The organism is Bacillus sp. AFS053548 (genome assembly GCF_002575105.1).
Taxonomy (GTDB): Bacteria; Bacillota; Bacilli; order Bacillales; family Bacillaceae_G; genus Gottfriedia.
Map to the genome: position 1 here is coordinate 1 of NZ_NUHI01000032.1, position 57,671 is coordinate 57,671.

At 31.7% G+C, this 57,671-nt stretch carries 63 protein-coding genes, 1 pseudogene and 1 other annotated feature (1 of these 65 running past the window's edge); of the genes and pseudogenes, 48 read left to right on the forward strand and 16 right to left on the reverse strand.

Translation table 11 applies throughout. The features are described 5' to 3' along the window. The 5 genes and pseudogenes from CN946_RS17000 to CN946_RS17015 all read left to right on the forward strand — a co-directional run. Nucleotides 1–415 (forward strand): annotated as a pseudogene (locus CN946_RS17000) (lysine 2,3-aminomutase); the annotation flags it as partial. Next, a complete protein-coding gene (locus CN946_RS17005; RefSeq protein ID WP_098862235.1) occupies nucleotides 408–698 on the forward strand; it encodes a YokU family protein in 291 nt (96 codons plus the stop codon). The pseudogene CN946_RS17000 and the gene CN946_RS17005, both read left to right, overlap by 8 nt. Before the next feature lie 111 nt (nucleotides 699–809). Further along, on the forward strand, nucleotides 810–1,028 hold the full coding sequence (locus CN946_RS17010) for a YozE family protein (protein ID WP_025671848.1): 219 nt from the start codon (nucleotides 810–812) through the stop codon (nucleotides 1,026–1,028). A gap of 222 nt (nucleotides 1,029–1,250) precedes the next feature. After that, nucleotides 1,251–1,406, forward strand: a complete 156-nt coding sequence (locus tag CN946_RS23535) for a hypothetical protein (RefSeq protein WP_176547360.1) — start codon at nucleotides 1,251–1,253, stop codon at nucleotides 1,404–1,406. Further along, nucleotides 1,400–2,869, forward strand: a complete 1,470-nt coding sequence (locus CN946_RS17015) for a recombinase family protein (RefSeq protein ID WP_098862236.1) — start codon at nucleotides 1,400–1,402, stop codon at nucleotides 2,867–2,869. The genes CN946_RS23535 and CN946_RS17015 overlap by 7 nt, the downstream gene beginning before the upstream one ends. A 151-nt stretch (nucleotides 2,870–3,020) precedes the next feature. On the opposite strand, the gene CN946_RS17020 is transcribed toward CN946_RS17015, so the two are convergent. Both CN946_RS17020 and CN946_RS17025 read right to left on the reverse strand, forming a co-directional pair. After that, the gene (locus tag CN946_RS17020) at nucleotides 3,021–3,644 is read right to left on the reverse strand and encodes a hypothetical protein (protein ID WP_098862237.1); all 624 of its coding nucleotides are present in this window, start codon (nucleotides 3,642–3,644) and stop codon (nucleotides 3,021–3,023) included. Nucleotides 3,645–3,798: 154 nt separating this feature from the next. Next, nucleotides 3,799–4,581, reverse strand: a complete 783-nt coding sequence (locus tag CN946_RS17025; protein WP_098862238.1) for an alpha/beta fold hydrolase — start codon at nucleotides 4,579–4,581, stop codon at nucleotides 3,799–3,801. A gap of 161 nt (nucleotides 4,582–4,742) precedes the next feature. On the opposite strand from CN946_RS17025, the gene phaQ reads away from it, so the two are divergent. The 4 genes from phaQ to CN946_RS17040 all read left to right on the forward strand — a co-directional run bounded on the left by phaQ (nucleotide 4,743) and on the right by CN946_RS17040 (nucleotide 6,872). Then, entirely contained in the window at nucleotides 4,743–5,147 is a 405-nt protein-coding gene (gene phaQ / locus CN946_RS17030) for a poly-beta-hydroxybutyrate-responsive repressor (protein ID WP_098862239.1), read from the forward strand. A 14-nt stretch (nucleotides 5,148–5,161) separates the two neighbouring features. Beyond that, nucleotides 5,162–5,743, forward strand: a complete 582-nt coding sequence (locus tag CN946_RS17035; RefSeq protein ID WP_176547361.1) for a hypothetical protein — start codon at nucleotides 5,162–5,164, stop codon at nucleotides 5,741–5,743. Between the two features lie 194 nt (nucleotides 5,744–5,937). Beyond that, complete coding sequence (locus tag CN946_RS23875) at nucleotides 5,938–6,069, forward strand: hypothetical protein (RefSeq protein ID WP_286133966.1); 132 nt, start codon at nucleotides 5,938–5,940, stop codon at nucleotides 6,067–6,069. 227 nt (nucleotides 6,070–6,296) lie between these two features. Then, nucleotides 6,297–6,872, forward strand: a complete 576-nt coding sequence (locus tag CN946_RS17040; RefSeq protein ID WP_069032034.1) for a hypothetical protein — start codon at nucleotides 6,297–6,299, stop codon at nucleotides 6,870–6,872. A 13-nt stretch (nucleotides 6,873–6,885) separates the two neighbouring features. On the opposite strand, the gene CN946_RS23540 is transcribed toward CN946_RS17040, so the two are convergent. Next, nucleotides 6,886–7,041, reverse strand: coding sequence for a hypothetical protein (locus tag CN946_RS23540; protein ID WP_176547362.1), 156 nt, complete (start codon nucleotides 7,039–7,041; stop codon nucleotides 6,886–6,888). 153 nt (nucleotides 7,042–7,194) lie between these two features. Here CN946_RS23540 and CN946_RS17045 point away from each other — a divergent pair, with 153 nt between their 5' ends. Both CN946_RS17045 and CN946_RS17050 read left to right on the forward strand, forming a co-directional pair. Further along, nucleotides 7,195–7,371, forward strand: a complete 177-nt coding sequence (locus tag CN946_RS17045) for a YozD family protein (protein ID WP_069032035.1) — start codon at nucleotides 7,195–7,197, stop codon at nucleotides 7,369–7,371. 99 nt (nucleotides 7,372–7,470) lie between these two features. After that, nucleotides 7,471–8,094 carry a phosphatase PAP2 family protein gene (locus tag CN946_RS17050; protein WP_098862241.1) on the forward strand — a complete coding sequence of 208 codons (624 nt, stop codon included), beginning with the start codon at nucleotides 7,471–7,473 and terminating at the stop codon, nucleotides 8,092–8,094. A 266-nt stretch (nucleotides 8,095–8,360) separates the two neighbouring features. Here the strand turns inward: CN946_RS17050 and CN946_RS17055 are convergent, their stop codons facing one another. Continuing rightward, complete coding sequence (locus tag CN946_RS17055; RefSeq protein ID WP_098428926.1) at nucleotides 8,361–8,678, reverse strand: thioredoxin family protein; 318 nt, start codon at nucleotides 8,676–8,678, stop codon at nucleotides 8,361–8,363. Between the two features lie 202 nt (nucleotides 8,679–8,880). Here CN946_RS17055 and CN946_RS17060 point away from each other — a divergent pair, with 202 nt between their 5' ends. The 11 genes from CN946_RS17060 to CN946_RS23545 all read left to right on the forward strand — a co-directional run bounded on the left by CN946_RS17060 (nucleotide 8,881) and on the right by CN946_RS23545 (nucleotide 21,195). Continuing rightward, nucleotides 8,881–10,035, forward strand: coding sequence for an exonuclease SbcCD subunit D (locus CN946_RS17060; RefSeq protein WP_098862242.1), 1,155 nt, complete (start codon nucleotides 8,881–8,883; stop codon nucleotides 10,033–10,035). 2 nt (nucleotides 10,036–10,037) lie between these two features. After that, nucleotides 10,038–13,118 carry an AAA family ATPase gene (locus tag CN946_RS17065; protein WP_098862243.1) on the forward strand — a complete coding sequence of 1,027 codons (3,081 nt, stop codon included), beginning with the start codon at nucleotides 10,038–10,040 and terminating at the stop codon, nucleotides 13,116–13,118. Between the two features lie 445 nt (nucleotides 13,119–13,563). Then, complete coding sequence (locus tag CN946_RS17070; RefSeq protein WP_098862244.1) at nucleotides 13,564–14,373, forward strand: basic amino acid ABC transporter substrate-binding protein; 810 nt, start codon at nucleotides 13,564–13,566, stop codon at nucleotides 14,371–14,373. A gap of 63 nt (nucleotides 14,374–14,436) precedes the next feature. Beyond that, on the forward strand, nucleotides 14,437–15,093 hold the full coding sequence (locus CN946_RS17075) for an amino acid ABC transporter permease (protein ID WP_098862245.1): 657 nt from the start codon (nucleotides 14,437–14,439) through the stop codon (nucleotides 15,091–15,093). Beyond that, the gene (locus tag CN946_RS17080; RefSeq protein ID WP_098428921.1) at nucleotides 15,090–15,812 is read left to right on the forward strand and encodes an amino acid ABC transporter ATP-binding protein; all 723 of its coding nucleotides are present in this window, start codon (nucleotides 15,090–15,092) and stop codon (nucleotides 15,810–15,812) included. Before CN946_RS17075 ends, CN946_RS17080 begins: the two co-directional genes overlap by 4 nt. Nucleotides 15,813–16,385: 573 nt before the next feature. Next, nucleotides 16,386–17,315, forward strand: coding sequence for a D-2-hydroxyacid dehydrogenase (locus tag CN946_RS17085; RefSeq protein WP_098862246.1), 930 nt, complete (start codon nucleotides 16,386–16,388; stop codon nucleotides 17,313–17,315). A 120-nt stretch (nucleotides 17,316–17,435) separates the two neighbouring features. After that, entirely contained in the window at nucleotides 17,436–17,747 is a 312-nt protein-coding gene (locus CN946_RS17090) for an MTH1187 family thiamine-binding protein (RefSeq protein WP_097978604.1), read from the forward strand. A 173-nt stretch (nucleotides 17,748–17,920) separates the two neighbouring features. Next, nucleotides 17,921–18,538, forward strand: a complete 618-nt coding sequence (locus CN946_RS17095) for a TetR/AcrR family transcriptional regulator (protein WP_176547363.1) — start codon at nucleotides 17,921–17,923, stop codon at nucleotides 18,536–18,538. Nucleotides 18,539–18,771: 233 nt separating this feature from the next. Continuing rightward, complete coding sequence (locus CN946_RS17100; RefSeq protein ID WP_098862248.1) at nucleotides 18,772–20,001, forward strand: MFS transporter; 1,230 nt, start codon at nucleotides 18,772–18,774, stop codon at nucleotides 19,999–20,001. Nucleotides 20,002–20,017: 16 nt separating this feature from the next. Then, nucleotides 20,018–20,905: a GNAT family N-acetyltransferase gene (locus tag CN946_RS17105; protein WP_098862249.1), complete on the forward strand. Its 888-nt coding sequence runs from the start codon at nucleotides 20,018–20,020 to the stop codon at nucleotides 20,903–20,905. Between the two features lie 125 nt (nucleotides 20,906–21,030). Then, nucleotides 21,031–21,195 (forward strand): hypothetical protein, encoded by a 165-nt coding sequence (locus tag CN946_RS23545; protein WP_176547364.1) that lies wholly within the window; start codon nucleotides 21,031–21,033, stop codon nucleotides 21,193–21,195. Between the two features lie 172 nt (nucleotides 21,196–21,367). Here CN946_RS23545 and CN946_RS17110 read toward each other — a convergent pair whose 3' ends face one another. Both CN946_RS17110 and CN946_RS17115 read right to left on the reverse strand, forming a co-directional pair. Continuing rightward, on the reverse strand, nucleotides 21,368–22,057 hold the full coding sequence (locus CN946_RS17110) for an LrgB family protein (RefSeq protein WP_286133967.1): 690 nt from the start codon (nucleotides 22,055–22,057) through the stop codon (nucleotides 21,368–21,370). Continuing rightward, nucleotides 22,044–22,451, reverse strand: a complete 408-nt coding sequence (locus CN946_RS17115; protein WP_176547365.1) for a CidA/LrgA family protein — start codon at nucleotides 22,449–22,451, stop codon at nucleotides 22,044–22,046. Before CN946_RS17115 ends, CN946_RS17110 begins: the two co-directional genes overlap by 14 nt. 162 nt (nucleotides 22,452–22,613) lie before the next feature. Here CN946_RS17115 and CN946_RS17120 point away from each other — a divergent pair, with 162 nt between their 5' ends. Then, nucleotides 22,614–23,240: a 3'-5' exonuclease gene (locus CN946_RS17120; protein ID WP_098862250.1), complete on the forward strand. Its 627-nt coding sequence runs from the start codon at nucleotides 22,614–22,616 to the stop codon at nucleotides 23,238–23,240. Between the two features lie 222 nt (nucleotides 23,241–23,462). Here CN946_RS17120 and CN946_RS17125 read toward each other — a convergent pair whose 3' ends face one another. The 4 genes from CN946_RS17125 to CN946_RS17140 all read right to left on the reverse strand — a co-directional run bounded on the left by CN946_RS17125 (nucleotide 23,463) and on the right by CN946_RS17140 (nucleotide 25,493). Further along, on the reverse strand, nucleotides 23,463–23,696 hold the full coding sequence (locus CN946_RS17125; RefSeq protein WP_098862251.1) for a hypothetical protein: 234 nt from the start codon (nucleotides 23,694–23,696) through the stop codon (nucleotides 23,463–23,465). A gap of 289 nt (nucleotides 23,697–23,985) precedes the next feature. Next, nucleotides 23,986–24,336 carry a hypothetical protein gene (locus tag CN946_RS17130; RefSeq protein ID WP_098862252.1) on the reverse strand — a complete coding sequence of 117 codons (351 nt, stop codon included), beginning with the start codon at nucleotides 24,334–24,336 and terminating at the stop codon, nucleotides 23,986–23,988. Between the two features lie 244 nt (nucleotides 24,337–24,580). Beyond that, a complete protein-coding gene (locus CN946_RS17135) occupies nucleotides 24,581–25,060 on the reverse strand; it encodes a GNAT family N-acetyltransferase (protein ID WP_098862253.1) in 480 nt (159 codons plus the stop codon). Nucleotides 25,061–25,124: 64 nt separating this feature from the next. Continuing rightward, on the reverse strand, nucleotides 25,125–25,493 hold the full coding sequence (locus CN946_RS17140; RefSeq protein ID WP_098862254.1) for a restriction endonuclease: 369 nt from the start codon (nucleotides 25,491–25,493) through the stop codon (nucleotides 25,125–25,127). A 172-nt stretch (nucleotides 25,494–25,665) separates the two neighbouring features. Here CN946_RS17140 and CN946_RS17145 point away from each other — a divergent pair, with 172 nt between their 5' ends. From CN946_RS17145 to CN946_RS17170, 6 genes are all read left to right on the forward strand, one after another. Next, nucleotides 25,666–26,379 carry a recombinase family protein gene (locus CN946_RS17145; protein ID WP_098862255.1) on the forward strand — a complete coding sequence of 238 codons (714 nt, stop codon included), beginning with the start codon at nucleotides 25,666–25,668 and terminating at the stop codon, nucleotides 26,377–26,379. A 9-nt stretch (nucleotides 26,380–26,388) separates the two neighbouring features. After that, on the forward strand, nucleotides 26,389–26,694 hold the full coding sequence (locus CN946_RS17150) for a hypothetical protein (RefSeq protein ID WP_098862256.1): 306 nt from the start codon (nucleotides 26,389–26,391) through the stop codon (nucleotides 26,692–26,694). A gap of 169 nt (nucleotides 26,695–26,863) precedes the next feature. Further along, on the forward strand, nucleotides 26,864–27,628 hold the full coding sequence (locus CN946_RS17155) for an exodeoxyribonuclease III (RefSeq protein WP_098862257.1): 765 nt from the start codon (nucleotides 26,864–26,866) through the stop codon (nucleotides 27,626–27,628). Nucleotides 27,629–27,888: 260 nt separating this feature from the next. Beyond that, nucleotides 27,889–28,506 (forward strand): NUDIX hydrolase, encoded by a 618-nt coding sequence (locus tag CN946_RS17160; RefSeq protein WP_098862258.1) that lies wholly within the window; start codon nucleotides 27,889–27,891, stop codon nucleotides 28,504–28,506. A 183-nt stretch (nucleotides 28,507–28,689) separates the two neighbouring features. Then, nucleotides 28,690–29,625 carry a serine hydrolase domain-containing protein gene (locus CN946_RS17165; RefSeq protein ID WP_098862259.1) on the forward strand — a complete coding sequence of 312 codons (936 nt, stop codon included), beginning with the start codon at nucleotides 28,690–28,692 and terminating at the stop codon, nucleotides 29,623–29,625. A gap of 236 nt (nucleotides 29,626–29,861) precedes the next feature. Then, nucleotides 29,862–30,479: a rhomboid family intramembrane serine protease gene (locus CN946_RS17170; RefSeq protein WP_098862260.1), complete on the forward strand. Its 618-nt coding sequence runs from the start codon at nucleotides 29,862–29,864 to the stop codon at nucleotides 30,477–30,479. Between the two features lie 90 nt (nucleotides 30,480–30,569). On the opposite strand, the gene CN946_RS17175 is transcribed toward CN946_RS17170, so the two are convergent. After that, nucleotides 30,570–31,079 carry a hypothetical protein gene (locus CN946_RS17175; RefSeq protein ID WP_098862261.1) on the reverse strand — a complete coding sequence of 170 codons (510 nt, stop codon included), beginning with the start codon at nucleotides 31,077–31,079 and terminating at the stop codon, nucleotides 30,570–30,572. A gap of 149 nt (nucleotides 31,080–31,228) precedes the next feature. Here CN946_RS17175 and CN946_RS23550 point away from each other — a divergent pair, with 149 nt between their 5' ends. Continuing rightward, complete coding sequence (locus tag CN946_RS23550) at nucleotides 31,229–31,381, forward strand: hypothetical protein (protein ID WP_165347078.1); 153 nt, start codon at nucleotides 31,229–31,231, stop codon at nucleotides 31,379–31,381. A 64-nt stretch (nucleotides 31,382–31,445) separates the two neighbouring features. On the opposite strand, the gene lysS is transcribed toward CN946_RS23550, so the two are convergent. After that, entirely contained in the window at nucleotides 31,446–33,014 is a 1,569-nt protein-coding gene (lysS, locus tag CN946_RS17180) for a lysine--tRNA ligase (protein WP_098862262.1), read from the reverse strand. 79 nt (nucleotides 33,015–33,093) lie between these two features. Next, nucleotides 33,094–33,357: a binding site (T-box leader), on the reverse strand. A 107-nt stretch (nucleotides 33,358–33,464) separates the two neighbouring features. Here lysS and CN946_RS17185 point away from each other — a divergent pair. The 5 genes from CN946_RS17185 (at nucleotide 33,465) to CN946_RS17205 (ending at nucleotide 38,542) form a co-directional block, all read left to right on the forward strand. Next, entirely contained in the window at nucleotides 33,465–34,133 is a 669-nt protein-coding gene (locus CN946_RS17185) for a DUF6944 family repetitive protein (RefSeq protein ID WP_098862263.1), read from the forward strand. A 177-nt stretch (nucleotides 34,134–34,310) separates the two neighbouring features. Continuing rightward, the gene (locus CN946_RS17190) at nucleotides 34,311–35,174 is read left to right on the forward strand and encodes a DegV family protein (protein ID WP_098862264.1); all 864 of its coding nucleotides are present in this window, start codon (nucleotides 34,311–34,313) and stop codon (nucleotides 35,172–35,174) included. 156 nt (nucleotides 35,175–35,330) lie between these two features. Then, a complete protein-coding gene (locus tag CN946_RS17195; RefSeq protein WP_098862265.1) occupies nucleotides 35,331–35,579 on the forward strand; it encodes a DUF3243 domain-containing protein in 249 nt (82 codons plus the stop codon). A 363-nt stretch (nucleotides 35,580–35,942) separates the two neighbouring features. After that, nucleotides 35,943–37,418: an MDR family MFS transporter gene (locus CN946_RS17200; RefSeq protein WP_098862266.1), complete on the forward strand. Its 1,476-nt coding sequence runs from the start codon at nucleotides 35,943–35,945 to the stop codon at nucleotides 37,416–37,418. A 215-nt stretch (nucleotides 37,419–37,633) separates the two neighbouring features. Continuing rightward, nucleotides 37,634–38,542 (forward strand): SH3 domain-containing protein, encoded by a 909-nt coding sequence (locus tag CN946_RS17205; protein ID WP_176547366.1) that lies wholly within the window; start codon nucleotides 37,634–37,636, stop codon nucleotides 38,540–38,542. 375 nt (nucleotides 38,543–38,917) lie between these two features. Here the strand turns inward: CN946_RS17205 and CN946_RS17210 are convergent, their stop codons facing one another. The 3 genes from CN946_RS17210 to spxA all read right to left on the reverse strand — a co-directional run bounded on the left by CN946_RS17210 (nucleotide 38,918) and on the right by spxA (nucleotide 40,268). Further along, the gene (locus tag CN946_RS17210; RefSeq protein ID WP_098862268.1) at nucleotides 38,918–39,253 is read right to left on the reverse strand and encodes an IDEAL domain-containing protein; all 336 of its coding nucleotides are present in this window, start codon (nucleotides 39,251–39,253) and stop codon (nucleotides 38,918–38,920) included. Nucleotides 39,254–39,381: 128 nt separating this feature from the next. Further along, the gene (locus tag CN946_RS17215) at nucleotides 39,382–39,795 is read right to left on the reverse strand and encodes an RrF2 family transcriptional regulator (RefSeq protein ID WP_098862269.1); all 414 of its coding nucleotides are present in this window, start codon (nucleotides 39,793–39,795) and stop codon (nucleotides 39,382–39,384) included. A 77-nt stretch (nucleotides 39,796–39,872) separates the two neighbouring features. Next, entirely contained in the window at nucleotides 39,873–40,268 is a 396-nt protein-coding gene (gene spxA, locus CN946_RS17220; RefSeq protein WP_098862270.1) for a transcriptional regulator SpxA, read from the reverse strand. 350 nt (nucleotides 40,269–40,618) lie between these two features. Between spxA and CN946_RS17225 the strand changes: the two genes are divergently transcribed. The 4 genes from CN946_RS17225 to CN946_RS17240 all read left to right on the forward strand — a co-directional run bounded on the left by CN946_RS17225 (nucleotide 40,619) and on the right by CN946_RS17240 (nucleotide 45,931). Further along, nucleotides 40,619–41,173 carry a GNAT family N-acetyltransferase gene (locus CN946_RS17225; protein WP_098862271.1) on the forward strand — a complete coding sequence of 185 codons (555 nt, stop codon included), beginning with the start codon at nucleotides 40,619–40,621 and terminating at the stop codon, nucleotides 41,171–41,173. A 14-nt stretch (nucleotides 41,174–41,187) separates the two neighbouring features. Beyond that, nucleotides 41,188–42,099, forward strand: a complete 912-nt coding sequence (locus CN946_RS17230) for a DMT family transporter (protein ID WP_098862272.1) — start codon at nucleotides 41,188–41,190, stop codon at nucleotides 42,097–42,099. Between the two features lie 214 nt (nucleotides 42,100–42,313). Continuing rightward, on the forward strand, nucleotides 42,314–42,826 hold the full coding sequence (locus tag CN946_RS17235; protein ID WP_098862273.1) for a MarR family winged helix-turn-helix transcriptional regulator: 513 nt from the start codon (nucleotides 42,314–42,316) through the stop codon (nucleotides 42,824–42,826). A 21-nt stretch (nucleotides 42,827–42,847) separates the two neighbouring features. Further along, nucleotides 42,848–45,931 carry an MMPL family transporter gene (locus CN946_RS17240; RefSeq protein ID WP_098862325.1) on the forward strand — a complete coding sequence of 1,028 codons (3,084 nt, stop codon included), beginning with the start codon at nucleotides 42,848–42,850 and terminating at the stop codon, nucleotides 45,929–45,931. Between the two features lie 240 nt (nucleotides 45,932–46,171). Here the strand turns inward: CN946_RS17240 and CN946_RS17245 are convergent, their stop codons facing one another. Then, entirely contained in the window at nucleotides 46,172–47,767 is a 1,596-nt protein-coding gene (locus tag CN946_RS17245) for a peptide chain release factor 3 (RefSeq protein ID WP_098862274.1), read from the reverse strand. A 330-nt stretch (nucleotides 47,768–48,097) separates the two neighbouring features. Here CN946_RS17245 and CN946_RS17250 point away from each other — a divergent pair, with 330 nt between their 5' ends. From CN946_RS17250 to CN946_RS17290, 9 genes are all read left to right on the forward strand, one after another. Then, complete coding sequence (locus tag CN946_RS17250) at nucleotides 48,098–48,472, forward strand: DUF3992 domain-containing protein (protein WP_098862275.1); 375 nt, start codon at nucleotides 48,098–48,100, stop codon at nucleotides 48,470–48,472. A 26-nt stretch (nucleotides 48,473–48,498) separates the two neighbouring features. Further along, a complete protein-coding gene (locus tag CN946_RS17255) occupies nucleotides 48,499–48,834 on the forward strand; it encodes a DUF3992 domain-containing protein (RefSeq protein ID WP_098862276.1) in 336 nt (111 codons plus the stop codon). A 75-nt stretch (nucleotides 48,835–48,909) separates the two neighbouring features. Further along, on the forward strand, nucleotides 48,910–50,796 hold the full coding sequence (locus CN946_RS23555; protein WP_286133968.1) for a BclA C-terminal domain-containing protein: 1,887 nt from the start codon (nucleotides 48,910–48,912) through the stop codon (nucleotides 50,794–50,796). Nucleotides 50,797–50,946: 150 nt separating this feature from the next. Then, nucleotides 50,947–51,396, forward strand: coding sequence for an S-Ena type endospore appendage (locus CN946_RS17265; RefSeq protein WP_098862277.1), 450 nt, complete (start codon nucleotides 50,947–50,949; stop codon nucleotides 51,394–51,396). Nucleotides 51,397–51,564: 168 nt separating this feature from the next. Further along, nucleotides 51,565–51,936: a GntR family transcriptional regulator gene (locus tag CN946_RS17270; protein ID WP_098862278.1), complete on the forward strand. Its 372-nt coding sequence runs from the start codon at nucleotides 51,565–51,567 to the stop codon at nucleotides 51,934–51,936. Nucleotides 51,937–51,948: 12 nt separating this feature from the next. Continuing rightward, on the forward strand, nucleotides 51,949–52,821 hold the full coding sequence (locus CN946_RS17275; protein WP_098862279.1) for an ATP-binding cassette domain-containing protein: 873 nt from the start codon (nucleotides 51,949–51,951) through the stop codon (nucleotides 52,819–52,821). Next, nucleotides 52,818–53,519, forward strand: a complete 702-nt coding sequence (locus tag CN946_RS17280) for an LTA synthase family protein (protein WP_098862280.1) — start codon at nucleotides 52,818–52,820, stop codon at nucleotides 53,517–53,519. The genes CN946_RS17275 and CN946_RS17280 overlap by 4 nt, the downstream gene beginning before the upstream one ends. Before the next feature lie 111 nt (nucleotides 53,520–53,630). Beyond that, complete coding sequence (tsaA, locus tag CN946_RS17285) at nucleotides 53,631–54,089, forward strand: tRNA (N6-threonylcarbamoyladenosine(37)-N6)-methyltransferase TrmO (protein ID WP_098862281.1); 459 nt, start codon at nucleotides 53,631–53,633, stop codon at nucleotides 54,087–54,089. 513 nt (nucleotides 54,090–54,602) lie between these two features. Further along, nucleotides 54,603–57,671 carry the 5' portion of a S8 family serine peptidase gene (locus tag CN946_RS17290; protein WP_098862282.1) on the forward strand. Its footprint extends 1,029 nt past the window's final position, so 3,069 of the gene's 4,098 nt are visible here — the first part of the coding sequence; the start codon lies at nucleotides 54,603–54,605; the stop codon falls past the right edge of the window.

Genomic DNA, 57,671 nt, shown 5'->3' on the forward strand with positions numbered 1-57,671 from the left:
AGTACCTACATTTGTAGTAGATGCACCAGGCGGAGGAGGTAAAATCTCACTGCAACCAAACTATATCGTCTCTCAAAGCAGTAAAAAAACCGTACTAAGGAATTTTGAGGGTGTCATCACATCCTATCCAGAGCCTGAAAACTATAAAGAGGATACGGCAGAAGAGTATTTTTCATTAATTTACCCTGATTATTTAAATAAGGCAGCTAAGGTTGGTATTGCTAGTATCATGAATGATCAGGTGCAAAGTCTTATTCCTTCAGATTTAGAAAGAATGAAAAAGAGAGAACAATATCAAACAGATCCATCTCATAGTTCATTAAAAAATAAACGAGAAAAAAGGGATGAACTAAAAGAGAAAAAGTTTCAATCACAAATTCAAAAAATGGATGGAAGTGTAAAGAAAGATGAATAATACTTTAAAATGTGATTGGTGCGGTGAGGAGAATGTAAAGGAAACAAAAGCAGTTGTACATTGGGAATTACCGGATGGTTCCCGAGCAATCACAATTACAGGAGTACCATCATTTCATTGTGATCAGTGTAAATTTACCTATCAAAAGGAAGAGATGGTCAAATCAATAGAAGATCAGTTATTTCTCATTTCAACAAAATTACTTCCGGTTTCAATCACATTTGATGAATTAATGAAGCAGCCGAGATTATTAAAAAGAAATTATTTTGACTTCTCGTCATAGAACGAGTATTTTTAAAATATAAAATAACTCTGTTATTGAATAAAGTATATTCAAAAAGTAACAATATTTTAGAAAAAGAGACAAAATAAATAATAAAACTGAGGGAGAATCATGAGAAAGTCATTTTACCATTATATGATGAAGCATAGAAACTATAAAATTCCTAATGAAATTGGAATATTGGCAGATCATCTTTTTAATGATCACTCATTTCCAAAACATTCTTCAAGCTATGACGAAATTAGCTCGTATTTAGAGTTTGATGGAACTTTCCATCAATCGATGAGCGTTTTTGATGAAGCATGGAACTTATATTTAGAAGATCAATAAGATGTGACTTAGTTTAACTAAGTTACATCTTTTTTTAATTGCAAAATATCCCACTAATTTATTGATTCTACTATTTCTGAAACTAGCTATTAATTTCTTACCTACAAAATAGGCTAATCCCTTTTTTTATTTACTATGAAAATGACAGACAATTATCTATTGGTTGCATAGTATACAGTAAAAACGAATTAGTCACGACGTATGGAGAAGGAGGTAAGAAGTATGACAAAGAAAAAACAACCAAAATATAACGTAGATGATATTGTCGTGATTACGTTATATGGTACTGTCGGTAAGATAACAAATATAAACTTTCTATTTTTATTGGGAATTCATCACTTACGTAAAATGCAAAATGCTAAGGTGATTATATGTTAGCAGCTATCTATCTTAGACTTTCAAGAAATGAAGAGCAAAAAGATGTAGATGAAGTTCTACTGAATCATAAAAATGCTTTGATTAAGCTAGCCAATCAACATAATTTAAACTATATCATTTATCAGGAAATTTCGAGTGGTGTAAATACGGACCGTGAGCAATTAAATTTATTGCTTAAGAAAATAGATGAATTTGATTATTTAATTATTATGGATATAGATCGTCTTTCACGTGATAATGCTCATGCGGAACAAATCAAGCAAGTATTAATCTTAAATGATATTAAAATATTAACTCCACAAGGTAAAATAGATTTATCCCAGGAAACGAATGAAATGTTATTTTCATTTCAGGCAGTATTGGCTAATTTTGAGTATAAGCAGATAAAGAAGCGGTTATCAAGAGGTAGATTAGCAGCAGCGGAGCAAGGAAAATGGGTAATGAGTAATAAGACACCACTTGGATATTGTAAAAATTCGGAAAAAAAATTAGAAATCATTGAAGATGAAGCGAAGATTATTCGACTAATATTCGATAAATCGTTAGAACGTGTTTCAGTAAATGAAATAGCACGGCAATTAAATAGGTTAAATTGGAGGAGTAGGCAAGGTAAAATCCTTACTACATCACATATTAGCCAATTACGTACGAATCCTGTATACTATGGAGCTATACAGGCTAAAAGACGTATTCATAATAAAATTATTGATGAAGTTTTTATTGAAAATGCACATGAAGCTATCATAACAAAGGAGCAATTTTTTGCCGTACAAACCATGTTGGAAAATAATAAAAATGTTTATTTTCAAAACCGAAAAGCAATTCGTAGATTACAAAATTTAATATACTGCAATTGCTGTGGGCGGAAGCGATATATTCAAAAAGATAGTTCAACTATTGATTTTATAAAATCATGTTCATATAAAATATCAAACAATCAATGTAAAGATCGCGGCTATAAATATCAATTTGTAGAGGAACTTGTTTTAAAAAGCATTAAAGAAAAAAAATCAGAGCTAGAGAACGCGCTAAAAATGCTAGATTCTCAGAGAACAATCGAACTAGAACAAAGATTAACGACTGAACTCGTTTCATTAATTAAACAAAAAGATAAAATTAAAAAACGACAAAATAACATTAGAGAAATGAGAATGGATGGAGAAATTACTAAAAAGGAATATGAAGAACTAAAAAGTGAGCTAAACGGCCAAATGAATCAAATGAACGAGCAAATTGAACTCTATCAGACTCAAATAGAGAATTTAAGAAACAAAAACGATGATCGTCAAAAAATAGAGCAGATCATTGAAACATTAGACAATTTAGAAGTCATCGATCCTGAAATATGTAATCAATTTTTAAAATCATTTATTAATAAAATTTGGTTTAGTAGTAATATGGATTCAAGTCATGATACTACTCGAAGTAAGGAAATTGCCACTATTAAAATAGAATGGATCTAATGCATCAATTATCATTCTATGAAACGAGAAATCTCACGTTAAACAACCATGTTCGGTTTTTTAGTTTCTTAAAGTTAAAATAAAAAGTTCAGTTTACCATCTTCGAAAAGATTGAACTGAACTTTTTTGTTGTCATGAAATTATTAAAAACTTATCTGTTATTAATCAATCGAACTAATTCATTAAAATATTTTTCAGCTTCCTTGGTACTTCTTGCGCATTTTAACCTTTTCATTAAAATATTGTAATGAAAATCAACTTCTTCATTGGTAACATCATTAGTACTGTCATCTTCATTATTTAGTTCTATTCCATCGACAACACCCGTCTCTGTTTGATGCATAGTTCCCTTGTTATTCGAGGGGGCACTTGTCTTTTTATTCTCATTTTTCTCTTTCTCCATTTCTTCAAGCGTTGAACTAAAATCAATGATTTTGTTATTAACGTTTTTATCAACCAATTTTTCTAAATAAGCACCGCCACTAACTCCACAAATAAAAGCATAAATGATAATAGATACAGGAGTTTGATCATCTGTCGTTAGTACAGCAATAAGGTATGATATACAACCTGCCATTGCACCAAGAATTATTTCACGCTTAGATCCAAGTGAATATCTTTCTCTACCATCAGAATCTTTAAACCGATAACTTCTAATGTAGCCCTCATTAGCTAATAATATATTGGCATAACCACCGATCGCACCAATTAATATTGATAGAAAGGTCAGAAATAAATCATTAGATGATAATGTATCCAGCCAATTCTCGTACATATTGGTACCCTCCCGTTTTTGTTAAACTATATGGAGGCTGTTTTTAGAATAGTACACTTAGATGCAATACTTTATAAGGGTCATATTTTAGGTGTTTATAAAAAAACTTTATCAGAGAAGCAAGGTAAATAGGTTGATCTAGTTTGTTATTATATTAAATCTCAACAAGTTCTTGTTTATTTAAAAAAGAGCGAATCGTTTGATTAAATTTTTCTGCAGCTTCCATTTTGCTTACATGGCCAGTATTTTTGAAAATAACTAATTTTGAATTTGGGATACTTTTATGCATTACTAATTGGAGCCATACCGGCGTAATCGGATCATACTGACCACCAATAATAAGCGTTGGTACCTTAATATTTGGTAACAATTCTCTATTATCAACCTTAAAACAGGCTCTTATTGACCTGTCATATCCTTCTGGGTTTGGGCGATAATATTGTTTAAATTGTTGTAATGACTCTTTTTCCCATGAAAAAAGGCATGTTCTTGCTGTCATCTCATTTATTTGTTGGGGTGTGAAAATTTTTGAACGAAACTCTTTATAATGAATAAACCATAATCCTAGTAATCTTGGAGCAAAATGAAATGTACTAACTAAGATTAAAGAGCGACATCTTTCAGGTGCTTGGCGATACATCTCTTGTGCAACAGTCCCACCCATAGATAAGCCTAAAATATGTGCGCTTTCAACTCCTAACTCATCCATTAAATCAAGTACATCTTTTGCGAAATTCTTAATTGAAATACCTTCAGTTAAATCATTTTCTCCATGGCCACGCAAATCTGGAATAATTAAATCGAATTCATTCGCTAGTTCATATTGTTTAAACCAGCTTTCTTTTACTTCTCCAAGACCATGAATTAATACGAGAGGTTCTCCAGTACCTAACCGGTCATAATACAGTTTGATCCTTTCGGTTTTTATAACGTACAACTTTATCACTCCTTTGTATTTTTTTTTACTAAAATATTTAACGAATAAACGCTATGTTTGAAGTTTTTTGAAAATTTATAATAAATTATATTTACTGTGTTGACGCTATATTCATCTATGTGTAAAATACACCTATTAGATTTTTTATAGAGGTGTTACCAATGAACAATGATAAAGATAAAAATATTACCCCTTCAAAAAATTTTATTATGCCTTTTATTCTTCTACTTCTTAGTCGGATGACACTTCATGGCTATGATCTAATTCAAAAGCTCCACGCATTCGGGTTTCAAACACTTGACCAAGGAAATTTATATCGATTATTAAGACAACTAGAGAAAGAAAATCTTGTACAATCAAAATGGGATACGAAAGGAAGCGGACCTGCTAAGCGCTGTTATTCAATTACAGAAGCTGGGAAGGCATACTTAACAGGTAACGCAAGACAACTCGAACTTTATCAATCAATGCTTGATCAATTTTTCAAAATGTACACTAGTTTTCTTGAGCTCTACATTCCTCCATTACAAAGAGAGGATAAAATAGAGAAAAATTCGAATCCATAAGAGGAGGAAGAAGTTTGACGACACAGAAAGCTTCAAAACCAAAGGCGGAAGTTCAAAAAAATAAAGATGAAAAAGTAGAAAAATATTTTATCGATCCTTTTTTTAATACGCTATGGGATCAATATGAAAGTAATTTGACATACATAAGAGACAGTAGAGAACAGAGGTTAAATTCGTTTATTAAGGTGTTAAAAGAAACAAGGAAATTTAATGAGGAATATCGTAATGTAGTAAACGGTTTATTTGAAGAAATAAAGTACTTTACTAATCATATAAAAGCAAATACATCCAGAATTAAAATTCCAAAAATAGATGGATCTTCAGAAATTCAATCAAGTGTTAATCTATTTGAAGAAACGGTAAATAAATTTGGTGAGTTATTATCTACTCCGTTCAAAGCCACAGTTGAGTTAATTGAAAAGGTAGAAGAGCAATATGAACAGTCTGGAAAATACTACATAGAGGGTTTAAAGGAAAGAGAGCGGGTATGGTCATCATTAAATGAACATTACTTGCAATCCTTAAGAGTAGCACATACAAACTTTAACCATCGTATTGAGGATAGCTTTAAAATGTTTTCAATTGTTAATAAATAAGTAAAACTGCAATTAGCTACTGATAAACAATCTAAAATTGAATTTTTGTCCTTTGTCTTCACACCGAAACAACTCATTTAAATCAGAAGAGTTGTTTTTTTTATGCTTTATATAGCCAGTTTGGTCGATTGCAATACCTACCTCAGTGAACTATAGACTAGACCTTTGAATAGTCTATAGAGGGGTGTTTCTTCATGGATCAATTTAAATATGAAGAAATTGGAACTTTAAATGCAAAACTCGCTGCAGAAGCATTACTAAAATTAACTTTAAAAATAAAAAATGAGGACATAAAAATAAAGCCATCTGATAAGCCACTCACTTAAAACTTGGGTCTGTGTGATTGATTTACAGACTGATTGCAAGCGCTTGTCTTTCGAGGCGCGAAGCCTAGTGAGGAGCGGAGTTACCTTAGACGGTAATGAGCACCGCAGTCAGTCGAAGCAACGAAGCAAGCGAGCGTTTGTCAACAGTCTGGCCACTCACTTAAAAACTGAGTGGTATTTTTGTCTTATTAGCCAATAAAAATAGAAAGTTAATAAATATTAAACTGATGGACGGCGTTTTTGTTTATGAAGTCAATAATCATGACGGACTTTATGTTGAGAATACTCTTCAGCTTCTCAACGAATATGATGGGAAAAAACTTGAAAAAGAGTGGATAGAAGTAAATTATTCATTTTCTTTCGGGGATCTTGTTCAAGTCAATGGCTATGAAAAAGAAATATTTCGAATTGTGGGGTACCGTACAGAGGTTTGGCGATATAAAAATGACGCGTGGGAAGATACAATTTACGAATTAGCTCGTATTACTGATGGAGAATGGTTAGAAGCCGATGAAACAGATTTAACCCTAATTGCATCAGCACAAACTGCAAATGCAATTCTAAAAAAACTAAGAAATGATAAGAATGGCATTACAAAATTAGACTTAGAAAAACTTCGCTCAATGAATGATTTTAATAAAAACAGAAATAAAACAACAAAACAAGAAATAATTGATGGATTATTAGATATATATAATGATTACGCTGTTTTATATTCAATCTTCCAAGACGAAGAATATAAAATTGTGATGGATCTAGTCCTTAAAAATTTAAATAAATTCTCAGAGAAGAAAACAAATTGAGAGAGAGGATATTCTACAATAATTGTAGAATTATATGAATCATAAAAGGTATGCCTATCCCTATTAAAATATAAAATGCAATTGTCGTCAGCTTTTCAACAGCTTCTTCAAACAGTTCATCATTAACCATAATTTCTTTTAAATTAGCTAGCTTGTCCATTTTTATCATTGGAATCTCGCTCCTTTAACATGTTTTAATTGAATATATGCTTGTCAATGTTGTATTATGCTAAAGGTTACATATTAATATTTTTTTGTGCTTGGTAAGGTTTTTTTCATATTTTCTCATTTTTCACATATTAACTAGTAAGGGGTGATGCTAGTGAAAGAAATTGAGGTAGTTATCGATACGGAAGAAATAGCTGAATTTTTCTATCAACAGCTCATTCAGCGGGGATATGTTCCAGAGGAAGAGGAAATTGAGGAACTAGCGGATATTACTTTTGAGTACTTACTGGAAAAATGTATGATTGATGAAATCGATGAGGAAGAAGAATAGTCATGAAAGTGGCGACGGGAGCTCTCGTCGTTTTTCTTTTGTGTATCCAAAGTACAAGCAATTAAGATGCATTAACTGGAATTTATATTGGAGGATTATATGAAAAAAAATAATTGGATACTAATTTTTACTTCTATTTTTCTATTTGTTATTTTAGGACTTATTTATGATTCGAAAATGATTCGGAGTTTGGACAATTCAGCGTTTAAATTCTTTGAATTCATTCGAACAGATGCGCTAGATTCATTTTGTTATTTTTTAAGAGATTTTGGTTCTTCAAAAATGTATTTAACATTTGCGGTCATTGTTTTAGTTTATTCAATTATACGTAAGCGCATTTGGACTGGTATATCGTTACTTATTACATTATTGACAGCTAGGGTGGTTGTTTCCTTTTTAAAAGATCTATATGAAAGACCACGACCAAGTTCAATGTACTATGTGGAAAGTGGATTTAGTTTCCCAAGTGGTCATGCAGTTATGGCAACATCCTTCTTTCTAACATTAGGCTTTATTTTAATTGTCATTCAACCTGCAATGATGAAGCACAAAAAAATGATTCAATTTATCGTTCTTTTAATGATATTTTTAATATCAATGAGCAGAATATACCTACATGTACATCATTTCTCAGATATTATTGCTGGCTGGTTAGTGGGATATGCATGGTACAGTATTTGTAAAAATGTATTTATTAATTTACATGAAAGAAAACAGCTTTAATTGAATAGGATAAAATTACACCTATAATCGAAATGATATAGGTGTTTCTTTTTGTTCCCGGTTAATTGGAAAACCATCAATGAAATTAAGCGCAATAAATCATCTCATGAGATGTATATGATCTAAATCAAGTCCAAATTGCCTATAAATGAAAGAGTAATAATGCATACGAAAAACCACAAGGTTCAATTACCTTGTGGTTAAATTAATTTTATTTAGATTTTAGGGAAAATCCTAGTCTTATCAGGATTAAACCTAACTTAATATTATTCAAAAGTTGATAAAAATTCTTCAACTGATTCTGGTGTTTTTGCATTTGCGCTATGCAAGTGTCCAATTTTTTCGCCATCTTTAAATACAAGCAAACTCGGGATTCCCATTACTTGTTGTTCACTTGCGATTTCTGGAAATTCATCGCGATCCATTGTGTACCAAGTAAATGAAGGGTGCTCTTCAATTACGTCTCCGATAAAAGCATCTAAACGTGTACAATCAGGACACCAAGTTGCATAAAACTTCACCACGATTGGCTTTTCACTTTTAATTATTTCCTCGTATTTTTTTACTTCTTCTATTTTTTCCATAATTGCCTCCTAAAGCTTTGATAGGTTTATTTTGAATCATATTAATTAGTATTTCAATTATTTTAACTTAATAATGCATTTTTAGAATTAATGTGATTAAAAAGCATACAAACGTTCGTATGTTGATGTAAAATATAAGATAGAAAAGTTGTTCAATAAATTTAATAACAATGAAAGTAAATAAAATGATGAGGTGTATTTAATGAAGTTTATTCATACAGCAGATTGGCACCTTGGTAAAATTGTACATGGTGTACATATGACAGAAGACCAACGATTTATATTAGATGAATTCATTTCTATAATTAAAGAAGAAAAGCCAGATGCAGTTGTTATAGCAGGCGATTTATATGATAAAAGCATATCTCCAACTGAGGCGATTGAACTATTAAATGAAGTATTCCATAAAATTGTAATAGAATGCAATACGCCAATTCTTGCGATTGCTGGCAATCATGATAGCGCTGAACGCATTGAATTTGGTAGCCGTTTTATGGAAAAAGAAGGCTTATATTTAGTAGGGAAATTTCAAACTCCATTTAAGAAAGTTATTTTGAATGATGATGATGGTGAAGTTCATTTCTATTTAATTCCATATGCCGAACCAAGTATTGTACGTTATATTTTACAAAACGATGATATCCATTCACATGATGACGCTATGAAAGCAATTATAAATAAAATAAGAGATGAAGAATTAGACCCATCAGTACGAAATGTATTTGTTGGACATGCATTCGTAACAAATAATGGTGAGCCTTCAGATGAAGAGACAGAAGGTGAACGTACACTCTCTATTGGTGGAGCTGAATACGTATCACATCATAATTTTAACCATTTTAACTATACAGCCCTAGGACATTTACATCGAGCACATTTTGTAGGAAATCAATCAATTCGTTATTCTGGATCTCCATTAAAGTACTCACTTTCTGAAGAAAACCATAAAAAAGGCTGCTTAATTGTTGAATTAAAAGCTGATGGTGAGCTATCAGTAGTTAAGAAAGATTTTCATCCAAAACGAGATTTAAGATCGATCGAAGGAACGATTGAGGAAATCAGAAAGCATACTGTAAATCATGATTATGTATTTGTAAAATTAACTGATGAGCATATGGTCGTACATCCGATGGAGCAAATTAGAACAGTTTATCCAAATGCAATGCATGTTAGTCGTAAGCGAACGACATTTCAAACAGATAAAACAAATCAACTGAGTTTAGTGGAAAAACAATCAAAAAATCAACTTGAGCTGTTCCAATCTTTTTATAAAGAAATGAAAAATGAAGATTTGAAAATTGAAGACGAACAATATATGAAAGAGATTATTCATGAAATCTTTGTAAGGGAGGAATAGATTTGAAACCATTAAAAGTAGTACTTCATGCATTTGGACCTTACAAGGATAAGGTGCATGTTGACTTTAGTCGACTAAACGAAAAAGGGCTATTTGCAATAACTGGTCCAACCGGTGCAGGTAAAACAACAATATTTGATGGAATTTGTTTTGCACTTTTTGGAGAAGCTAGCGGTGAAAATAGGAATGACCAAACATTGCTTCGAAGTCATTTTGCCGATGATGATCTATATACTAGTGTTGAATTAACATTTGAATTAAAAGGAAATCATTATAATATTTTTAGACAAAAAGGTCATCAAAAGAAACAAAATAAAGGTATTACCGGCGATAAAATCGAGTTTTATAAAATTGAGAATGAAGAAAAAGTACCTTATTGCCAGGAATTTAACAAAACTTCAATCGTCAATAAAAAAGTAGAAGAATTATTAGGGATTAATGCAGATCAATTCAAACAAATCGTACTACTTCCTCAAGGTGAATTTCGAAAATTATTAGTTTCGGATACAAAAGAAAAGGAAGAAATTTTGCGGAAAATTTTCAGAACTGAACTATTTGAAAAAGTAACTGAAACTCTAAATTTAGCTAGAAAAAACATGGAAAGTAAATTTACTAATTTAAAGCAGAAAATCGTTATTAAATTAGAAGTGATTGAGAAATTGTTAAGCGAAAAAGGTATTCAAATTGCCGATGATTCTCAAATTAATCTTCATATTGTTAATGAGATTTTGACTGAACATATATTAAGTTTAATTGATGATTTAAAAAGACTTGAAGAAAATGAGAAAATCCAAAAATCACAATTAGAAGTTAGTCAGCAAAAGCTATTTTCAGCAGAAGCCCATAATAAAAATATTGATCGATTAAATGAAGTCATTGAATTATTAACAATGTTAAAAGGTCAAGAGTTAGAAATAGAAGATAAAAAAGTAAAAATAAAATTAGCCACAAATGCTGAAAAAGTATTGCCTATAAAAACTGAACTTGAGAAACTAAAAAATTCACTTCAAGTAACGAACGATAAATTATTATTCGAAATAGAGAGTTTAAAAGAAACACTTTTTAAAATTGAAAAAATCTCTGCGGAAGTAGCTACATTACCTGATGAGCAAAAAAAATTAGGTAGCTTAGAAAGCCAATTGAGTAATTTATTAGCGTTAAAAGAAGAGGTGGATCAATTTCAAAATCATAAGGTAGCGTTTCATAATAAATCAAAACAGATTCTATTATACGAAAATGAAGAAAAGACATTACAAGATGATTTAAAGAAAGAGAACGAAGAATTAAATCAGTTAAAACATCAACTAAATGATTTAGAAGGTATTCATGATCAATGGGCTAAGCTCTCCTTATTAAATAAGGAAATTTCATTAAAAGGTGGGTTTGCTAAACGAATCTTTTTTGCAAAAAAAGAATTAGAGCAAAAGCGAGATGAATATCAATTAAAAAATTTAGACCATTTTAAGCTGAAAAATGAATTGGACAGAATTGAAAGTGAAATGCATCTGCAAAAAGCCGCTTTTTTAGCGAAAGATTTAAAGGATCAAGAACAATGTCCGGTTTGTGGAAGCACCCATCACCCATCACTTGCTAAATTTAATGGGACTGTAAATGAAGAAGAAGCAGAAAAATTGAAAATGCAAGTAAATCAATTCCAGACTGAACTAGCAACAATTCAGGGGGAAATTAAAAGTAAAGAAAACTCATTAAAAATTGATGAACAATCATTTTTTGAGGAGCATGGTCAATTTGATTTTACAAATGAAGGTCTTAAAGCTCTTGCTAATGAGTTTAATGTAAATGAATCAAACTTAAAAAATCTGACAGAGAAAAAAGCTGTTTTCGAAAAGATTAATAATGTAATAAAAACAAAAGAACAATTAATTAGGGATTTAACCGTAAAAGTTACTGAGAAGACTGAGGCATTGAATAAGTTTACAACTGAACTAAATGAATTAAAAATTCACATCGTACAAATTGAATCAAAATTACCTGAATCGTTAAGAACTCTTGAGAAATGGCAATTGGAAAAAAATGAATTTGAAAAAAATATAGCAATATTAAATGCTAAAATTTCAAAAATTGAAGAGGAATATAGAATCTTAACTGAACAGAAGACGGTTAAAGAGACTACTCGCACTCATCTTGAGAAAGAAGTTTTAAAATTAAATGAAGAGATTCGAACAACAACGTTTCTTTATCATGAAAAAATAGCTGAGTACGAGTTTAATGGAGAATCAGAGTTTATAAGTGCAATTGATTATATACAAATGATTGAACAATATCGAAATGATTTATCAATGTTCGAAGAGAATCTTCAAAGATTAAGTACAGAAAAAGAGTTGCTTGAAAAACAAGTTCAATCGATGGAAAAAGTTGATGTAAGTGAACTTAAAATGAAGGTACAAGAAATTACTCAGCATTTAGACGCGATCGTTAATGAGATGATACGTATTCAAGAATTAAATAAGCGATTAAGTCAATTGAAATTTGACCTACAAATCTATCAAGAGGAATTTGTAGAAACTGAACAAAAATTAGCAGGTTTAACGGATTTATATAAAGTTACTAAAGGCGATAATGATAAAATGATTTCGTTTGAGCGATATGTCTTATTGGATTACTTTGAACAAATTATTGAATCGGCAAATATCCGACTTGACCATTTATCAAATGGCCAATTTCAATTGCAACGAAAAGATGCAGTTGAAAAAGGAAGGAAACAAAGTGGTTTAGGATTGGAAGTATATGATTCTTACACGGGTCTTGCTAGGGATGTAAAAACATTATCTGGTGGAGAGCAGTTTAATGCATCACTTTGTTTAGCACTAGGTATGGCAGATATCATTCAAGCACATAAAGGTGGTGTATCAATTGATACGTTGTTTATAGATGAGGGATTTGGATCGCTGGATGATGAATTATTATCAAAAGCAATTGATACACTTATTCAGCTTCAAAAATCAGGCCGGTTAATTGGCGTTATTTCTCATGTGCAAGATGTAAAGGATGCAATGCCTGCAGTAATTGAAGTTCATAAAACGAACAAGGGATATTCAGAGTTATCAATCTTAATTAAATAATGATAGAAGAGAGCCGGAAACTAAGCGATTGTTTCCGGTTTTTTATTTTTCCTAAAAAGATTTCGACTAGAATTTTTTTGAATGAAATATATTTATCTATAAGGAATCAAGCTCTTGAAAAACAAACTAGTTAATTAATAACTTAATTTTCGTAAAAGGAGAAAGATGAGGTTGAATTCCACTACCAATGAACACCTAATATAGGTTTTCCTATTGACTGTTTTATAATTCAACTCTAATAAATACATTAGAAATTAAAATTCTATTTTATGATCCTTTCAATCAACCTGTTTATTGGTGGGATTTGGCAATAATTGACATAGTATTGCATATTTAAACAAGAATAGATATAATAATTAAAAAATCTAAATATATAAAATTTTCAATATATTTAAGTTAATCAGAAATTTGCTTAAATAAAACAAAAATAATTGGGGGTATTGAAATGAAAAAGGTTAAAAAACTATCGTTTGCATTTGCTGTGACGACAGCACTAATTTTATCGGGTTGTGGTAAGGATGCGAAAACAAGCGGAACAGCAGATAAACCATTACGAGTTGTTACTGATGCCGCTTATGCACCATTTGAATATCTTGATAACGGTAAAATAGTAGGATTTGATGTTGATTTTACAAATGCAGTTGCGAAAGAAGCAGGGGTAAAAATTAAAATTGTGAATACTGGATGGGACCCATTATTTGCTGAAATTGGTGGCAAAACTGCTGATATTGGTATGTCTTCTATTTCGATCAATGCAGATCGTGAGAAAACATATGATTTTACAACTCCTTATTTTCTTTCGATTAATAAAATTCTAGTTCCAGAAGGTAGTAGTATTAAATCAGCAGCTGATTTGAAGGGTAAAGTTGTAGCAGTGCAAAATGGTACAACAGGACAAGAAGCTGTTGAGAAAATGTATGGTAAAAACAATAAAAATCTAAAAAAATTCGAAAATAACAATTTAGCAATTTTAGAGCTTCTTAGCGGAGGAGCTGATGCAGTAGTTGCGGACAATGGCGTTCTTGAAGCGTATGCAAAAAATAATCCAGATAAAAAGCTAGTTGTTATTGATGATAAAAATAGCTTTGAACCTGAATATTACGGTTTATTACTTCAAGATGGAAGTAAATTAAAAAGTAAACTTGATAAAGCAATTAAAGAAGTAGTAAACAATGGGACTTATGAAAAAATTTATAAAGAGCATTTTGGATCAGAGCCAGATCTTGAAACATTAAAAGCAGAAGAAAATAAATAGGAAATTAAAAATTGCGTAACAGGCATTTGTGTTACGCAATTTTATCTAAATGGGGGAAAAGAAATGGGATTTGATTTTGGAATTGTAAAAGAATACATACCGTTTTTCCTTAAAGGAACTGGATTAACAATTGGCTTATCTTTAGCAGGAATATTCTTAGGTACAATAATCGGATTATTTATTGGATTGGGTAAAATGCAATCAAATAAATGGTTAGCATTACCTTTTGTTTGGTATATCAATTTCTTTAGAGGCACACCGTTATTTGTACAAATCTTATTAATACACTTTGGGGTAGTTCCTTATTTTATAGGGGAGACAAACGCAATAGCAGCCGCAATCATTGCACTATCATTAAATGCAGCAGCATATATTGCTGAAATCTTTCGTGCTGGAATTCAATCAATTGATAAGGGGCAAATGGAGGCTTCTCGATCCTTAGGAATGACGCATGTACAAGCTATGAAACATGTAATTATACCTCAAGCTATAAAACGTATGATTCCTCCACTTGGAAATGAATTTATAGTCTTAATTAAGGAATCTTCAATTGCAGCTATTATTGCTGCACCTGAGCTTATGTATTGGAGTAGAGCAATGCAGGGGCAATATTATAAAGTGTGGGAGCCGTACATATCTGCTGCTGTAATCTATTTAATCTTAACTTTAACATTAAGCTTTGTTTTAAATCGCATCGAAAGAAGGTTGACTACGGGATGATTAAAGTAGAAAAATTAAAAAAATCATTTGGTTCACTAGAAGTATTAAAAGATATCAACATTACCATTCAACCACGTGAAGTATGCGTTGTAATCGGTCCTTCTGGTTCAGGTAAATCAACCTTCCTTCGATGTTTAAATATGTTAGAAACAATAACAGCGGGTAAAGTTTTTATCGAAGACGTCGATCTAACAGATAAAAAAACAAATATAAATAAAATTCGTACTGAAGTAGGCATGGTATTCCAACATTTTAATCTATTTCCACATTTAACAGTTTTAGAAAATATTACGCTAGCACCTAAAAAAGTAAGAAATCGAGCGAATGATTTTGCAAAAACGAAAGCACTTGAACTATTAAAAAAAGTCGGACTTTCAGATAAAGCAAATGTATATCCTGACTCATTATCTGGAGGGCAAAAACAACGTGTTGCGATCGCAAGAGCACTTGCAATGGAACCAAAAATTATGTTATTCGACGAACCTACATCCGCTTTAGATCCTGAAATGGTCGGTGAAGTTTTAGAGGTTATGAAGCAACTTGCTAAAGAAGGAATGACAATGGTCATTGTTACACACGAAATGGGCTTTGCTCGTGAGGTTGGTGATCGCGTAATCTTTATGGATCAAGGGTACATAGTAGAAGAAAACAGTCCAGTGCAAATATTTGATTTCCCAAAACACGAGCGCACGAAAAGTTTCTTAAGTAAAGTATTATAAAGAAGATTAGATACAGATGAGGGTGTCCCGATTTTTTAAGGGAACCTCTTTTTTTATGTCAACGTAGATTTGGTATTCAGTCTGAGCTGCAAATAAATCTTCGCTAGTCGCAAATAAGGAGTTCAACTGTGCAAATAAAAGATGAAAAGTTGCAAAATAAGGAGTAACTGCAAATAAATTTTGAGAATCGCAAATAAAAATGACTAAACAGCAAATAAAAATGACAGATCAGCAATTAAAATCTGCGAAACTGCAATTAAATCCTTAAGAATCGCAAATAAGATTAAAAATTACCCATACCAGTTAGGGTATTATTACGTGGTTACTGTACAATAGTAGATTATTTTATATGGAAATCTAGCAATTATGCTCTAATTCTTTCTATATCACTTAAAAAGTTGATAAAAACAAGCTAATTATGAGTTGAAAAGATCAAAAAGGTCATCAGATACCCCCAATAGATTGAAGAGAAAATCTCTCGATTCCTATTTTATTACTCGAAGTGTTTTCTTTTCATTCTTTTCGAAATATTATGCTAAAATTTATTTATGACAAAAAAAGGAGTGTAGGACAATGGAAATTCAAAGAATTCTAGTAACTAGCCGAATTCATCATAAGCTGAAAGATCTAATTGAATCACATAATCTATCAAAAGAGTTGCGTTTTTTACCTGAAGATGAAGTAACAAAAGAGGATTATGAGTGGGCTGATACATTTGTTGGTTTTCGTCCAACACCAAATTTTGAATTTGGAAACATCAAGTGGGTCCATTCATTAGCAGCGGGCGTAGATAGTTTCATGAAAATTAAATGGAAAAATGATGTGCTTTTAACACGAACGATTGATGTTTTTGGTCCAAAAATGAGTCAATATTGTTTAAGTTACATACTCCAGGATTCACAATTACATGAACAATTTTCAAATTTACAGAATGAAAATAAATGGGAATTTCATATCCCAAAATCTTTAGAAGACCAAAAAGTAGTCATTTATGGTACAGGAGAAATTGGAGGACATATTGGTAAGGTATTATCAAGCTTAGGAATGAAAGTATATGGAGTTTCTATGAGTGGTAGTCAAAAACCATATTTTGAAAAAATAGTTCCGTTCCAAGAAGCATCTACAGTTTTAGATCATGCCGATTGGATTATTAGTGTTCTTCCATCTACGAATGAAACTAAAAATATATTAGATATGAATACATTTAAATATTTAAATGATGTAGGATTTATAAATGTTGGTAGAGGTGCAACTGTATGTGAGGACTCTTTAAAGGAAGCTTTGAATAATGGGTATATTAGAAAAGCTATTTTAGATGTTTTTGCTGTTGAACCACTTCCAGCCGATTCAGAATTATGGCAAAAGCCTAATGTAAAAATAACTCCACATATTTCGGCTGTTACTTTACCAAATGATGGTGTTAAGTGTTTTGTCAATACACTTTCATCATTAGAAAATAACGAAAAACTAAGAAATATAGTGAAGATTGAAAAGGGATATTAATTTTATGAAGTAGAAAGGGCATTATTTGCCTAAAGCTCGCCAATCGTCGAGTTTTCTTTATTATCACAAACATGTTAGGATATACAAGTAACAATTTGATAAAAAAGGAGAATACAAAAGATGGCAATTATTGACGTTTCAATCGTACCAATTGGCACAGAAACACCTAGTGTAAGTGCGTATGTGGCAAATATACATAAAGTTTTAGAAAAGTATAATGGTGAAGTAAAATTCCAGCTTACACCGATGAATACAATTATTGAAGGCGAATTACCGTTATTATTAAAAGTTGTACAAGAAATGCATGAGGTACCATTTGAAAATGGAATTTCAAGAGTAGCAACGACTATTCGAATCGATGATCGTCGCGATAAGAAGAGTACAATGGAAGGTAAGTTAGCTTCTGTTCAAGCAAAACTTGAACAAAACTAATTTTGACTTGATAAAGTGACTTGATAGGTTTAACAACTTATCGTCACTTTTTTTGTGATTTGAAAATAATCGTGTGATTATTTCGAATATTCTCTTGAAATTCCAAAATTTAGTTGATAAACTAAACTAATCAGTCAGTTTAAATATATTTATTTAGTAAAGGAATGTCTTCAATGCCAAAAGTCTCAGATGATTACAAAGAACGCAAAAGAGAGAGTCTTCTTGAAAGTGCTTTAAAATGTTTTGGAGAAAAAGGTTATCATACGACAACAATGGATGATATTGTTGCATATTCCAAAACGAGTAAAGGGCTAATTTATAATTATTTTAAAAGTAAGGAAGAACTTTATTTAACTTTAATGCAAGAAAGAACAGTTCAAACATTTGAAAAAATTAATGAACGATTTCAAAAATTTAGTTCATCAAAAGATAAGTTAAAAGAGCTATTTCAAATGTATAGTGAAATTTCTTTAACAGAATTATGGCGAAATATGATTAGAGTCCATATGGAGTTTTGGATTAATTCAGCTAGGCATGAAAATCTACAAGCCATTATGATTGAAAGATACAAAAATCAATATCGTTTATTTTTAAGTGAAATTATTAAACAAGGAATAGCATCTGGTGAATTTAAGAAAACAATCGATCCTGATATTATTTCTAGTTTATTTTGGGCTAATATTGATGGCATTTGCTTACATTATTCAGTTGTAGAAGAAGATGAAATTTACAAAGCACAATTTAAAGCCGCAGAAGAAATGATTATGTCTTATATAGTCATTCAAAATTAAAACTTTAGGTAGAGAAGGTGAATACTTTCCTACCTAAAATTTAAATTCAGAAAATTTTTTATGTTAAAAATAAAGCAAACAACATACACTATTCATAGAATAAAATAAACTTAATAGTCAGTTTTAATTGAGAAGGAGGAATCACGATGATTTCAGTCCAAATTAGAATTATTTGTTTGTCTATGTATTTATAGGGGTGTAGTTTTTAATTTTTGTAGAATGAAGGGATTATAATGGGAAAGAAAGTCTATTTTTTATATACAAAGGCGTTCTCGGATATAGGTAGTATGATGGAATTGGTTGTAATGAATGCAGTGATCTACTCGATGACGAAAAGTACATCATGGCTGGCTGCGGTTTTAGCACTTCGTGTTTGTGGAGGAATATTAACAAGTTTATTTTCTGGTGTAATTGCGGATCGATATAATCGAAGAAAGCTAATGATATTCAGTGATATTACTAGAGGAATAAGTATTCTTACCTTGTGTATATTCCCTTCACCTTTAATGTTTGCGATAGTAGGGTTTATCATTGGCGCATTAGGAAGCTTTTTTTCAGTCAGCTTTAGTGCGGATTTACCTCAAATATTTGGTGAAGAAAATATTTTAAAAATAAACGCTTTTATTTCACGCCTTGCTGCAATTAGTATGGTTATTGGATTTTTAGGATCAGCATTCTTATCAACGGTTGTAGATTATCGTGTAATAATCGGAATAGATGCCCTTTCTTATTTTTTATCCGCATTTGTTCTAATCTTTTATAAATGGGAAAATACGGTTAAAAAAGGTGTAAACAATCAATGGAAACAACTATTTATTGATTTGAAAGAAGTAAAAACTTATGTACTAATCAAACCGCTATTAGTATTTGTATTCATTGTATTTCTATTTCAAACATTCTCAGCAAGCTCTCATAATGTCGGAGTACCAATATTAGCAGAAAAAATTAGCACAGAACATGCAACATTTTACCAAGGACTTATTTGGGGAACTTGGGGTATAGGAGGAATCCTTTCGACTTGGTTAATTCCTAAGGTCTCTTGGTTAAAAAAACATTATCTTTTTATGTATTACGGAACTTCCGTTCTAACATCAATCGGCTTCATATTATTTTTATCGAATCAAATTTTATGGGTAGTATTTTTCTTCGCATTTTTTACAGGCTTTTTTGATAATGCAGCAGGTACTTATTTTTCAACAATGATTCAAAAAACCGATAATTCGATAAGAGGTAGAATATTTGGAGTCGCAAATTTGTTAAATAGGCTTGGTTTTACGATCGGTTTTGTAGCTGCATCACCATTATTATCATTTTTATCAATGCCACATCTTGTTTGGTTGTTTCATGGTAGCCTAATTATTATGATTTTATGTGTAACCAGTTACTTACTATTTAAGAAAAAAATTGCTTTTAACTATGATCAAATTCAACAAAATGAAAATGAGCTCATCATTTCTAAATAAAAAAGGACGTGACTTAATGGAAACAAATTTGAAAAAAAGTATAGAGCTAGAAAAAATAAATTATTTCAGATGTAGCGAAGTAGACGTTGAATTAGCTTTTCAAGCATTTTCAGTAGGTTTTTCAGATTATATCGTTAAATTCAATTATTCTAAGGAACAGTTTGTAAATTTGTTTTTTGGTCCAGAAGGTAACAAACCTGAGCATTCTTTCGTGGCAATTTATGAAAATGAAGCAATAGGTGTGATTTTAGGCGGTATTAAAATGTATGAAACGATTAAAACAATGCGATGTGGAACTTTGGCTATTAGTCCAGATTATAGGGGGGTAGGTGTTAGCCAAAAATTATTTGAACTGCACAAAGAAGAAGCAGAGAAAAACGGATGTAAACAACTATTCCTAGAAGTAATTGTTGGAAATGATCGAGCAATTAATTTTTATAAGAAACTTGGCTACGAAAAGATTTATGACCTTTCTTATTTTTCTAAATCAGATTTAACAAGTTTACAACAAATACAATTAGATTCTAGTACAGAAATAAATAAAGTTGAATTTAAAACTTTCAAAGAAACAATTACGAATTGGGACTATCATATAAACTGGCAAAATGACATTGATTATTTAGAAAAACTATCTAATTTTAGTTACTTTCTAGCTAGAATTAACGATGAAAATGTTGGTGCTTTAGCAGTTAATGAAAATGGTAGAATAAGTCTCCTAATAATTGATAAAGTATACCGTAATCGAAAAATAGCAACTAGCTTATTACAATCTGTGGCTAGTGAACTAAATTTAAAATCTTTCTCAACATCAATACCAAATAATAATAGCCTTGAAGGTTTCTTGCATAAACTAGAATTTAAGAAAGAAAAAATAGCTCAATTTGAAATGTACAAATTGATTTAGGATCAGAAGGAAGGGGTGGCAGTACTCTTTTCTTCTCTTAAGAATTTGTACTTTTGCCTATATACTTGACCTTGCTCCTTAATGAGCTAATCTCCGTACATTAGATAGTATGGAGGTGATTTATAATGTATGATTATCGTCAACAGATTGAGCAACCATATTATCCATATTCCGGTGTACCGCAACAAGAAGATGAAAGATTTTTCCTATTCTTCTTTCCGTTTTTATTTGGTGCAGCAGCTTTTGGCCCATGGGGATGGGGCCGTCCTTGGCGATGGAGAAGACCTTAGGGATTTTATCGTCCATGGGGCGTGGGGAAGACCTTGGTAAATTAAAAAAATATTGAATATGGTGTCTCATAGGTCATTGTACTTTTGAGACACCTTTTTATGTTTTGAAAAATACTAATCTGTAAAAATCAAAAAATATCCCACAAGGAAAATAAGTACCTTGTGGGGAGTTTTATTTCATTATAAATTTTATGATAAATGGAATAAGAATAGAGGCAAATATCGCACTAAGCGTCATTGCTATTGAACTTATTGCTTGTTCAATTTTCCCATATTCTGCAGCTTTTGCTGTACCTACTCCATGTGATGATATTCCATACGAAGCGCCAATCGCAACAGGGTGTTTGATTTTAAGTTTTGATAGAATTGCAGGACCAAACATGGATCCTGAAATACCAGCAATCATTACATATACAACAGTTAAAGACGGAATACCACCGATCATTGAAGTGATGCCCATAGCTAAAGGGGTTGTAACTGATTTTGCTGCTAATGAAAGCAGGATGATTTTTTTTAATCCGAGCCAAAGTGATAAGTATACACCTGAAAGTAGACCGACAATTGTTCCAGCCATTACACTAACTATTATCGAAATACAATGGTTCTTTAATGTTGATCGATGCTCGTATAATGGATAGGCAAAAGAAACAACAGCTGGGCCTAAAAGTAAATTAATCCATTTTCCTCCAAGCATATACGATTCATAAGTAATATGAAGATTGACAAGAATGATGATAATAACTGAAGTAGAAGTAACGATCGGAATCAGTAATGAGTAAGTGAATTTGGCGTACATTTTTTTTGCAAGAATATAACACAAAATCGTTAAGAGGATAAATAGTAAACTTTTAATGTCCTTCATTCGTATCCCTCCCAATTAATAAATCATTTGTTTGCTTTTTATGGGCTCTCGAAGTAAGATACGAACTAATGCTTGCTGTAATAGTAAATACAACTGCTGTACTAACTAATACGATTATAATAGAAATGAAACCGTGAAAATTTAAAATTGAAGAATAATTCATTATTCCTACAGTAGCTGGAATAAACAAAAGCGTTAAGTGCTTACTTAAAAAATTACTCCCATTTCGAATCCATTTTTCCTTAAAAAATGGTATAAATAATAAACAAAATAATAACAGCATACCAATAATACTTCCTGGAATAATTAGATGTAATTGTTGCTGAATTAGATTTCCAATAAAAAATAATAAGTAAAGAAAGCTTATTTGAACAATCAATTTTACAAAATTCATTTTCAACATCCTTTGATTCTTACTAACTAATAGATTATTAATCTTATTATTGTACAATAAATTATGGCGAAAATGTGAACTTTTTTCGTTATTATAAAAATGCATCTTTTTATAAAAAAGATTATAATAGTTTTATAATATAAATAGAGGAAGTTATATAATATGAAATCATTTGTAGCGTTCGATTTTGAAACGGCAAATTACAATCGACATAGCATTTGTGCTGCCGGCTTTGTATTTGTTGAAGAAGGAGTAATTGTTGACCAAGTTTACTCTCTAATTAATCCAGAAGAAGAATTTTATTCGATGAATATTTCTGTGCACGGAATTAGGCCAAGAGATGTACAAGATGCACCTCTTTTCCCAGAATTTTATGAAACGATTAAAGATAAAATTGAGGGGAAAACATTAGTAGCGCATAATCTACCATTTGATGGTTATGCATTAAAAGATAATTTATCTAGATATGGTATACCCTCAGTTTTAATTAATTTACTTTGTTCTCTGCAGCTTTCTAAGAAGGTATTGCCAAAGCAATCTCGTTATTCATTAGATACTTTATCAAGTCAATTCGGTATTTTATTAGAGCATCATCACCATGCATTAGCGGATGCGGAGGCTTGCGCGAAAATATTTCTTCATTTAACGAAGGAATATGAAATCTCATCATTTGAAGAGTTATATGAGAAAACTTCAATTTACCATGGGCAAATTCATCAGTTTGATTATCGTTCATCATTGGTAAAACCGAAGAAAAGCAATAAAAAAACCAAAATAAAGACAGATTAGGATTGATTTCCTTTTCTGTCTTTTTATTACCCATGTTTAATTAAAATAAAAAAAAGAGTCTGAAAAAGTTTTTCCGTACATTGGAATGAGTAAGCAGGACGCTATAAATAAATCTAGTATTGGATTAGCTGATCAAGTTGAAAATTTTACAGATGGATACAATGCAATGGCCAAGAACTAATTATACTAATTAAATAACCCTGTATCCGTATAGGTACAGGGTTATTTTTTCATTAACCGTTTATACAATTCCAAATTCTCTTTACTTAAATACTTTCTGTCGCTCTCAGCCTCAAATGCTTTAATAAATTCTCTTTTTTGTTTGTTGTGAAAGGTTTTAACCTCAAAATAATGATCTTGACAATAATGTTTTGTTCTACCTTTTACATCCCAACTAAATATCGGAGCAACATCTGTTTCTCTTAGACAAAATAAACATATCCCTTTTTTAATCATACAATCACCATCTTTATTATAACAAAAATAATACCTCTGAAACAATCAGAGGTTCAATATTATTTCATGCCAACTATTTCTTTATTCTTTTTAAAGATCGATACAGTACCTAAGATTATAAAAACCAAGATCCCTATTAAAGATATATTCAATTAATGTGACATGGATCCCCTCCTTGATATATGAATAACTAATATATATTAGTTATTAAGTACAAATTTTCCTCTATATAAAAAAGAACTCACCGAAGTGAGCTCCATAAATTAAAATTTTGTCTAAACAATTAAAACTAGTTAATTATAGGTTTCATACTTTCACGAAGTCCATTGTTTACTAATTTAGCCATATTTAAAAGAATTGTTTTTACTTGTATAAAATCTTCTGCATGTTCTAGATCAAAGATAGCAATTAATTTGGTGTTGTTATCTTTGGAAATTTTCATCTTGTATTTACGTTTACGGAATATTCTTTCTACCATTGATCCACGATCTATTGAAATTCTATAGCTGTCATTATTATAAACTTCTCCAGCATCAAATCCGTTGTATGAATACTTTGTATAGGTGTTAGTTGGTTTAGATATTATGATTTCTAAGTTTTTATTGATAATAAATTCTTTCAGTAGGCCAATTTTAGTCAATTTTAAATCCTCCTAGCCAGTATGGCTTTTCTTTTATTTCGGATTGTCAACCTCTGAAATATTAAAGGTTAGAGCTCAAAAAGTTAGCTCTCCTTCCTAATATAAAAACATGAACTCAACTTATTTTATCATATTAATCAAAATTACAATAATATTTAGACGAATAAGGAATTCGAAAGCATTTTTTAGTAGGAACCTAATTGGATTTTCAGCAAATAAAATAGCCTACCGAAGTGAGCTATTATTAAATATTAGATAAATTTAATCTAATATCTCTATTTTCATGTATTATAAATCCAAATTTTTGGTAAAAATTATTTTGTCGAATTTTATTTGAAGAGGTAAATGCACTTGCATTGCCAGTTATACTTGTACAAAATTCATTTTTAGCAATTTTAATTATCTGATTCATAATTATGGATCCATATCCTCTATTAATATTCATGTCCCCAAAAATTTTGATGTCTAATATGTACATTGTTTTATTATCATTAATTGTATTATCATCTCGCTTTGTTACAAAGGCCGAATGTGAATCAAATTGATTATCAATATAAGTTAAAACTGAGATAACTTTGCTAAATTGATTTTTACTTGAAGTGTCTACAACATATAATAGAACGGTATCATTCAACTTTGTTTGCTTTAATCCAATAAATTTTGTATTATCATTTAGCTTTTTTACGTTTTTGTATCCTTTTAGCAAGATTTCACTTTTATTCATTATGTCCTCCTCTAACTTTATTACTAAATTATATAGTCAGAGAAGGCAAATTATTTATTAAAATTTATAAATGCATATGTCTAATTAATTCATTTCCATCTATTAAAGTAATATTAGTTTTATTCGCATACTCTAACGCATCTTTTGTAAAACCAGAAGAAGTAATAAAATAACCTCTTTTAACACGATCTGCACTCATGGCTCCCTCAAGTTTTTGGATAGCAGGTCTACCCACATTACCTTTCCAGTGCTTTACCTCTACATAAATAGGTTCTTTACCATCATAAGCAACTATATCTTTTCCACCATCTCTACCTTGTTTAGTAACATGAGTTTTCAATCCTCTTGTTAACTGAAGAAATGCAGCAGCATAATATTCAAAACTTCTATGATCCATTTTATAAAAATGTTGTTTTTCTTTATAAACCTTCAATTGATTCCATTCTAACTTTTTCGTTTTAATAATATATTAGAAGAAACCTTCTGCCATAATAAAGTAGATGGTTTTTTTATGTAAACAAATTTGTAATCTATTATTATATGTAGCACAATCGGTATTCATGATAAAATAACCTTATTGTGCTTTTTAATGAGGTGATATAAGTATGGGCGAAACAGAAAAAGTAAAGGTTGCTGTATATGCTAGGGTATCAACAAGCAGTGATGATCAACTCAATTCTCTGAGCAATCAACAAAAGTATTACGCTGAATATTGTAAACAAAAAGGTTATAACTTAGTCGAAATGTATGTCGATGAGATGAGTGGAACTAACATGGTCAAGCGTACAGGATTCCAGCAAATGTTACATGACAGTGGAATCAATATAATCACCGATGAAATTAGCACTAGATATATTGTATCAGACAGGAAACCGAAGTTTAATCTTATTATTTGTAAGGACATCAGTAGATTCGCCCGTAGTACAAGAGTTAATAATGTAATCGATTCACTGAGGGATAAAGAGGTTTTTATCTACTTTCAGAATGTGGGTCTGAATACTCAGGACGCAAACTATAGAATGATGTTGCAGATGTTACTCAACTTTTCTGAGAATGAATCTGTAGATAGAAGCAGTAAAATAAAATTCGGTTTACGTGTCAAAGCAACAGAAGGTAAATTACACTTCTCAAATCGTTTATATGGTTACTTGTATGATACTGAAACTAAGGAAATATCTATAGTTCAATCTGAAGCAGATGTGGTAAAGAGAGTATTCGATTTATACGTTAATCATGGACTAGGATCATCACAGATAGCTAACACATTAAATAATGAATCGTTTCCTAATACCAGTGGAAAACGATGGGTAGCTAATTGAATCATAGATATGTTGCGTCAAATTAAATATACTGGTAACGCTTTTCTACAAATGTCTAGCAAAGGAGACGTAACCAAAGAACAACGAACAAGGAAGATTAAAGATATAGATGATATGATTTACCACGAGGGAAAATTACCTTCAATTATATCAACTGAAATATATGAATCTGCACAAAGTATTTTGAAAAGTAGATCAGCTAATGGTAGAGGTAAGAAGAATGCACAAAATCCATTTAGTAAAAAGTTAAAGTGTGGTCATTGTGGAAAAGCTACATTAAGAGCAATATTAATAAAAATGGACGAAGCTACGTGATTTGCCAGGACAGTCTACGGTCAAGGATACTTTACTTGATTTATTAGATAAATTTAAGTCAGCATCGGATGAATATAAAAATGAATTGGACAAGTTGTGATTAATTATTGCTTTTTTATCGTTCATCATTAGTAAAACCGAAACCTAAACGTAAAATGGAGAAAAAAGTATGAAATTAATATCTTGGAATGTAAACGGAATAAGAGCATGTGTACAAAAGGGATTTTTAGATTATTTTAATGAGCAAAAAGCGGATCTATTTTGTATACAAGAAACGAAGTGCCAAGAAGATCAAATAACTTTGGAATTAGACGGTTATTATCAATTTTGGCATTCTGCAGTAAGAAAGGGTTATTCAGGTACTGCAATTTTTACGAAACATAAACCATTAAATGTAAGTTTTGGATTTAACGGTAAAGAGGAAGATCAAGAAGGAAGAGTATTAACTTTAGAATTCGAGAAATTTTATATGGTAAATGTTTATACGCCTAATTCTCAACGTGATTTAGCTAGATTACCAATAAGATTAAAATGGGAAGATGACTTTAAAAACTATTTAAATAAGCTTGATGAACATAAACCTGTCATCTTATGTGGGGATTTAAATGTCGCACATACTGCAATCGATTTAGCAAATCCAAAATCAAATCGTACGAATTCTGGCTTTACGGAAGAAGAACGTGGTAAAATGACAGCATTATTAGAAAGTGGATTTACTGACAGCTTTCGATTTTTAAATCCAACTAAAGAAGGTTCATATAGTTGGTGGTCTTATATGGCAAAAGTCCGTGAACGAAATATTGGATGGCGTATTGATTATTTTATTATTTCAAATAGATTACAAAATGAATTAATAAATTCAGAAATTCACTCCCACATTATGGGGAGTGATCATTGTCCCGTTGTTTTAACGATGGAAGATTCGATCATTTAATTATAGACAAAGTACAAAAATTTGATTTTCAGACNNCGCTTGTCTTTCGAGGCGCGAAGTCTGGTGAGGAGCGGAGTTACCCTTAGTCGGTAATGAGCACCGCATAAAGCGAGCGTTTGTCAACAATCTGAAAGCTCTAAGGTTTTAGAGCTTTCTTTTTTTTATAGGCATTTAGTAAGTCAACGAGAAGCAATTATGCGTAAACTAAAGTTAGGACAAAGTATAAAACTACCTAAAAGTAGAAAAGGATGTGGATTCCTATGAGTATAAAATGGCTTGAATGGGCACAGAGAATCCAAGCAATTTCTCAAGCAGGATTGACCTTTACGAAAGATGTTTTTGATAAAGAAAGGTATGAAGAACTAAGACACATAAGTGCTGATATTTTAAATCATTATTCAGAATTACAAATTGAGGAAATCGAGGGATTGTTTCGTAATGAACGGGGGTATCCCACACCAAAGCTTGATGTTAGAGGTGTCGTTTTTAAAAACGGAAAAATATTATTAGTAAAAGAAAAGCTAGAAAATAAATGGTCTTTACCAGGTGGTTTTTGTGATGTTGGATTATCAGCTTCAGAAAATGTCGTAAAAGAAATTTTTGAAGAATCAGGCTATGAAGTTGAAGTGAAGAAATTACTAGCGGTTTTAGACATGACAAAGCATGACCACCCACCTCATTCATATCACTACTACAAATTATTTATACAATGTGAAATTGTTGGTGGTAATCCCACAATAGGAACGGAAACAAGTGATATTGATTTCTTTGATAAAGAGCATTTACCAGAACTTTCTCTCAATCGAAATACTGCTTCTCAATTAGAATTAATGTTTGAATATTATCAAAATCCTAAAAAAGAAACTTGTTTCGATTAAAGGTAATTTTAAAAAATAGATAAGATGTAAAAGAAATCATTTTAGAGTTGCTAACGCAGCTCGATTTTGTTTTAAAGGGGACAAAGTTTTAAAATTGATTTGAATGAATGAAAAATATACATATTTAAAATTAATGATTAAAATAGAAGGAACTTACTAAAGCAACTTGAAAGGAGAAATGATTTGAAAACAAATTCAATGAACTATGTAAAATTCGAAAATGAATTAAAAAAAGAACGCATTTCAACTTGCCTTATTTATCAAAATGGAGAAATTAAATATAATTTTTATAAAAATTCAAAAAGCGAAACAAAACTATTCAAAATTAATTCCGTTACGAAAAGTGTTTTATCGATGTTAATAGGAATTGCAATTGATAAGGGATTTATAGAAAGTGTTGATATACCAATTTCTAATTTTTTTCCAAATATTGAAACGAAAAAACGAGAAATTACGCTCGAACATTTGCTCACAATGACACCTGGATATGATTGGCAAGAGTGGGGAGAATGGGGTGGGCGTCCATTTCCAATGATTAATAGTGAAGACTGGATCCAATATGTACTTGAAAAAGAAATGGTTAATCATCCAGGTGAAAAAATGGTTTATGACTCTGGAGCATCTCAAGTACTAAGTGCAATTATTCAGATGGTAACGAATGAAAAACTATCTACTTTTGCAAAACGAATGTTATTTGATCCGTTAGGAATAAAAGAGTTTATTTGGCACGAGGATTCAAAAGGAATTAATATTGGAGGATTTGGCTTAAGTTTAACGACAGATGATCTACTAAAGCTTGGGATATTAATGCTGCAAAAAGGAAAATGGAATAATAAACAGATTATTTCAAGTGAGTGGATTGAAAAATCAACAAAAGCGAAGTTCCATACATATCCGCACGTTGGTTCATATGCCTATCATTGGTGGGTGCTTGAAAATAATGAGTTAAAGGATCTTGATTCAACGATTTATTTTGCCATGGGTTATGGAGGCCAATGTATCATTATTTCACCAAAAAATCAATTTGTGGCTGTTTTTACAAGTGCAAAATATATTAATACTGATACCCCATTAAAAATCATACAAAAATACTATCCTTTAATATTAACAAATGAATAGGTCTGAATATGAGAGTAAAGATGGATACATAGACTAAGAATTAATAATCAATAATGATGGCTACTCTTTCATTTAATCTTTTTAAAATACCCTTTATCATGTAATTCCTATTCCTGTCTTTAAATTTTGTATGATTTTTTTATTTGAGAATAGGAATTTACAGAAAAATGTCGAATTAAGTAATTAGAAAATATAAATAACAACTTGATAATAGCTCCAAGAAGGGATGAAGATTGATGTTTTTGGTGACAGAAGACTTCAAAACGTTTATTAGGAAATATCCAATCACAACAATTATGGTTGGTTTATGTACTATATTAGCGATTATTACGACATTTTTAGGTGGTTATACAATCGAAAATATCATCAATTTAGGTGGATATGAGCATGAATTAGTAAAACAAGGTGAAGTATGGAGACTTTTTACGTATGCATTTATGCATGGGAGCTACGCTCATTTTTTTATGAATATGACCTTTATGATTATTTTAGGTAGACCATTAGAAAGAGCGTTAGGTTCAGTTAAATTTTTATTATTTTATTTATTATCGGTTATTCTTACAGGACTTATTATTAATTTTAACTATTCGCCTAATACAGTTGAGACAGGGGCATCCGGTGTAGGCTACGCTTTTTTAGGAATGTATTTATTTATTACCTTATTTAGAAAAAAGATGCTCTTTTCAGATGATCGTAAGTTTGTCATTACATTTTTAGGGATTGGATTACTATCTTCATTAATTATCCCATCGACTAGTTTAACTGGTCACTTAGCTGGTATGATTATCGGTTTTATAATAACTCCTTTATTATTAAAAAAGAGTGCAAGGTTTCAAAACTCTGTTAATGTTTAGAATACATATATGAGAATATGTTTTAACAATATATAATATTTTCAAAACAAACCTAGTTCAGAATGGACTAGGTTTGTTTTCGTTTGATTTTTAAAAATCATAAAGATCTATAATCCTGTCAGCTGTTTGACGGTTTCTACATAATTTGTAGAGATCATTAAAAAAACGTTCAACTTCATTAGAATTACTCGGGATTGGTATTTCTACTTGAAGTGAACCAAATACTTGTTTGAAATATGCTTTTCGTTCAGCGTTTTTACCGTCACGTTTCAATGGATTATACTTCCAAACTAAAGAAAAATGTCCATTTTGCTCACGAATTTCTCTTATTTCTGCAGCGGTTGTAGATTTATTTTCAACATATATGACTAAATAAAAATTTTCATTTCGATGCCAGTCGATTAATAGTAAATAATAACTTTCTTCTTCGAATTTACTTAAATGAAAGGCTGAAACAATCAGCTTACCGTTTGTCCATTGTTGAAAATTTTGTAATGTATTTAAAGTTGTTGGTATTTCTTCAATATTAAATAAAGAATTATTTGAAACCATCCAATTTTTAATATGATTTGAAATACTGATTGCAAATTCTTTTTTCATCTTATACCTCTAACTTAATTAAGTATTTTTCAATATCATATCATCAAAATCAGCCTAATAAAATTCTTCCTTGTAATAATCTACCATCTATAAGTTAAAGTCCAAATACTCATATTATTAATGATGATTTAACTAAGGAGGATTTTATAATGGCAAGAGGTAAAAGCTTTAATCATAAGAAAAAAGGTCATGAACCAACTCATCCAAAAGGATCACTAGTTGCTCCCGAAGATCGTAAACATGAAGATCGAGAAGAAGATTATATTGTGACAGAAGAAGCATTTAAAAATCGTATTCAATAAAAATTAATAAAAATGGGACTCATTTTGTATAAAGCTGAGTCCATTTTTATTTTAGCTACCTATATTAACTTTCGTTGAAGTTTAATAAATTAATTAGCTGATTTCTATGCACTGCTTGAAATAACAATGGAATAGGTGGCCCACTTGTTCTATTTAAAACAAGCTGATAGATCATTGTGAAAAAATTATTTTGATTTGCTTTCATTATTTTTTTATCGTCATGATAACAAATCGAATATAATTCTTTCATTAATTCAGTTTGATCTTGGGGCTCGTTATTTAATAAATAGTCACATAAATTGTTCAACCAAAATTGCTGTTCTTCAGTTAAAGAGTGATAAAATTCAAAAGCTCGTTTTTCGTTTATCGTTATATTTTTTTGTGGATTGTATTTTTTTATCCAATATTCAGCCATATGACTAATTTTCTCTATTTCAATGGATGAGTAAAGTTCTCCATGATTAACAAATATGTCTTTTAATAGATCTACATTGTAATTTACAAGAGGCAGAATACTAGCAACATGATTAAACTTTGGATATTTTTTATCAATTTTGCCGATATGTGCAAATTCTACCGATTGGCAAATATCTAAATCGTGTAAAGATTGATCGATAAAATTTGATTGATACCGTTCAAATTCTGAATAGTTTTTAATCACATCTTCATCTAGACCAATATTAAATGCTGCGGTTGGTTTATATTTAGCAAACATAAAGAGAATCACTTCTGGTAAATAGATTTGTAATAACTCGGTTGGGGTTATTAAATTACCAGAGGAACTGGACATTTTTTGATTTTGACCTTTTATTCCAATAAACTCATAAGGTGTATAATGAGGTGCATCATAGTCAAATATGGCTTTAGCAATTTCTTTTGAAACATTGTAACTACCTGTTTCAGAAGAATGATCTCTTCCACCTGGTTCAAATACAACGTCTTCTTTCATCCATCTCATAGCCCAATCAATTTTCCAGTTTAATTTAATATTGTTTGTAACTTCTACAGATAATTGATTTGAAAATCCACAACGACATGTATAATTTAACATTTTGCTTTCCCTATTATAATGAGTAATTGAAGGATCATCTTTCTCGCAATTTTCACAGTATAGCGTAATAGGGTAAAAATTATTACGTTCACGTTCATTTGGAACACTAGTTTTGAACTTCATTAAAATATCATAAATTTCTTTTCTTTTTTCGATAGCATGTATAATTTCTTCATTGTATCTTCCAGATTTGTATTCATTACTTTGATAAATAAACTCAACCTCAATTCCTAGTTCAGATAAGGAATTTTCAAATTCCTTTTCGAAGTGTTCAGCGAATGTTGAGTGACAACCAAATGGGTCTGGGATATTTGAATAAGCTTTACCTATAAAATGATAAAAAGTTGGATCAATATTATTCGGGACCTTCCTAAAACGATCAAAATCATCCCAAGAAAAGATAAATCTTGTTTTCTTACCTAAATTATTTAAAGCTTTCACAACAAAATAAGTGGTTATGATCTCACGAAAATTTCCAATGTGGACTGACCCGGATGGGCTAATGCCAGATGCACATACATAAGTTTCTTTATTTGGATATTTTTCAATTAATTCATTTGCGATTTTATATGCCCAATGCATGTTTTCACCTCGAAATTATTTGTTTTTTTTAACCTTCTAATTGCAAATAAAAAAACTCCCACCCCCAAGATTTAATCATCTTGAGGACGAGAGTTTGTTAACTTCGTGGTACCACCCCAGTTTATTGATATGTTACCATACCAACCTTATTTAGGTACGGCACGAATGCTTATACCCTATCTCTATAACGGGAGAACCCGTCGTACCATCCCTAAAGTGAACTTTAGTTCTATAAGAAGCTCCAAGTCTTTTTTCATAAAGTTTATTATTACTCCTTTTTCAGCACACAGGAGCTCTCTGTAAATAATTTTAGCTTTACTACTTTTCTCTTCATAGCCTTTAAATTTCGAAATATTAATTGTTATTATATTAATCAAAACAATATTAATTGTCAATTAAATTTAAAGTTGAATAAACTGATTTAAATACTATTTGAATGGAGGTGCCAAAGTGAGGGATTTAGTTGATGATTTACCCCTAATTGGTGCGTATTTTTTATTATTTGGTACATCAACGGCTGCAGTTGGTATTTCAAGTACAAAAATCGTAAGCGAAAACTTTGGTAGAAGTTTATTCGCTAAAGGTAATGCGATTGAAGCTTTTGGAAACACCATTCAAGCAATTGGAAGAGAAAAATTATATGAGAGAGCAATAAAAGAAAATGAAAATGAAATAGAAAAAGAATTTGAATTAACAATGATGATTGGTGCTTGGATTCAAGCAGCCGGAAATGCTACAAATACATTTGCAACAAATTTAGAAATTGAAGGAATGGAAAGAGAAGGTTTTAGATTAAACGCACTAGGAGGTATTATTCAATCAATTGGTGCTCAAATTGAAACAACTGGAGCATTGATGGAGGGGACGCAACTAGATAAAATTGAGGCTTATGGCAATCAATTAATCGGTTTAGGAGCTTTAATTGACGGTATTGCTAATGCGGCGTTACTACGTGATAAGATTATTTTAGGTCATGATTTATTACTTGTTGGTAGCTGGGTACAAGTGTTCGGATCCATTTTAATTATTTATGCACTGCGCCAAAAAAGAAGTGAAGATGAAAAAAATCAATTAGAATATCGATATGGCTATTATCCAAATAAACAGTTTGAATGGTAAATTTAAAATTTTTTGTGAAGAATATGAAAAAAAGAAGGTATATATTAGTTAATAGCAAATATTAATATTAAAATTATATTAAAACATTTCATTTTTCTGTAAAAGCATTTTGTGAGAGAATAGAATTTATGAGTTTAAATAGAATAAACCAATTTTTTGAAACAGAGGTATGATTAGATGAATTTAAAAATTATTACGGATAGTGCGGCTGATTTACCAAAAGAGATCATTGAACAATATAATATTGATGTCATTCCACTACGAGTTTATTCAGAAGATGAAAAAGAATATTTTGATGGTTTAACATTGGATTCAAAGACTTTATTTAATGAAATGCGTAATGGAAAAGTATTTAAAACGTCTCTGCCGTCGTATGAGTATATTTATAATACCTTCGTTAAATATGCAAAAGAAGATACATCATGTATCTATATTGCGTTTTCTTCTGAACTTTCAGGTACATATCAATCAGCAGTAATGGTAAAAAATGAGTTTGACGAGGAGTTTCCTGATTTTGATCTAGAGATATTTGATACAAAAAGTGCATCAATCGGACAAGGGCTAATAGCTGTTAATGCTGCAAAGCTTGCGTTGAACGGAGCTACAAAAGAAGAGGTTGTTAAGAATATAAAACAAAGTATACAACATATAGAACATATCTTTACAGTTGATGATCTTCAATATTTGGTGCGTGGAGGTCGCTTGAGTAAAATGGCTGGTTTTGTCGGCAATTTATTAAATATTAAACCAATCTTACACGTTGAAGATGGAAAGTTAATTCCACTTGAAAAAATTAGAGGTTCAAAAAAATTGATAAAAAGAATCCTTGAAATTATGGAATCTCGAGGAACAAATTTATCAACTCAATTAATTGGTATTTCTCACGGTGACGATTTAGAAAAAGCAATTGATATTAAAAATGCGATGGCAGAGACATTTGGATGTAAGGAATTTGTTATTAATTCAATTGGGTCTGCTATAGGTGCTCATGCAGGGCCTGGTACCTTAGCGATATTTTTTATGAACGAAAATAAAAAATAATATGAGTAAAAGAGCTAATTTTGCAAAATGATTAGCTCTTTTTTATTTTAATTTTCTGACAATATTACCCGGATAATAATTCATACATAATTACTTCAAAAAAGGTAAATAGTATTTATGTAATCTTCAACAACTATTATTATGAGGTGAAAAACGATGTCAATTTTAGATAACTGGGATCAATGGAAAGATTTTTTAGGTGATCGTTTAGATGCAACAGGTGACAAAGGTGTTGGTGAAGGTGCTATTTCTGAAATGGCATATCGCTTAGGAAATTATTTAGCAAATGAAGTTGAACCAAAAAATGCAGAAGAACAAATTTTAAAAGACCTTTGGGAAGTTGCAGATGAACAAGAGCAACATACAATTGCTCATCTAATGATGAAGTATGTTAAAAATAAATAATTAAAATAATGTGATTAAAAAATAGCCTAAGTGAATAGAATCATAAGGGCTATTTTTTATTTGTTTTATTTTTAAACTTTCTGTTTGAAGTAATAAGGTAGTCTTACAAAAAATCAATAGAAATAATTAAAAATTAAACTTGAAATGGACATATAATTAACATATACTGTACTTATTATGAGTACTGTTTTCGGATCAAGGACAATTACTATTTACATTTTAATTGTTTTTTTGTATGATAGACTTTCTGTTCAAATTTCGCTTTTATCATAAAATGTTTTTTGCACTAATAAATAGAATGGAAAATTTGAACGAGTTTCAATACAGCTTAACAAAAATAGATAGAAGAAATGGGGATAATATATGAATAATCAGCAAAACTCGGCTGACACGCCGTTTAGCGTAAAAACGATTATCGGTCCAATGATGGCAGTAATCGTAGGTATGATCATGGTTATTTTAGATAGTACGGTAGTAAACGTAGCATTACCTGGAATTACCGAATATTTTAAATCTGATTTAACAAAAATGCAGTGGACGATTACAGGATATACATTGGCATTATCAGCGGTTATACCACTTGCAGGCTGGATGTCTGATCGTTTTGGAGCAAAGAAAATTTTCTTATTAACGATTTTGTTTTTTACAATCGGATCAGTTCTTTGTTCTGTAGCACAAACACCTGAACAGTTAATTTTATTCCGAGTAATACAAGGAATAGGTGGAGGAATGGTTGCGCCAATCGGTATGGCAATTATCTTTAGATTAGCTCCTCCAGAAAAAATCGGATCAATCATGGGGATGCTTGGAATTCCAATGTTACTTGCACCTGCATTAGGTCCAGTTATCTCAGGATGGTTCGTAGAGTATTCTACTTGGCATTGGATTTTCTTAATTAATTTACCAATTGGTATTATTGCTATGATAGTTGGTGCTAAATTTTTACCTAATTTTGAATCAAAATCAGTACCTGCTTTAGATGGATTAGGTATAATCATTGCTCCAATCGCTTTTTCAATGTTAGCTTACGGAGTTAGTCAAAGTTCAACTAGTTGGACTTCAAAAGGAACATTAACAGGTTTAATCGTAGGTGGAGTTGCATTATTACTTTTCATCTTTGTTGAGCTTCGCCTAAAACAACCTTTACTTGAGTTACGTGTATTTAAATCGTCTGATTTTGTTAGAAGTATTTTAATTACATGGATTATGCAAATTGCTTTATTTGGTTCTTTCCTAATTGTTCCATTATTTTTACAAACAGTTAAACAATATGGGGCATTTGAAACGGGCTTAATTATGTTACCTCAAGCATTAGCATCGGCTTTAATGATGCCAATTGGTGGTAAAATGTATGATAAAGTTGGTGCTAGACCGATGGCGTTAGTTGGTTTAACAATTATCACATCTGCACTATTCATTTTCTCTAAGATTTCAGTTGACTCTTCTAATACATTTATTATGTTAACACTTGCTATGATGGGTGCTGGAATGGGATTATCAATGATGCCGATTAATACACACGTATTACAATCTGCACCAAGACATTTAGTAAGTCGTGTAACGCCTTTAACTGCAGCTGCACAGCAAGTAATGGTATCATTTGCAGTAGCAGGTATGGCTGGATTTTTAACTTCGAGTACTAAGGATTATATGGCAAAAACAACGAATCCATTAAATGCAATGATTTCAGCATTTGGTGATACTTTCTTACTAGCAGCAGGGATCGCATTAGTAGGAGCGTTGTTAGCGATCATTTTGCGAAAACCAAAAGTGCAAGATGTAGATGCGTCAAAAGCAGATCTTGATGAATCAAAATCTTCAATGATGGTCGGGCATTAATAAATAAAAAAGAAGCCAAATTTAAAATTGGCTTCTTTTTTTGTCATTATTGATTATAATTTAAATAGTATCGAAAAAATTTTAACAATTTCTACAATTTTTAGAGAAATGTTATAAAACTAATTGAATTGTAATAAAAATGTCCTTATTATGTAAGGTTAGTTATGTATAATAAAGGCTCAAATATAGATTTACTTTACAATGGAGCTGATTTAATGATTAAAAGTATTTGCAAAACAACTTTGGCACTATCAATTTTAACTGGAGGTTTATTCTATGGAAATACTACTCCGAGTTCTATTAAGACCGTGGAAGCTGCGACGATAAGTGGTACAGTAACTGCATCAGTTTTAAATGTAAGAAGCGGTCCTAGTACGAGTTATAAAGTAATTGGGACACTTAAAAAGGGTGCGAAAGTTACGATAACAAGCACAAGTGGTTCTTGGTATAAAATAAAAAGTGGAACAAAAACTGGATGGGTTTCAAGTAAATATATTAAAAAAGCTCCAACAACAGTTTCTGCCACGACCGTAAATAAAATGAAAACTTTAGGTACTTCAAAACAATTAATCATTGTGTCAGCAGAAAATGAAAGTACAAGAAATGTTTTAATTGAAACATTTGAAAAAAACGGTACTAGTTGGAAAAAATTACATACATATTCAGGTGTGATCGGTAAAAACGGCATGATTAGTAGTAAGCATGAGGGTGATTATGAAACACCTGAAGGGAAATATACAATTTCAACAGCATTTGGTAGATATTCAAATCCAGGAACGAAAATGACATACCGTAAAATTACTTCAAATGATGTATTTGTAGACGATTCAAATAGTAAATTATATAATACTTGGCAATTGGCATCAGAAAATAACGGTAGATGGAAAACTGCCGAAAAAATGAATATTTCTCAATATGATTATGGATTTGTTATTAACTACAATACTGCGAGAACCCCAGGAAAAGGTAGTGCAATCTTTTTTCACGTAGCTGGATCTTCAGGATATACTGCAGGCTGCACAGCTACACCTAAAACAAATGTAGTATCCATTTTAAAATGGTTAGATCCTGCAAAAAAACCACTAATTATTCAAACACCATTGAATAAATTAACTCAATATTAATATGATTTGAAACTGGTCAATGATTTGATCAGTTTTTTTATGTTTCAAACTTTCTAACTCGCTGGATTTATGATGATTAATTTCAATATGAACGTCTTGTTTATCCTTCGGGTGGAGAGGAAGTTCAATTTTCTCAAGAAGAGAAGGGGGATACTGGTTATAAAGTAGGAATCTTTCTCTTTTGAAAAACTAGGTTTATTGAATGAAAAGTATCGAATTACTAGTGTAGTTGTAAATAAAAAAGGTGTTAGTCTCTAATATATGAAAGGCTGTCTAATTGGAAGGTCTATAATATAATTCAAGGCTTTGTTAAACTAAAATGATGATTTTTAAACAAAAAAAAGGCTGTCTAAATAGACAACCTTTAATAAAGCTTTATTTTACGCTATTAACAAGTTGCTTCATGGAGTTTAACTGAGAAGATAGCTCATTAAACCAATCCTCATCCCCCGTTGAGAGGGCCACGTCAATTAGAAAGCGAATCTGTTCCTTGTTTGTCACTTTCGAATCAGGCATTTTCATAACGTTTTTATTTAGCATGTGAATGGTTTTCCCAACAGTCGTTTTGTTATCTGAAGTTATTACATTTACCTTTACTATTTCATCATGAATTTTAAATGATTCAACATAACCTATAACTAATTCACCACCCATTGATATACCTTTAACCCAGTCACCTGTTTTTAAAATAGTATCATTATTCAAGTTCATTTTTTCCACCTTCTTATTTAGATTTATAAGTTAAAAAATTTGTGATTATTACAGTTCTTAGATCAAACTGTAATTTTTTTTTTTACATTTCGATTAAAAGAAGGCTTAGCCTTCACTGTTTTAGCTGCTCAATTCTCACATTTGATATGATCGACAATGTCCTTAATATTGTATTGCTTTAAAAATTCCCCAAGATGTTTTTCTGCACCTAAGAAAATAGTAAAAAGAACATTTTGCATATTTGCCCCAACAACACACTTTTCATTTGATTCAGGGCACTTAGGCTGCAGTGCCCCCTCAGAGGTGATTATATAAATGTCCCATAGATTAACTTCATTTAAATCTAAGGCAAAAATAAATCCACCACCAGATCCTTCCTTCGATTTTATAAATCCATGCTTTTTTAACAAACTAAGCACTTTACGAATACGAACTGGATGGACACAGGCACTCTCTGATATTGCATCACTAGTAGACATCCGATCCGGCTGCAGCGCAAGATAAGTTAAACTATGAATGGCAAGAGTGAAATCACTATTCATGGTCTGCCTCCTAAAATCGTTAATTTTTTTATATATTTCTTTATTATATTTAGTTCTGTAATACAATTTGTTTATTATTAATTAGCTACTTTTTGTGATTTAATGTATGAGAATGTTCGTAGCTTACGAGGAAGAAAACTACGAATTTCTTCTTCATTATAACCAACCTGTAATCTTTTTTCGTCTAGGATAATTGGCAGGCGCAACATTTTGGGATTATTTATGATTAATTTATATAATTCATTAAGTGGGAGCGATTCAATATTAATATTTAATTCCTGAAACGTTTTTGATTTTTTCGATATAATCTCTTCAGTACCAGTTTCTGTCATGCGAAGAATAGATTTAATTTCATCAAGTGTAAGAGATTCATTCATAATATTTTTCACGCTATAATCAATATCATGTTTCTCTAGCCAAGCTTTTGCTTTACGACAAGATGTACAACTTGATGTTACATATAGATGCACCATTCTTTTACTCACTCCTTATATTTAAAATGTAATAAAAAAAATTACAGTTGAGAGAAAAAACGATTAAAAATGCATGATCTAATTAATCAAATTAGGTTGACTACCAAACTCAATTTAAATGAGTATACTGTAATTTTATTATTTACAGTTAAAAGTGTCAACTATAATTTTAGAGTTTAAATGATCGGTTTTGTTTTATAATTGTACCAAATACCAAAAAGAAATATACAATAAAATATAAGAAAATTCTGAATAAACTATCAAAATGCAAAAAATTATGTTTATTTTGAAATTTCTAAGTATAATAGAATGTACAATTACGATAAAAAGTGAATTTTTAGAGGTGGAATATGAGCAAACTAGAATTTTTTGAAATAGAGACTAGTCGATTAAAACTTAGAAGATTTAAAGATGAAGATGTTAGCAACTTTTATAAATATCGTTCAAATCCAGATGTGGCGATTTATCAAGGTTGGGAGAATTATACATACGAACAAGCAATTAATTTTATAGAAAAACAAAAATCAGCTGAAATGAATTTACCTGATTCATGGGTTCAAGTAGCGATTGAAAATAAAATGAATGGTCAACTAATAGGGGATATTGGCGTACATACTTTATTAGATCCTGCAAATCAAGTTGAGGTCGGCTTTACATTAGAGCCATTGTATCAAAATAAGGGATATGCTTTTGAAGCATTACATAGAATAGTTGATTACTTATTCAATGAATTAAACAAAGAAAAAATAAACGCAATCGCTGATGAGCAAAATTCATCTTCAATTAAATTATTAAGGAAGTTAGGATTTCAACAGATAAAAATAATAGAAAATTCTTATTTTAAAAACCAATATGTAACCGAAATTATGTTTGAACTTTCGAAAAATGATTGGAATAATAAGTAAAGGAAGAATTTTAAATGAATTTCTTTAAAGGAGCATTGTGTTTATCATTGGCCGCTAGTATTTGGGGGATGACCTATGTAGTTAGTAAAGTAGTATTAGACAGTATTTCTCCATGGTTATTACTTGAAATGAGATTTCTTTTAGCATTACTAACTTTAGGAATCATCAGTTTCTTCCAAAAAAGCTGGAAAATTAGTAAGAAAGATTTATTTCCAATCGCGCTAATTGCATTAGTAGGCTATACGGGCTCAATTGGTTTTCAATTTATCGGTACGAAGCTTTCAGGAGCAGCCATGGGATCTTTAATTACTTCAGCATCACCGGCGTTAATTTCATTATTTGCATTTTTAATTTTAAAAGAAAAGATTAATAGCCGTAAGATTGTATCTGTAATTTTAGCTACAATTGGAGTAATTGTTGTAATTGGATTACCAAAAGGTGGTTCAAATTTAGGAGCTTATTTCGGAAATCTCATATTAGTAGGTGCTGCAATAACATGGGCATTGTATACAGTTCTAAGTAAAGTTCAGACGAATAAATACTCATCATTAACCGTAACAACTTGGGCAACAGTATTTGGTGTAATTTTTACATTACCATTAACGATTATAGAACAAAGTAATAACATAACTGACTTGCCATCAAATAGTTGGATTTGGATGGGAGTTATATTTTTAGGCACGATTTCTACAGCAGGAGCGTTTTATCTTTGGAACAAAGGATTTGAATATATCGATACTTCCACAGGATCATTATTTTTCTTTTTACAACCATTAATTGGTACGATATTTGGTTATTTTTTATTAAATGAAGAAATTAATCCTTCATTTTTCATAGGAAGTATTCTAATTGTTGTAGCTGTGTATTTATCGATTAAAGAACCGAAGCAAAAGACAACGTACCAATATAAATCAAAAAAAGCATAATTCACATAAAAGTGGTTGAATAATCAACTGCTTTTTTTATTGGATATTTTTCCTAAATAGTTGAATTTTAACAATAGGAGTAACTAATTTTTAGGGAATTTACATTTATGTTTATTTAAATTGACAAATGCAGTTAAGACAAATATTATAAATCTTGTACGATACATCGTATAAGATGTATCGTACAGGAAGTATTGTGTGTTGGAGGGATTAAATGGTAGAACGTGCTGAATTTATAAGTGAATCAATCGATTTTTTACAACGATTTTTAATGAAAAGTCTTCAAAAACATTCAGAAGAACATGGCGTAACAATTCCACAAGCAAGAGTTATTGGTGAAGTATATGCACATAAAACAATGAGCATAAAACAACTTTCTAAAAATTTAAAAATGACGCAAAGTACTGTTTCAGATATCGTTGAGCGTCTTACTACAAAGGGGCTTTTGTTGAAAACACCTAACCCTAAAGATAAACGATTCGTAGAAATTTCATTACCAGAAAATATTTCGGATGAAATAAATGGTAGTATTACTGAAATTGCAAATAAATCATTAAATAGTGCGTTAACTTTTTTGGATTCACATGAACAGGAGATTGTAGAACAAGGAATGAGATTATTAGTAACAGCTGTAAAGAAGAAGATGGAGACAGATGGAATGGATAATTATGAATTCTTTGATGTATTGTATTTTCTTGATAAGGAAAAAGAAAAAAAAGAGAGATAAATGAATGAAGGAGAGGACCGTGTGAACAAAATCATAAAGGGTCGTTGGATCATTTTTTCAATTTGGTTAATTGCAACAGTATTGTTAACAGTTCTACAACCTGACATAAATGCAATTCTGCGGAATAAGGGGCAGGAAGGAGCGAATAGTGATTCACCTTCTGTTATGGCAGATCATATCCTCAAAAAAATGGATACTGCAAAAGGAACGAATAATCTGATTGTTTTTTATGATAAAAATAAAATTTCAAATGACGAAATGGAAAAAATTGGTGACGCTGTTAAAGGAATCCATGATAGCAGTAAAGAACTTAGAATTTCGGAAATCATTGATCCTTTTAGTATTCCAAATGCAAAAAGTTCATTAGTATCAAAAGACGGCACCACACTAATGGTGAGTTATAAGTTAGATAAAAACGGAAGAGAAATAGATGATATAAAAAAAGAATTAGATAATAAACTAAGTAAAGTACCAGTTAAATATTATCTAAGTGGTGAAGATTTTATCAACAATGATTATCTAAAAGCTTCACAAGCTGGAGTTGAAAAAAGTGCTGCATTGACAGTGATTTTTATTTTAGTAGTACTTGTTCTTGCGTTTAGATCGATTGTTACACCGTTTGTTTCATTAATTGCTGTTGCATTCTCTTATCTATGTTCAATGGGGATAGCTGCTCAATTAATCGATAAAGCTGGATTTCCAATTACAAGTCTTACACAAATGCTACTAATACTGATTCTTTTTGGTATTGGAACAGATTACAACATACTCCTTTTTAATCGTTTTAAAGAGGAACTTTCACTTGGTCATTCAGTTGATGAATCAATCGTAAACACTTATAAAACGGCTGGTAAAACAATTGCCTATAGTATTTTAACTGTGTTTATTGCGTTCCTTGCACTTGTATTTGCAGAATCACCAATATATAAATCAGGTGTTGTAGTTGTTATAGGTGTATGCATATTATTACTAGAAATATTAACGTTAACACCGTTTATTATGAAAGTTTTAGGGAAAAAGCTTTTCTGGCCATCTAAAAATGTAGGTGGACACAAAGAAAACAAGTTTTTTGGTAATTCATCTGCATTTGCAATAAAGAAACCAATTATAACAATTGTTATCATATTATTGATTTTATCTCCGATGGTATATTTCCATCAAGAAAAGCTAAACTTTGATACAATTGGAGAACTTGGAAATAAATATCCTTCATCAAAAGGATTTAATATCGTTTCAGATCATTTTGGTAAAGGTCAGGCAATGCCTGCAACAGTCGTAATTGAAAACGACAAAGCGCTTGATAATAATCAATCACTTGCAGTAATTGATAATGTTACTGAAAGACTTAAGAAGATAAAGGCTGTTAAGCAAGTATCTTCAGTTACACAACCTGAAAGCAAACAAATTGATAGTTTTTATGTTGATAGCCAAATGGGTACAGTGACTGATGGTATTTCAAAAACAAAAGATGGAGTTAACGAAATACATGACGGATTAAGTTTGGCCCAAGATAAACTAGGGTCAGCGGATTTTTCAAAGGTTAACCAAATGGTAGATGGTACAACGGAACTACAAAATGGTGTGACAGCATTAAGTGGTGGGTTAAAACAAATTCAAGCAGGGATTGGCAATGGTTCTGGTAATTCTCAATCAATCTCTAGTGGTATAGCAACGATCGAAATGAATTTAAGAAAAATGAGTAGTGGTGTATCATTATTGGCAAAAAATTATGAGAAAATGCAATCTGGTTATAAAGAATTGGGAACTCATTACCAAGAATCAGCACAAGCACTGCTTGGTCTAAAAGGCGCAATTTCTCAAATGCAATCAATGGTGACAGCACTAGGCAGTAGTTATTCAAATTCAAAAGATGATGTAAATTACCAATCATTAAAGCAAACAATTGATCAAACAGTTGTTTCATTAAATCAAATTACTCCAGAAGGAATCAAAGCTTTAAATGATAATTATAATGCTGTAACTGCAGGTTTTGCTACTGCAAACAGTAATCTTTCTAGTATGAGTAATGGATTAACTCAAATGGCTGATGGTTTGAAAAAACTTGAAAGTGGCTTAAACCAAGCATCATCAGGAATTGGAAAAATTGTCACAAATATGAATAAAGTATCAGATGGACTTGGTCAAATGAAATCAGGTCAGCAACAGCTAGTAACTGGCATCAATGGATTTAGTATTTTCGGAGAAAAACTATCAGATGTAAACGGTGGGTTAGAGAAAATATCTGACGGATTAGGAAAGACAAATGATTTCTTAACTCAGTATAATTCTAATAAAACTTTCTTTATTCCAAAAGAAGCATTGGCTGACGAGAACTTTAAAAAATCAATAGACATGTTTATGTCAAAAGATAAAAAGATTACAAAGCTAACAATTGTTTTGAAGAATGATCCATATTCAAAAGAATCTTTAAATACGATCAATAAAATAAGTTCAGTTGTTAAAAATGGACTTAAAGGCTCAGAACTTTCAGATGCAAAGTCAGGTGTTTCGGGTCCGAGTGCAACAACAAATGATATGAACAATATTTTAAGTAGTGACCTAAATAAAACAACAACAATCGTTATAATAGGGGTATTACTTGTATTATTCCTAGTGATAAGATCATTCTGGACTCCAGTATTTATCACTGCATCACTTTTAGGAGCATACTACAGTGCAATGTTTATGATCAACTATATTTTCATAGATTTGCTAGGATATGAAGGAATATCTTCTTTTGTTCCGTTCTTCTCTTTCATAATTATAGTCGCTTTAGGAGTGGATTATAGTATTTTCCTCATGATGAGATTTAAGGAATATACTCATTTGTCACCGAAAGAGGCAATCGTATTAGCATCTAAGCATACTGGTGGAGTAATTATTTCAGCGGTAATTATACTTGGAGGTACATTTGCTACACTTATACCATCTGGAATCCTTTTATTGTTTGAATTAGCGATTGCGGTAATAACTGGTCTAGTCGTCCTTTGCTTTATATTATTACCGATCTTTTTACCAGCAATGATCGCGTTGCCAGAAGCATTGGCTAATCTATTTTCAAGAAACAAGGAAGCTAAAGTTGATACAGAAAAACATGTAATTTAATAGAATAATAGATTTAATTGAAAAATGCCGACTTGCTATCTAAATTATAGTAGGTTCGGCTTTTTTATTAAGGCTTTAAAGATTTGGATAATAAGGGGTATGATGAGTTTAATTTTTTAAGATGAAACGATAAATCCGATCAAATTGAGAATTTTGCATGAAAACAGTTAAACTTGCTCCAAAAAATAAATTACCTTAAATGCGAAAAAAAAGTGGATGTTAAAAACATCCACTTTTTTATTAATCAACTTGTATTTCATTATTAACATCAAGAGCTTCAACTAATTCTAATTCCTCATGACGTTCTTTAAAACGGTTGAAAGTAAATTCGTTTGCAAATAAGAATAATGGACGTTCGAAACGGTCATATACTAGCATGTTACGCATATCTTGATATTTCTTAAGTCCTTTAACATCATCTGTTTTAACCCATCGAGCAATATTGTAATCAACATGGTCTTTACGGATATCAGATCCATATTCATTTTTTAAGCGGTATTCAAATACTTCAAATTGAAGTTGACCTACAGCACCTAAAATGACCTCGTTAAATTCATTTTTATAAACTTGAATTGCACCTTCTTGAGCTAATTGTTCCACACCTTTATGGAAGTGCTTAGATTTTAATGAGTTAACTGGGCTAACTCTTAGGAATAACTCAGGTGGGAAAGTTGGTAATGGCTCAAAGAATAATTTTTGTTTGCTAGATGTAATTGTGTCTCCGATTTGATATGTACCTGAATCGTAAATACCAATTACGTCACCAGCAAATGCACGATCAATCGTTTCACGGTCATTAGCCATCAATTGAGTTGACTGACTTAATTTAATTTGTTTTCCTGTACGAGAAAGCATAACGTTCATTCCACGTTCAAATACGCCAGAACAAATTCGTAGAAATGCAATACGGTCACGGTGAGCAGGATTCATATTAGCTTGAATCTTAAAAATAAAGCCACTGAATACTTCATCAGTTGGATTAACTTCACCATTAATTGTTTTACGAGGTCCTGGTGCAGGCGACATATCTAAGAAATGATTTAAAAATGGTGTTACCCCAAAATCGACTAATGCTGTACCGAAGAAAACAGGAGTAAGTTCCCCAGCTCGAACTAAGTCTAAATTGAATTCATTTCCTGCACCTTCTAAAAGATCAACTTCATCACGTAAATTTTCTAAATTTGAAGTCTCTAAATGTGCTTCTAATTCAGGACCATGAACGCCATCTTGACCAAGTTTAATCACTTCATCTTTACGGAAAAGATGAACTTCATTTTCTAATCGATCATAAACACCTTCAAATTGCATTCCACTACCGATTGGCCAAGTAACGGCAACAGAAGGCATACCTAGAACTTCTTCTAATTCTTCCATTAATTCTAATGGATCTTTAGCTTGGCGGTCTAATTTATTCATAAAGGTAAAAATAGGAATACCACGTAAACGACAAACTTGGAAAAGTTTCTTAGTTTGTGCTTCAATACCTTTTGCAGCATCAATTACCATGACTGCAGAGTCAACAGAAGTTAGTACACGATATGTATCTTCACCAAAATCATTATGACCAGGAGTATCCATAATTGATACCATTTTTTCATCGTATTCAAACTGCATAACAGAAGAAGTAACAGAAATACCACGTTGTTTCTCGATTTCCATCCAGTCAGATTTTGCATATTTTGAATTTTTTTGAGCTTTTACTGTACCAGCTTCACGAATAGCTCCTCCATGAAGTAGTAATTTTTCAGTTAAAGTTGTTTTACCAGCATCCGGGTGAGAGATAATCCCAAAAATACGGCGTTTAGCAACCTGATTAATTAATTCTTTATTTGCCATCTATTATAAAGTCCTTTCTAAATCAAAGATCATAAACAAATTTTTACATCTTATCTATTATACTAGAATTCACCGTTGGATGAAACATTTAGTAACTAAGTTATATACAAAGTATTTCCAAGTTATGAAATAAGAATTTTCTTTTTTATTGTTTATTTTGTAATTTTTCATATAACATTCATTTTTAATCAATCTTTTAAATGTTAAATCTATCATCGAGTTCTGTGTGATAGATTCTTTTATTTATGACAAATGTACAAGCATGTTCAGGACACTTTGATTACTATATGATGATGATTCATTTTATTGAAAGAAAGGAAGTAACCATAAATGGCATCATGTAATTGTTCAACATCAGCATTAACTTGCTGTCCGGAAAAAATTTTTGTTCAGGATCAGGTTTGTACACCATGGCAAGCAGTAGGAGATGCTACAAGCGTAACGATTCCACTTTTTCAAAATAATTTTAACCAAAATATTATAGGAACTGGTTTTGTTAAATATGAAGTAGGTTCTGCTGCATCTCCAATACAGATTGTTTTTTTAAATTCTGTTGGAGGCACGATTAATACCGAGGTCGTAACATTAGGTTCTAGTTTAGCATTTACAATTAGAAGATTTGATGTAATACAAGCTGTTATGCCTATTGGAGCAGGTATATTATTTCAAGGTGAGTTTTGTATTACGACACGTTATTCTGTTTAATTGAAAAAAATGAGGGGAAAAGCAAAATGAATAATGGTTTAAGTTGTTGCTCAACTAAAAATATATTTCAAGATAAAGTTTGTACAACATGGCAAGTGAATACACCTGGTATTATTACAATCTTTACAAATAATATCGCTCCGATTATTACCGCAACAGGCTATGTTAAAAATGATACTGGAACAGATAATATCGTTGTTAATTTTTTAAGAGGAGGAAATGTAATTGATACTCTAACTGTCCCACCGCAAAGTAGTGTCGCTTTCTCAGAAAAGTTATTCGATCAAATTCAAATTGATACTACAGGTTTAACCGGGACAGTAGAAGGGGAGTTTTGTATAACGGTCAGATATTCAATGTAATAGTTCATTTTATCTAAATAGTATTGTTCGGAATAATTATTTGAACAGCCCTATGTAATGAAATGAGGAACGGTAATGTATTCCTTTATGAATAATAAAGATGAGAATGGCAATACAATTCCTTACGTAAAAGGAATAAATTCCATTTCGAGTAAATGTAGTTGTTGTAATAGTTTTTCTTGTAATGGGATTAAAAAAGTTGGTCCAACCGGAGTAACTGGGATAACGGGATCAACCGGCCCTGCTGGAGGAACGGGAATTACTGGTCCAACAGGGGCAACCGGAATAACGGGATCAACCGGAGCAACAGGAATAACAGGAACGACAGGAGAAACTGGAGGAACGGGCTCAACTGGGGTGACGGGATCAACCGGATCGACTGGAATAACGGGAACGACAGGAACAACTGGAGAAACAGGCTCAACAGGATCAACTGGAATAACCGGCCCAACAGGAGAAACAGGTTCAACCGGAATAACGGGAGCAACCGGAATAACTGGAATAACAGGAACGACAGGCCCAACAGGCTCAACGGGATCAACTGGAGAAACAGGAACAACTGGAGAAACAGGAACAACTGGCCCAACCGGAATAACGGGAGCGACAGGACCAACCGGACCAACAGGAACAACTGGCCCAACCGGAACAATAGGAATAACAGGATCAACGGGGACCACCGGAATAACGGGAACGACCGGAACAACAGGAGTAACAGGTCCAACCGGCTCAACCGGAATAACGGGAACAACAGGAATAACAGGATCAACTGGAGAAACAGGTCCAACAGGAATAACGGGAACGACAGGCCCAACTGGAATAACAGGAGCGACAGGCTCAACAGGAATAACGGGAACAACGGGAACAACCGGAATAACGGGAGCTACAGGATCAACTGGAGCAATGGGAACAACTGGAGAAACAGGAACAACAGGAATAACAGGACCGACAGGATCAGCAGGAATAACAGGAGCGACAGGAGAAACAGGCCCAACCGGATCGACTGGAATAACGGGACCGACAGGAGTAACCGGAACAACAGGTTCAACCGGATCAACGGGATCAACAGGAGAAACTGGAGCAACAGGTCCAACCGGAATAACTGGAATAACGGGAACAACCGGAGCAACAGGTCCAACGGGATCAGCAGGAGAAACTGGAGCAACAGGTCCAACCGGAGTAATTGGAATAACGGGATCGACCGGAGCAACGGGCTCAACTGGGATGACGGGCCCAACCGGAGCAACGGGGATCACCGGGATAACGGGCCCGACAGGAGTAACCGGAGCAACAGGCTTAACTGGAGTAACTGGAACAACGGGAACAACCGGAATAACGGGCCTGACCGGATCAACCGGATCGACTGGATTAACGGGCCCGACCGGATCAACAGGAATAACAGGAACAACGGGAGCAACCGGATCGACCGGATCAACAGGCCCAACGGGAACAACCGGAGTAACTGGAACAACGGGCCCGACCGGACCAACCGGAGTCGGAGATAGAGGCCCAACAGGAGTGACCGGTCCGACAGGCGCAACTGGAGCAAGTTTTAATACTTCTGGCTCGGCAGCAAATACATCTGGAGCAACAATTGCGATTACACTATTAGGTCCTTCACCGATACCGTTTCCGAACGCGCAAAATTTATCAGTAGATATAACAGTAAACAACCCAACAGCTACCATTTTTACGATTAATACAAGTGGTAGATATTTAATAACTTATCAAGTGTATCCTACATTATCTTTATTAACGACTTTTCAGTTATTTCGAAATGGGTCTGGAGTTGCAGGTACAAATATTTCTGCTGCAGTTGGATTAAGTTTAGTCAGCAATCAAGTGATCATTAATATAAATGCAGGTGATACGATACAAGTAATGGTGTCTGCTACTTTAGCCGCTACAGTATCGTTAGCCGCTGGTACGACAGCTGCAACAATTTCCATTGTCAGAGTAGGCTAAATATAATTTTTAAATTTAAAAAGTGACTACAATTAATGTGAGAAAGTTTAATAGTGGTCACTTTCATTTTTAAGATTTATATACTAAAAATATGACTTTCTAGTATTTTTTAAATACATAGGTTTTTTCTATAATAAGTGAGGGATAAAATTGAAACAAAAAAGACCAGATGTACCAAACTTACCTAGTATTACATTACCAGTTTCACCCCCAACACCTTTACCACCTTTACCTCCGCCAGCACCACCTACCCCACCAAAACCAATACCAACTCCTACAAAATGTGATCCATGTATTCCAATTGATCTATGTGGTAATATTTTGATTCAAGATAATCTTGAAAAACCAGTTGAACTGTGGAGCTTAGGTGGTGGTTTAACTGCTTTAGCAACGATTTCAGTCTATAATAATGAAGCCAGTACTGGACCGATTAAAATCGAAGTATGTAGCAATATTTGTCATATAATTACCGTGTTACCAGGTAATACGAGTAGCTATACTAGTCAACATATAAAATCTGTGACTATTCTACAATCAGGTCAAACTCCAATCTATTTAGAAGGTAAATATTGTATTACTGGTAAAATAATTGATAAATAATAAAAACAAATTATCTAAACATGAGCTTATTGCATAATCGCATTAAGCTTTTTTTATTACCTAAAAAATAGGCGTACTTTAATAAAACACTTTACATATTATTTAAAGAGTAGTATGGTTAGTTGCATGAGTAACTAACTAAATAACTAACCGGAAAGGAAGGTGCTAATGAAACCGACATTAGATGAATCACAACCAATATTTCAACAAATTGCGGTGATGATTATGGACGAAATTATAGACGGAAGAATTAAAGAGGGTGAACAAGTGCCTTCAACAAATGAATTATCTCGCTTTTTTAATATTAATCCTGCAACTGCAAGGAAAGGTCTTCAAGCATTAGTTGATAAGGAAATAATTTTTAAACAAAGAGGTGTAGGTATGTTTGTTTCTACAGGAGCAAAAGAAAAGTTGCTTTTAGTGCGAAAACAGCAGTTTTATGAGGATTATGTTGCACCTTTACTTAAAGAAGCTGAGAGAATTCATTTAAATGAAGAAATGGTAATTGAGTTAATAAAGAGAAAAAACGACTCTAATTAGGAGGGGAATAAATTGATCGAAATTAAAAATTTGACATATGGCTATAAGCATACACCAGTTTTAACGGATTTCAATTTTAATGAAACAGAACCAAGTATTATTGCATTATGGGGAAGAAATGGTGCAGGAAAAACAACTTTGATGAGTTTAGTTGCTGGCCATTATAAACCAAACGAAGGATCAATAAAAGTATTAGGAGAATCACCTTATAATAATTTAGATGTACTTGAGAATATTTGTTATATCCAAGAAAATCATCCATTTGGTCATAATTGGAGAGTTGATGATTTGTTAAAATTCGGAAGGTACTTTCATCCTAATTGGGATCAACAATTTGCAGAACACTTAGTTCAAGTTTTTGAATTACCCAAGTATAAAAAAATCACTAAGTTTTCAAAAGGAATGAAAACGGCTGTGCAAATCATTTTAGGATTAGCTAGCAACGCAAAAATAACAGTTCTCGATGAGCCAACTAATGGGCTAGATGCAGTTAAAAGAAAACAGTTTTACGATGCATTAATGGAAAGTTATGAAGAAAATCCGAGACTCATTTTACTTTCAACACATCATATCGAAGAAATTCAACCATTATGTGAAACGATTGTTGTCGTAAATGATGGAAAGGTTCTATTTCATGAACAAATGGAAGTAATGCGGGAGAAAGGAATTATTCTTTCTGGAAATATAGATTCAGTAGAACAAGTAACTAAAAATATTTCCATACTTGAATCCTCCAAAATCAGTTCAACAAAAAAAGTAATGATCGATGAATTATTTACTAATGAATGGAAAAAAATCGCTGAAGATCACCATCTTACAATTGAAAAAGCAACTCTACAAGACTATTTAATAAATAAAACAAAAAATAAAGAGGTGAAAAGATGAACTCGATAAGAGGCACTTATCAACTAGTTTTTGATGAATTGAAATGGTATTTCAAATTATTTTCTTTAATTACTTTGTTGTTATCAGTTGTTTATGTATTCGTTAGTATGATTTTTAAAATCCCTTTACAAAGTAGTGCAGCTTTGTTTGGACCGATTTATGGTGGGATTAGTACATTCGCGGTTGCAGGCTTGGTCATTCCTTTCCAAGTTGCAATTGGATTAGGTAGTACAAGAACACAGTTTTTAAAATCTTATATTGTGATGTCAGTCTTAATGGTTATTACAAGTATTACTTACTTAAATATACTTTATTACATTATGAATATATTATTAGACAAAGGAATAAATAGTTTTCACTTTTATCATCCTGCAGAATTAGTTTCATCAGAATATCATTTCTTTACGTATTATTGGGTCGACCTAATGGTTGGTTTTATTATACTTGGACTTTCTTCATTTATTGCTGTATTAGTTAGAAGATTGGGTATCCTCTATTTTTTAATTGCACTAGTATTACTAAGTATTTTAGTAACTTTCTTATCAATAAATGGTATTAGTTCAGACCTTTTTACTTGGATTGTAAATATTAAGCCAATCAATTTATTTACTTTAATTGGATTGGTTGGAATAGCGCTTCAATTATTAATATTTCCAATGATGATCAATGCACCATTAAAAATGAAAGCTAGAAATTAAAACCGATTCATGAAAAAGTATGTGGATAGATTGCATACTTTTTCTTTTATAAATTATTAACGGAAATTCAATATAATATAGACAAAATACAATAAGTTAGGAGATGGAATGATGACCTTTACAATTAATCCGATTGCTTTTGTTAAAAATTCAAGAAAAGAAATTGAAGACGATCACTGGGGTTCAATTATCTCTGAAATCGAGTTAGTAGAGGAATTTAATGAAGAAGCATTAAGTGGCATAAGTGATTTTTCACATTTAGAGATCATTTTTTATTTCAATAAAGTGACTGATGAAATGATTCAATACAATGCTAGACATCCTAGAAATAATAATCAATTTCCAAAGGTTGGAATTTTTGCCCAAAGGGGTAAAAACAGGCCCAATAAATTAGGGCTAACATCAGTAGAACTTTTAAAACACAGTGGCCGCATTCTTACAGTTAAAGGGTTAGATGCCATTGACGGTACGCCAATCATTGATATCAAACCAATTATGAAAGAATTTCTTCCTAAAGGGGAGGTCAAACAAGCAGAATGGTCAAAGAATTTGATGGGAAAATATTGGTGAAAAAATCTTGAAAAGTTAAAGAGTTGTCTCAAATGTTTTATTTGGGAAACTCTTTTTTTGTTTTTATATTATAAACGACTAAATCCAACTTTAGTTATTTCCTTATTAAAAAAATTGATGACCTATTATACTGTATTTAAGATGCCACTCACTTCCTCACTTGCCCTGCTCCCTCTTATATTCTACTAATAGTTAAAAATCTTTAATATAAAAATTTGTTAAAACATTTATATAACCCATAGATAGTGAAATTCCCCCAAGTTTTTTAATGAAGTTTTACATTAAAATACACAAATCTACATTTATATGAACATGATACCTTATTTTTTTACTAGATTTTACTAAAATCGACATTTAATTTATTTTATATATTCCCACATTAATGAAAATTCCCCCAATACTTTTCATGAAAAACTCTCGCTATAATCTAAGTTAAGTGATTTTTCTGAAAAATCACTTATTTTAATTCTTATTTTGCTTTCTTTCATTTTAGAAAAAGTTGGAGGTTATTTAATGAAGGGGTTAAGTAGTAAATTTTTTCAAACCACATCTGTACTTGTTTTAGTTAGTAGCACAATTTTGGGATCGACTATGATTAGTAGAAAGCCAGCATATGCGAACTCAAGTGAAGCAGAAAGCATTCTTCAATCACTTACACCAGAACAAAGGGAGGCTTTGAATCAATTAGATCTTGCTGATTCAAAAACAGGTTTGCAATTATCAGATGATATCGACTTTTCAAGTGATAAAGATGTTTCTGTAATTGTTGAATTTAAAGAACTTCCAGCTAAAGTAGCTCAGTTAGAGAAGGCTGTAGAAGGGGAGTCAATTTCATTAGAAAAGGCGAAGGAAAATGTAACTAAGTCTCATGCTCACTTTAAACAAGAATTACAAGAAAAATTAGGAAATACAGAGAAAGCAAGTAATGAAGAAGTTCAAATTAAATATACATATCAGAATGCGTTTAACGGGGTTTCATTGACACTTCCAGCAAATCAAATTAAGGATTTACTAGAGTTTGATACAGTTAAAGCTGTTTATAGTGATTCAACAATACAAATTAAGCCACCTGTTGAACCAGTAGAGAAGGACCAAACAAAGGTTGATAGTTTACCTTTTTTAAAGATTGATAAATTGCATGAGGAAGGTTTTACAGGTAAAAATATTAAGATTGGTGTAATCGATACGGGTATTGATTATAACCATCCCGATTTGAAAGATGCATACAAAGGTGGTTATGATTTTGTAGATAACGATAATGACCCGATGGAAACTACATATGCACAGTGGAAAACTTCGAAAAAAGCTGAATTTGTTAATGGAAGCGCATATTATACTGAACATGGTACGCATGTTTCTGGTACAATTGCTGGCCGAGGGAAAAATAATTCTGATTATAAAGTAACTGGAGTAGCGCCTGATTCAGACTTATATGTATATCGCGTATTGGGTCCTTATGGCTCAGGTTCGAATTCTGCAGTAATTGCAGGTATTGATCGTTCGGTTTCCGATGGAATGAATGTAATTAATCTTTCGCTAGGAGCCTCAATAAATGATCCGTTAGAAGCAACTAGTTTAGCAATTGATAATGCCGTTTTAAATGGGGTTACAGCTGTCGTTGCAGCGGGAAATTCTGGAGATAGTATGTACACCTTAGGCTCTCCAGGTGCAGCAGCACTTGCATTAACAGTTGGTGCGAGTTCTGTTCCTACTAAAGTTACTACTTTTGGCAGTAAATTTTCTACAAATGGTACAAATACGAATAGCACTTTACAATTGATGACGAAAAAATGGACAGATGATTTTAGTAATATGTCTGGAAAAACATTTGATATTGTAAACGTTGGAGAAGGTGGTCCAACAGATTACGCTGGAAAAAATGTTCAAGGAAAGATTGCATTTGTTGCTCGTGGTACGTATGCACTTGTTGATAAAATGAACTATGCAAAGCAAAATGGAGCTGTTGGGGTAATTATCTACAACAATAATGCAACTGAAGGACAAATCCCATATTATTTGGGAGAGAGTAATGATAATATCCCTGTATTTTCAATGACAAATAAAGACGGTTTAGCTGTAAATGATTTATTTAGTAAAGGTACACCTTCAGTTACTCTAGGTAATATTGGAGAGTCTGAAATCCCAGGTGATGATCTTGCTAGCTTTAGCTCTAGAGGGCCTTCTGGAACATTATATGATATTAAACCAGAAGTTACCGCTCCAGGTGTAGATGTATTATCGACTGTTCCTGCGTATATCAATAATAAAAATGATTCAACAGATTATTCTTCTGCATATATGCGAATGTCTGGAACGTCGATGGCAACTCCACATGTTGCTGGTATAGCTGCATTACTATTACAAGCGAATCCGGATTATACTCCTGCTGATATTAAAACCGTATTGATGAATACAGCGGATCCGTTAAGAAGTAAATACAGTGTGTTTGAAGTTGGGGCAGGAAGAGTAGATCCATATGAAGCGATTTATTCACGTATCGAACTAGGAGTTCAAGATACAACGCCGTTTATTAAAAATAATGAAAAAGTAAATATTGATGAACAAACTGGTGGACTTAGTTATGGTTTTATTCCTGTAGATATTAATGCTATTTCGAAAACTACAAATATATTAATCACTAATCATACTGATAAAATGCAAAAATATACTATTTCGGTAGAATATAATGTCGGTGCACGTGGGTCTTTAGATGCAAAAGCAAACGGTGTTAAAATAACAGTTCCTAATGATATTAAAATGAAAAAAAATAGCCAGGAGATGATTCCAGCAACACTTACGATCCCAACAACCGCTAGTAAAGGAACATACGAAGGCTATATTCATGTAGTGAATGAAAAAGATCCAGACGATCAATATCAAATTCCATTTGGCTTCCGTTTAGTAGAAGAAGGCTTTGAATATTTCAAAGTTCATTCTCCGAGCATCTCTACAACTCGAGATAATGCACCATATAGCTTTAAGACGTCTGATTTAGATTTTAAATTAAATTCACCAATGAAAACATTAGATTTTATTTTAGTAGATTCAAAAACTAATAAAGATTTAGGAATAATCGGTACAATTAATGTTTCAAGTGCAGGAGTCGATAAAGATCTCTACATTCAAAAAGCCTTTACAGGTAGATATTTTCCATTTACGGGTAATGCGAAGAAACCGGTTGGCTACACATCGGTCCTAGCAACACAAGGATTATACAAAATGAAAGTTATTGGTACAAATTTAGACGGCAAACAGTATACAAAGACAGACCAAGTATATATCGACAATAACCGTCCAACATTCACGCTAGATGACACAAATGCACTACCTAAAGGTGATCTGCCATTTGTTGAATTAGCATCTGGCCAAAAAACAGTTTTATTATCTGGAAGTGTTAAAGATAATGAAGCAACGGAAATGGAAAATGCCGGTATGAATATAACGCAAACGAACAATAATGTTTGGTACGGACCTAATACACCAGGTTATGTTATCGCTGCAGATGCGAATGGAAGATTCTCTAAAGAAATATCTGTTGATTCTCCTAACCCAGTTTACATGCTTCAATTTGTAGGAGCGGAT

Coding starts and splice junctions, on each gene's coding strand:
- CN946_RS17120 (WP_098862250.1), top strand. CDS start 22,614: ATGAAATCATTTGTAGCGTTCGATTTTGAAACGGCAAATTACAATCGA.
- CN946_RS17110 (WP_286133967.1), bottom strand. CDS start 22,057: ATGAAGGACATTAAAAGTTTACTATTTATCCTCTTAACGATTTTGTGT.
- CN946_RS17135 (WP_098862253.1), bottom strand. CDS start 25,060: ATGAATAAAAGTGAAATCTTGCTAAAAGGATACAAAAACGTAAAAAAG.
- CN946_RS17095 (WP_176547363.1), top strand. CDS start 17,921: ATGCCAAAAGTCTCAGATGATTACAAAGAACGCAAAAGAGAGAGTCTT.
- CN946_RS17115 (WP_176547365.1), bottom strand. CDS start 22,451: ATGAATTTTGTAAAATTGATTGTTCAAATAAGCTTTCTTTACTTATTA.
- CN946_RS17125 (WP_098862251.1), bottom strand. CDS start 23,696: ATGATTAAAAAAGGGATATGTTTATTTTGTCTAAGAGAAACAGATGTT.
- tsaA (WP_098862281.1), top strand. CDS start 53,631: ATGACCTTTACAATTAATCCGATTGCTTTTGTTAAAAATTCAAGAAAA.
- CN946_RS17100 (WP_098862248.1), top strand. CDS start 18,772: ATGGGAAAGAAAGTCTATTTTTTATATACAAAGGCGTTCTCGGATATA.
- CN946_RS17210 (WP_098862268.1), bottom strand. CDS start 39,253: ATGAACTTGAATAATGATACTATTTTAAAAACAGGTGACTGGGTTAAA.
- CN946_RS17150 (WP_098862256.1), top strand. CDS start 26,389: ATGTTGCGTCAAATTAAATATACTGGTAACGCTTTTCTACAAATGTCT.
- CN946_RS17205 (WP_176547366.1), top strand. CDS start 37,634: ATGATTAAAAGTATTTGCAAAACAACTTTGGCACTATCAATTTTAACT.
- phaQ (WP_098862239.1), top strand. CDS start 4,743: ATGAACAATGATAAAGATAAAAATATTACCCCTTCAAAAAATTTTATT.
- CN946_RS17005 (WP_098862235.1), top strand. CDS start 408: ATGAATAATACTTTAAAATGTGATTGGTGCGGTGAGGAGAATGTAAAG.
- CN946_RS17170 (WP_098862260.1), top strand. CDS start 29,862: ATGTTTTTGGTGACAGAAGACTTCAAAACGTTTATTAGGAAATATCCA.
- CN946_RS17070 (WP_098862244.1), top strand. CDS start 13,564: ATGAAAAAGGTTAAAAAACTATCGTTTGCATTTGCTGTGACGACAGCA.
- spxA (WP_098862270.1), bottom strand. CDS start 40,268: ATGGTGCATCTATATGTAACATCAAGTTGTACATCTTGTCGTAAAGCA.
- CN946_RS17105 (WP_098862249.1), top strand. CDS start 20,018: ATGGAAACAAATTTGAAAAAAAGTATAGAGCTAGAAAAAATAAATTAT.
- lysS (WP_098862262.1), bottom strand. CDS start 33,014: ATGCATTGGGCATATAAAATCGCAAATGAATTAATTGAAAAATATCCA.
- CN946_RS17230 (WP_098862272.1), top strand. CDS start 41,188: ATGAATTTCTTTAAAGGAGCATTGTGTTTATCATTGGCCGCTAGTATT.
- CN946_RS17235 (WP_098862273.1), top strand. CDS start 42,314: ATGGTAGAACGTGCTGAATTTATAAGTGAATCAATCGATTTTTTACAA.
- CN946_RS17225 (WP_098862271.1), top strand. CDS start 40,619: ATGAGCAAACTAGAATTTTTTGAAATAGAGACTAGTCGATTAAAACTT.
- CN946_RS23555 (WP_286133968.1), top strand. CDS start 48,910: ATGTATTCCTTTATGAATAATAAAGATGAGAATGGCAATACAATTCCT.
- CN946_RS23545 (WP_176547364.1), top strand. CDS start 21,031: ATGTATGATTATCGTCAACAGATTGAGCAACCATATTATCCATATTCC.
- CN946_RS17250 (WP_098862275.1), top strand. CDS start 48,098: ATGGCATCATGTAATTGTTCAACATCAGCATTAACTTGCTGTCCGGAA.
- CN946_RS17175 (WP_098862261.1), bottom strand. CDS start 31,079: ATGAAAAAAGAATTTGCAATCAGTATTTCAAATCATATTAAAAATTGG.
- CN946_RS17060 (WP_098862242.1), top strand. CDS start 8,881: ATGAAGTTTATTCATACAGCAGATTGGCACCTTGGTAAAATTGTACAT.
- CN946_RS17155 (WP_098862257.1), top strand. CDS start 26,864: ATGAAATTAATATCTTGGAATGTAAACGGAATAAGAGCATGTGTACAA.
- CN946_RS23875 (WP_286133966.1), top strand. CDS start 5,938: ATGGATCAATTTAAATATGAAGAAATTGGAACTTTAAATGCAAAACTC.
- CN946_RS17020 (WP_098862237.1), bottom strand. CDS start 3,644: ATGTACGAGAATTGGCTGGATACATTATCATCTAATGATTTATTTCTG.
- CN946_RS17255 (WP_098862276.1), top strand. CDS start 48,499: ATGAATAATGGTTTAAGTTGTTGCTCAACTAAAAATATATTTCAAGAT.
- CN946_RS23535 (WP_176547360.1), top strand. CDS start 1,251: ATGACAAAGAAAAAACAACCAAAATATAACGTAGATGATATTGTCGTG.
- CN946_RS17245 (WP_098862274.1), bottom strand. CDS start 47,767: ATGGCAAATAAAGAATTAATTAATCAGGTTGCTAAACGCCGTATTTTT.
- CN946_RS17080 (WP_098428921.1), top strand. CDS start 15,090: ATGATTAAAGTAGAAAAATTAAAAAAATCATTTGGTTCACTAGAAGTA.
- CN946_RS17145 (WP_098862255.1), top strand. CDS start 25,666: ATGGGCGAAACAGAAAAAGTAAAGGTTGCTGTATATGCTAGGGTATCA.
- CN946_RS17195 (WP_098862265.1), top strand. CDS start 35,331: ATGTCAATTTTAGATAACTGGGATCAATGGAAAGATTTTTTAGGTGAT.
- CN946_RS17160 (WP_098862258.1), top strand. CDS start 27,889: ATGAGTATAAAATGGCTTGAATGGGCACAGAGAATCCAAGCAATTTCT.
- CN946_RS17040 (WP_069032034.1), top strand. CDS start 6,297: ATGGACGGCGTTTTTGTTTATGAAGTCAATAATCATGACGGACTTTAT.
- CN946_RS23550 (WP_165347078.1), top strand. CDS start 31,229: ATGGCAAGAGGTAAAAGCTTTAATCATAAGAAAAAAGGTCATGAACCA.
- CN946_RS17215 (WP_098862269.1), bottom strand. CDS start 39,795: ATGAATAGTGATTTCACTCTTGCCATTCATAGTTTAACTTATCTTGCG.
- CN946_RS17015 (WP_098862236.1), top strand. CDS start 1,400: ATGTTAGCAGCTATCTATCTTAGACTTTCAAGAAATGAAGAGCAAAAA.
- CN946_RS17200 (WP_098862266.1), top strand. CDS start 35,943: ATGAATAATCAGCAAAACTCGGCTGACACGCCGTTTAGCGTAAAAACG.
- CN946_RS17280 (WP_098862280.1), top strand. CDS start 52,818: ATGAACTCGATAAGAGGCACTTATCAACTAGTTTTTGATGAATTGAAA.
- CN946_RS23540 (WP_176547362.1), bottom strand. CDS start 7,041: ATGATAAAAATGGACAAGCTAGCTAATTTAAAAGAAATTATGGTTAAT.
- CN946_RS17090 (WP_097978604.1), top strand. CDS start 17,436: ATGGCAATTATTGACGTTTCAATCGTACCAATTGGCACAGAAACACCT.
- CN946_RS17190 (WP_098862264.1), top strand. CDS start 34,311: ATGAATTTAAAAATTATTACGGATAGTGCGGCTGATTTACCAAAAGAG.
- CN946_RS17055 (WP_098428926.1), bottom strand. CDS start 8,678: ATGGAAAAAATAGAAGAAGTAAAAAAATACGAGGAAATAATTAAAAGT.
- CN946_RS17270 (WP_098862278.1), top strand. CDS start 51,565: ATGAAACCGACATTAGATGAATCACAACCAATATTTCAACAAATTGCG.
- CN946_RS17085 (WP_098862246.1), top strand. CDS start 16,386: ATGGAAATTCAAAGAATTCTAGTAACTAGCCGAATTCATCATAAGCTG.
- CN946_RS17050 (WP_098862241.1), top strand. CDS start 7,471: ATGAAAAAAAATAATTGGATACTAATTTTTACTTCTATTTTTCTATTT.
- CN946_RS17075 (WP_098862245.1), top strand. CDS start 14,437: ATGGGATTTGATTTTGGAATTGTAAAAGAATACATACCGTTTTTCCTT.
- CN946_RS17010 (WP_025671848.1), top strand. CDS start 810: ATGAGAAAGTCATTTTACCATTATATGATGAAGCATAGAAACTATAAA.